This window comes from Enterobacter cloacae complex sp. OE43NF, assembly GCF_023544405.1.
Taxonomy (GTDB): domain Bacteria; phylum Pseudomonadota; class Gammaproteobacteria; order Enterobacterales; family Enterobacteriaceae; genus Enterobacter; species Enterobacter cloacae.
The window spans coordinates 1-56,745 of record NZ_JAMJFW010000023.1 but is presented as its reverse complement, the minus strand read 5'-3'; the positions used below and the strand labels follow the sequence as shown (position 1 = coordinate 56,745).

At 54.2% G+C, this 56,745-nt stretch carries 55 protein-coding genes and 1 other RNA gene (1 of these 56 only partly in view); 25 read left to right on the top strand and 31 right to left on the bottom strand.

Annotated elements, in window-relative coordinates:
* Window positions 1–301, bottom strand: partial view of a mechanosensitive channel MscK gene (gene mscK / locus M8370_RS12765; protein WP_040021514.1) — the beginning only. Its footprint begins 3,047 nt before the window's first position; 301 of the gene's 3,348 nt are visible here — the first part of the coding sequence; its start codon is at window positions 299–301; its stop codon lies beyond the left edge, outside the window.
* Between the two features lie 113 nt (window positions 302–414).
* On the bottom strand, window positions 415–1,068 hold the full coding sequence (gene acrR / locus M8370_RS12760; protein ID WP_013095892.1) for a multidrug efflux transporter transcriptional repressor AcrR: 654 nt from the start codon (window positions 1,066–1,068) through the stop codon (window positions 415–417).
* Window positions 1,069–1,209: 141 nt separating this feature from the next.
* On the opposite strand from acrR, the gene acrA reads away from it, so the two are divergent.
* The 6 genes from acrA to M8370_RS12730 all read left to right on the top strand — a co-directional run bounded on the left by acrA (window position 1,210) and on the right by M8370_RS12730 (window position 8,049).
* A complete protein-coding gene (acrA, locus tag M8370_RS12755) occupies window positions 1,210–2,403 on the top strand; it encodes a multidrug efflux RND transporter periplasmic adaptor subunit AcrA (RefSeq protein ID WP_023620093.1) in 1,194 nt (397 codons plus the stop codon).
* Window positions 2,404–2,425: 22 nt separating this feature from the next.
* Window positions 2,426–5,572, top strand: coding sequence for a multidrug efflux RND transporter permease subunit AcrB (gene acrB, locus M8370_RS12750; protein ID WP_013095890.1), 3,147 nt, complete (start codon window positions 2,426–2,428; stop codon window positions 5,570–5,572).
* A 512-nt stretch (window positions 5,573–6,084) separates the two neighbouring features.
* Complete coding sequence (gene tomB, locus M8370_RS12745; RefSeq protein ID WP_008499288.1) at window positions 6,085–6,459, top strand: Hha toxicity modulator TomB; 375 nt, start codon at window positions 6,085–6,087, stop codon at window positions 6,457–6,459.
* A gap of 27 nt (window positions 6,460–6,486) precedes the next feature.
* Entirely contained in the window at window positions 6,487–6,705 is a 219-nt protein-coding gene (gene hha, locus M8370_RS12740; RefSeq protein WP_013095889.1) for a hemolysin expression-modulating protein Hha, read from the top strand.
* A 209-nt stretch (window positions 6,706–6,914) separates the two neighbouring features.
* Window positions 6,915–7,466 (top strand): maltose O-acetyltransferase, encoded by a 552-nt coding sequence (gene maa, locus M8370_RS12735; RefSeq protein ID WP_013095888.1) that lies wholly within the window; start codon window positions 6,915–6,917, stop codon window positions 7,464–7,466.
* A gap of 115 nt (window positions 7,467–7,581) precedes the next feature.
* A complete protein-coding gene (locus M8370_RS12730; RefSeq protein ID WP_250021132.1) occupies window positions 7,582–8,049 on the top strand; it encodes a YlaC family protein in 468 nt (155 codons plus the stop codon).
* Here the strand turns inward: M8370_RS12730 and pdxR are convergent.
* Window positions 8,021–9,481: a MocR-like pyridoxine biosynthesis transcription factor PdxR gene (gene pdxR, locus M8370_RS12725; RefSeq protein WP_250021131.1), complete on the bottom strand. Its 1,461-nt coding sequence runs from the start codon at window positions 9,479–9,481 to the stop codon at window positions 8,021–8,023. The genes M8370_RS12730 and pdxR overlap by 29 nt on opposite strands.
* A gap of 101 nt (window positions 9,482–9,582) precedes the next feature.
* Between pdxR and M8370_RS12720 the strand changes: the two genes are divergently transcribed.
* Window positions 9,583–10,293: a GNAT family N-acetyltransferase gene (locus M8370_RS12720; RefSeq protein WP_250021130.1), complete on the top strand. Its 711-nt coding sequence runs from the start codon at window positions 9,583–9,585 to the stop codon at window positions 10,291–10,293.
* On the opposite strand, the gene ykgO is transcribed toward M8370_RS12720, so the two are convergent.
* On the bottom strand, window positions 10,290–10,430 hold the full coding sequence (gene ykgO, locus M8370_RS12715) for a type B 50S ribosomal protein L36 (RefSeq protein WP_003859006.1): 141 nt from the start codon (window positions 10,428–10,430) through the stop codon (window positions 10,290–10,292). The genes M8370_RS12720 and ykgO overlap by 4 nt on opposite strands.
* Window positions 10,431–10,432: 2 nt before the next feature.
* Entirely contained in the window at window positions 10,433–10,693 is a 261-nt protein-coding gene (locus M8370_RS12710; protein ID WP_006176933.1) for a type B 50S ribosomal protein L31, read from the bottom strand.
* A 231-nt stretch (window positions 10,694–10,924) separates the two neighbouring features.
* Here M8370_RS12710 and pdeB point away from each other — a divergent pair, with 231 nt between their 5' ends.
* A complete protein-coding gene (gene pdeB / locus M8370_RS12705; protein WP_023620097.1) occupies window positions 10,925–12,502 on the top strand; it encodes a cyclic di-3',5'-guanosine monophosphate phosphodiesterase PdeB in 1,578 nt (525 codons plus the stop codon).
* Here the strand turns inward: pdeB and M8370_RS12700 are convergent.
* Window positions 12,483–12,758, bottom strand: a complete 276-nt coding sequence (locus tag M8370_RS12700) for a metal/formaldehyde-sensitive transcriptional repressor (protein WP_014830896.1) — start codon at window positions 12,756–12,758, stop codon at window positions 12,483–12,485. The two genes, pdeB and M8370_RS12700, sit on opposite strands and share 20 nt — an antisense overlap.
* Window positions 12,759–12,892: 134 nt before the next feature.
* Here M8370_RS12700 and M8370_RS12695 point away from each other — a divergent pair, with 134 nt between their 5' ends.
* Window positions 12,893–13,714 (top strand): nickel/cobalt efflux protein RcnA, encoded by an 822-nt coding sequence (locus tag M8370_RS12695; RefSeq protein WP_045292924.1) that lies wholly within the window; start codon window positions 12,893–12,895, stop codon window positions 13,712–13,714.
* Between the two features lie 33 nt (window positions 13,715–13,747).
* Here the strand turns inward: M8370_RS12695 and M8370_RS12690 are convergent, their stop codons facing one another.
* From M8370_RS12690 to yczE, 3 genes are all read right to left on the bottom strand, one after another.
* Complete coding sequence (locus M8370_RS12690; protein WP_250021129.1) at window positions 13,748–16,840, bottom strand: beta-galactosidase; 3,093 nt, start codon at window positions 16,838–16,840, stop codon at window positions 13,748–13,750.
* A gap of 103 nt (window positions 16,841–16,943) precedes the next feature.
* The gene (locus tag M8370_RS12685) at window positions 16,944–18,014 is read right to left on the bottom strand and encodes a LacI family DNA-binding transcriptional regulator (RefSeq protein ID WP_020686140.1); all 1,071 of its coding nucleotides are present in this window, start codon (window positions 18,012–18,014) and stop codon (window positions 16,944–16,946) included.
* Between the two features lie 77 nt (window positions 18,015–18,091).
* The gene (gene yczE, locus M8370_RS12680; protein WP_045292930.1) at window positions 18,092–18,703 is read right to left on the bottom strand and encodes a membrane protein YczE; all 612 of its coding nucleotides are present in this window, start codon (window positions 18,701–18,703) and stop codon (window positions 18,092–18,094) included.
* An 85-nt stretch (window positions 18,704–18,788) separates the two neighbouring features.
* On the opposite strand from yczE, the gene yczR reads away from it, so the two are divergent.
* Window positions 18,789–20,210, top strand: coding sequence for a MocR-like transcription factor YczR (gene yczR, locus M8370_RS12675; protein ID WP_246949841.1), 1,422 nt, complete (start codon window positions 18,789–18,791; stop codon window positions 20,208–20,210).
* A gap of 78 nt (window positions 20,211–20,288) precedes the next feature.
* On the opposite strand, the gene M8370_RS12670 is transcribed toward yczR, so the two are convergent.
* From M8370_RS12670 to ffs, 3 genes are all read right to left on the bottom strand, one after another.
* Complete coding sequence (locus M8370_RS12670; RefSeq protein WP_013095877.1) at window positions 20,289–20,504, bottom strand: hypothetical protein; 216 nt, start codon at window positions 20,502–20,504, stop codon at window positions 20,289–20,291.
* Window positions 20,501–20,752 (bottom strand): hypothetical protein, encoded by a 252-nt coding sequence (locus tag M8370_RS12665; RefSeq protein WP_020686138.1) that lies wholly within the window; start codon window positions 20,750–20,752, stop codon window positions 20,501–20,503. Before M8370_RS12665 ends, M8370_RS12670 begins: the two co-directional genes overlap by 4 nt.
* A 265-nt stretch (window positions 20,753–21,017) precedes the next feature.
* An RNA gene (gene ffs, locus M8370_RS12660) (signal recognition particle sRNA small type) lies at window positions 21,018–21,114 on the bottom strand.
* A gap of 169 nt (window positions 21,115–21,283) precedes the next feature.
* Between ffs and M8370_RS12655 the strand changes: the two genes are divergently transcribed.
* A complete protein-coding gene (locus M8370_RS12655) occupies window positions 21,284–21,595 on the top strand; it encodes an MGMT family protein (protein WP_023620099.1) in 312 nt (103 codons plus the stop codon).
* A 29-nt stretch (window positions 21,596–21,624) separates the two neighbouring features.
* Here M8370_RS12655 and M8370_RS12650 read toward each other — a convergent pair whose 3' ends face one another.
* On the bottom strand, window positions 21,625–22,152 hold the full coding sequence (locus M8370_RS12650) for a YbaY family lipoprotein (RefSeq protein ID WP_013095874.1): 528 nt from the start codon (window positions 22,150–22,152) through the stop codon (window positions 21,625–21,627).
* Between the two features lie 203 nt (window positions 22,153–22,355).
* Between M8370_RS12650 and tesB the strand changes: the two genes are divergently transcribed.
* Window positions 22,356–23,216 (top strand): acyl-CoA thioesterase II, encoded by an 861-nt coding sequence (tesB, locus tag M8370_RS12645; protein ID WP_013095873.1) that lies wholly within the window; start codon window positions 22,356–22,358, stop codon window positions 23,214–23,216.
* A gap of 179 nt (window positions 23,217–23,395) precedes the next feature.
* On the opposite strand, the gene amtB is transcribed toward tesB, so the two are convergent.
* From amtB to M8370_RS12620, 5 genes are all read right to left on the bottom strand, one after another.
* The gene (gene amtB, locus M8370_RS12640; protein WP_013095872.1) at window positions 23,396–24,682 is read right to left on the bottom strand and encodes an ammonium transporter AmtB; all 1,287 of its coding nucleotides are present in this window, start codon (window positions 24,680–24,682) and stop codon (window positions 23,396–23,398) included.
* 35 nt (window positions 24,683–24,717) lie between these two features.
* Window positions 24,718–25,056, bottom strand: a complete 339-nt coding sequence (glnK, locus tag M8370_RS12635) for a P-II family nitrogen regulator (RefSeq protein ID WP_008503304.1) — start codon at window positions 25,054–25,056, stop codon at window positions 24,718–24,720.
* A gap of 222 nt (window positions 25,057–25,278) precedes the next feature.
* Complete coding sequence (locus tag M8370_RS12630; RefSeq protein ID WP_013095870.1) at window positions 25,279–27,060, bottom strand: SmdB family multidrug efflux ABC transporter permease/ATP-binding protein; 1,782 nt, start codon at window positions 27,058–27,060, stop codon at window positions 25,279–25,281.
* A complete protein-coding gene (locus M8370_RS12625) occupies window positions 27,053–28,825 on the bottom strand; it encodes a SmdA family multidrug ABC transporter permease/ATP-binding protein (protein ID WP_045292937.1) in 1,773 nt (590 codons plus the stop codon). Before M8370_RS12625 ends, M8370_RS12630 begins: the two co-directional genes overlap by 8 nt.
* 30 nt (window positions 28,826–28,855) lie before the next feature.
* Window positions 28,856–29,314, bottom strand: coding sequence for an Lrp/AsnC family transcriptional regulator (locus M8370_RS12620; RefSeq protein WP_020686133.1), 459 nt, complete (start codon window positions 29,312–29,314; stop codon window positions 28,856–28,858).
* A 115-nt stretch (window positions 29,315–29,429) separates the two neighbouring features.
* On the opposite strand from M8370_RS12620, the gene M8370_RS12615 reads away from it, so the two are divergent.
* The gene (locus M8370_RS12615) at window positions 29,430–30,476 is read left to right on the top strand and encodes a PLP-dependent cysteine synthase family protein (protein ID WP_013095867.1); all 1,047 of its coding nucleotides are present in this window, start codon (window positions 29,430–29,432) and stop codon (window positions 30,474–30,476) included.
* A gap of 41 nt (window positions 30,477–30,517) precedes the next feature.
* Here the strand turns inward: M8370_RS12615 and cof are convergent, their stop codons facing one another.
* Window positions 30,518–31,336 (bottom strand): HMP-PP phosphatase, encoded by an 819-nt coding sequence (gene cof / locus M8370_RS12610; RefSeq protein ID WP_038418803.1) that lies wholly within the window; start codon window positions 31,334–31,336, stop codon window positions 30,518–30,520.
* 101 nt (window positions 31,337–31,437) lie between these two features.
* Here cof and M8370_RS12605 point away from each other — a divergent pair, with 101 nt between their 5' ends.
* Window positions 31,438–33,138, top strand: coding sequence for an SgrR family transcriptional regulator (locus tag M8370_RS12605; protein WP_029883400.1), 1,701 nt, complete (start codon window positions 31,438–31,440; stop codon window positions 33,136–33,138).
* A 66-nt stretch (window positions 33,139–33,204) separates the two neighbouring features.
* Window positions 33,205–33,900: a 7-cyano-7-deazaguanine synthase QueC gene (gene queC, locus M8370_RS12600; protein WP_013095864.1), complete on the top strand. Its 696-nt coding sequence runs from the start codon at window positions 33,205–33,207 to the stop codon at window positions 33,898–33,900.
* Window positions 33,901–33,902: 2 nt separating this feature from the next.
* Here queC and M8370_RS12595 read toward each other — a convergent pair whose 3' ends face one another.
* The 11 genes from M8370_RS12595 to bolA form a co-directional block, all read right to left on the bottom strand.
* The gene (locus M8370_RS12595) at window positions 33,903–34,232 is read right to left on the bottom strand and encodes an addiction module antidote protein (protein ID WP_013095863.1); all 330 of its coding nucleotides are present in this window, start codon (window positions 34,230–34,232) and stop codon (window positions 33,903–33,905) included.
* On the bottom strand, window positions 34,219–34,572 hold the full coding sequence (locus M8370_RS12590; RefSeq protein WP_058678435.1) for a type II toxin-antitoxin system RelE/ParE family toxin: 354 nt from the start codon (window positions 34,570–34,572) through the stop codon (window positions 34,219–34,221). Before M8370_RS12590 ends, M8370_RS12595 begins: the two co-directional genes overlap by 14 nt.
* Before the next feature lie 47 nt (window positions 34,573–34,619).
* Window positions 34,620–35,018, bottom strand: coding sequence for a YbgC/FadM family acyl-CoA thioesterase (locus M8370_RS12585; protein ID WP_014830880.1), 399 nt, complete (start codon window positions 35,016–35,018; stop codon window positions 34,620–34,622).
* A gap of 99 nt (window positions 35,019–35,117) precedes the next feature.
* A complete protein-coding gene (locus M8370_RS12580) occupies window positions 35,118–35,498 on the bottom strand; it encodes a helix-hairpin-helix domain-containing protein (protein WP_250021128.1) in 381 nt (126 codons plus the stop codon).
* A gap of 148 nt (window positions 35,499–35,646) precedes the next feature.
* Entirely contained in the window at window positions 35,647–37,518 is a 1,872-nt protein-coding gene (gene ppiD, locus M8370_RS12575) for a peptidylprolyl isomerase (protein WP_038418799.1), read from the bottom strand.
* A gap of 212 nt (window positions 37,519–37,730) precedes the next feature.
* Window positions 37,731–38,003, bottom strand: coding sequence for a nucleoid-associated protein HU-beta (gene hupB, locus M8370_RS12570; RefSeq protein WP_002444653.1), 273 nt, complete (start codon window positions 38,001–38,003; stop codon window positions 37,731–37,733).
* 210 nt (window positions 38,004–38,213) lie between these two features.
* On the bottom strand, window positions 38,214–40,568 hold the full coding sequence (lon, locus tag M8370_RS12565; protein ID WP_013095859.1) for an endopeptidase La: 2,355 nt from the start codon (window positions 40,566–40,568) through the stop codon (window positions 38,214–38,216).
* 184 nt (window positions 40,569–40,752) lie between these two features.
* Entirely contained in the window at window positions 40,753–42,027 is a 1,275-nt protein-coding gene (gene clpX, locus M8370_RS12560; RefSeq protein ID WP_013095858.1) for an ATP-dependent protease ATP-binding subunit ClpX, read from the bottom strand.
* Window positions 42,028–42,154: 127 nt separating this feature from the next.
* Window positions 42,155–42,778 carry an ATP-dependent Clp endopeptidase proteolytic subunit ClpP gene (gene clpP / locus M8370_RS12555; protein WP_013095857.1) on the bottom strand — a complete coding sequence of 208 codons (624 nt, stop codon included), beginning with the start codon at window positions 42,776–42,778 and terminating at the stop codon, window positions 42,155–42,157.
* 258 nt (window positions 42,779–43,036) lie between these two features.
* Window positions 43,037–44,335 (bottom strand): trigger factor, encoded by a 1,299-nt coding sequence (gene tig / locus M8370_RS12550; RefSeq protein ID WP_013095856.1) that lies wholly within the window; start codon window positions 44,333–44,335, stop codon window positions 43,037–43,039.
* A gap of 330 nt (window positions 44,336–44,665) precedes the next feature.
* Window positions 44,666–44,983, bottom strand: coding sequence for a transcriptional regulator BolA (gene bolA, locus M8370_RS12545; protein ID WP_013095855.1), 318 nt, complete (start codon window positions 44,981–44,983; stop codon window positions 44,666–44,668).
* Window positions 44,984–45,288: 305 nt separating this feature from the next.
* Here bolA and M8370_RS12540 point away from each other — a divergent pair, with 305 nt between their 5' ends.
* The 8 genes from M8370_RS12540 (at window position 45,289) to M8370_RS12505 (ending at window position 54,163) form a co-directional block, all read left to right on the top strand.
* On the top strand, window positions 45,289–45,867 hold the full coding sequence (locus M8370_RS12540) for a lipoprotein (RefSeq protein ID WP_013095854.1): 579 nt from the start codon (window positions 45,289–45,291) through the stop codon (window positions 45,865–45,867).
* Window positions 45,868–45,912: 45 nt separating this feature from the next.
* The gene (ampG, locus tag M8370_RS12535; RefSeq protein ID WP_250021127.1) at window positions 45,913–47,388 is read left to right on the top strand and encodes a muropeptide MFS transporter AmpG; all 1,476 of its coding nucleotides are present in this window, start codon (window positions 45,913–45,915) and stop codon (window positions 47,386–47,388) included.
* Window positions 47,389–47,867: 479 nt separating this feature from the next.
* Window positions 47,868–48,815 carry a cytochrome o ubiquinol oxidase subunit II gene (gene cyoA / locus M8370_RS12530; RefSeq protein ID WP_013095851.1) on the top strand — a complete coding sequence of 316 codons (948 nt, stop codon included), beginning with the start codon at window positions 47,868–47,870 and terminating at the stop codon, window positions 48,813–48,815.
* A 16-nt stretch (window positions 48,816–48,831) separates the two neighbouring features.
* The gene (gene cyoB / locus M8370_RS12525; protein ID WP_013095850.1) at window positions 48,832–50,823 is read left to right on the top strand and encodes a cytochrome o ubiquinol oxidase subunit I; all 1,992 of its coding nucleotides are present in this window, start codon (window positions 48,832–48,834) and stop codon (window positions 50,821–50,823) included.
* Window positions 50,813–51,427: a cytochrome o ubiquinol oxidase subunit III gene (locus M8370_RS12520; protein WP_003859057.1), complete on the top strand. Its 615-nt coding sequence runs from the start codon at window positions 50,813–50,815 to the stop codon at window positions 51,425–51,427. Before cyoB ends, M8370_RS12520 begins: the two co-directional genes overlap by 11 nt.
* A complete protein-coding gene (locus M8370_RS12515; RefSeq protein WP_006176899.1) occupies window positions 51,427–51,753 on the top strand; it encodes a cytochrome o ubiquinol oxidase subunit IV in 327 nt (108 codons plus the stop codon). The genes M8370_RS12520 and M8370_RS12515 overlap by 1 nt, the downstream gene beginning before the upstream one ends.
* Window positions 51,754–51,764: 11 nt before the next feature.
* Complete coding sequence (gene cyoE / locus M8370_RS12510; protein ID WP_039265834.1) at window positions 51,765–52,652, top strand: heme o synthase; 888 nt, start codon at window positions 51,765–51,767, stop codon at window positions 52,650–52,652.
* A gap of 149 nt (window positions 52,653–52,801) precedes the next feature.
* Window positions 52,802–54,163 carry an MFS transporter gene (locus M8370_RS12505; protein ID WP_013095847.1) on the top strand — a complete coding sequence of 454 codons (1,362 nt, stop codon included), beginning with the start codon at window positions 52,802–52,804 and terminating at the stop codon, window positions 54,161–54,163.
* A 32-nt stretch (window positions 54,164–54,195) separates the two neighbouring features.
* On the opposite strand, the gene M8370_RS12500 is transcribed toward M8370_RS12505, so the two are convergent.
* The gene (locus tag M8370_RS12500; protein WP_008503327.1) at window positions 54,196–54,687 is read right to left on the bottom strand and encodes a YajQ family cyclic di-GMP-binding protein; all 492 of its coding nucleotides are present in this window, start codon (window positions 54,685–54,687) and stop codon (window positions 54,196–54,198) included.
* A 128-nt stretch (window positions 54,688–54,815) separates the two neighbouring features.
* Between M8370_RS12500 and panE the strand changes: the two genes are divergently transcribed.
* Entirely contained in the window at window positions 54,816–55,727 is a 912-nt protein-coding gene (gene panE / locus M8370_RS12495) for a 2-dehydropantoate 2-reductase (RefSeq protein ID WP_047023635.1), read from the top strand.
* Window positions 55,690–56,283 carry a protein deglycase YajL gene (gene yajL, locus M8370_RS12490; protein WP_023622463.1) on the top strand — a complete coding sequence of 198 codons (594 nt, stop codon included), beginning with the start codon at window positions 55,690–55,692 and terminating at the stop codon, window positions 56,281–56,283. Before panE ends, yajL begins: the two co-directional genes overlap by 38 nt.
* Window positions 56,284–56,745: the final 462 nt, after the last annotated feature.

Here is a 56,745-nt window from a genome sequence, read left to right as displayed (position 1 = left end):
TACGCATGTTTTCAGGCGCCTGCGCCACCTTCTGACGAAGCTGGGTGGTTTCCGCTTTGACGCGCTCAATTTTATCCAGTGATTCCAGCGTTTCCGTCAGATCCTGCTGAACGAGTTTGTCCTGCGGCGTGAGATCTTTTTGTTTATTCAGGGCGTCGAGCTGCGACTGGACATCAGCACGGGATGGAATGTCATTGCCGTTATCGGCGCGGGCCCAGGAAAGCGGTGCCGTTGCGAAGAAAAACAGCGTCGCGAAGAGTAGTGCAAGAACAGGATGTTGCGAGCGATTGGTGTGCAGCATAGTCGTGAGTGATGTCAGAAGATGACCGAAAATAGTCCGGCGTGCAGAATATCACGCTCGCCTGAAGCAGAATAGCGCGAACGTGAGCCTCTGAGATAAATCCTGGAAATGGCTCAGGCAGTGAGCGAAGGCGCGTCGCTGCGCAGCGTCGGGCAGAGCTGTAGCATTTCCAGTAAAATCGCCACGTAGCTGCGGGCTTCCGCTTTTAAGTCAAAGGATTGCGGGGCGAAAAGCCAGTTTTCCATCAGGCCCGAAATGTAGCTGCGCATCAGAATAGCCGCCCGGCGGGTCAGGAGATTGGCCGGTAGCAGTTTAGCCTGCATGCACTGGTTCAGGTTCTGTTCAATGCGGTCATAGCTTTCCAGGCTGAGGCTGCGTTGCGCCTGCTGCACGACAGCCATCTCTCCCACAAACTCACATTTATGGAAAATAATTTCCATCATTAACCGACGGCGCTCTTCAACTACCGTCGCTTCAAGGATATATACTAATATTTCTCTTAATACTGAGAGTGGATCGTCAGGGAATTTTGCCCGATACTCACTCTCGAGATCGCTAATGCTGGACTCTGAAAGCTCCCAGATTTCACTGAACAGATCTGACTTGTCTTTAAAATGCCAGTAAATCGCTCCCCGCGTAACGCCAGCGGCCTGAGCAATCTGTGCCAGCGAGGTTGACGAAACACCTTGCTGAGAAAATAAGCGGATTGCCACATCCAAAATGTGTTGTCGGGTTTCAAGCGCTTGTTGTTTGGTTTTTCGTGCCATAAGTGGGTGAATTTACAGGCGTCAGATTTACATACATTTGTGAATGTATGTACCATAGCATGACGATAATATAAACGCAGCAATGGGTTTTTGGACTCAGGACCATTGATCAATTTGAAATCGGACACTCGAGGTTTACATATGAACAAAAACAGAGGGTTAACGCCTCTGGCGGTCGTTCTGATGCTCTCAGGCAGCTTAGCGCTTACAGGATGTGACGACAAACAGGCTCAACAAGGAGCGCAGCAGATGCCAGAAGTTGGCGTTGTGACGCTCAAATCCGAACCTCTTCAGATCACCACCGAATTGCCTGGCCGCACAAGTGCTTATCGCATTGCAGAAGTTCGTCCTCAGGTGAGCGGCATTATCCTGAAACGTAACTTTACCGAAGGCGGCGATGTGCAAGCCGGTGAGTCTCTGTATCAGATTGATCCCGCAACGTATCAGGCGTCGTATGAAAGCGCGAAAGGCGACCTGGCGAAAGCGGAAGCGGCGGCCAAAATCTCTCAGCTGACGTTGAATCGTTACAAAAAACTGCTCGGTACGCAGTACATCAGCCAACAGGACTACGACACAGCCCTGGCGGATGCACAGCAGGCTAACGCGGCCGTTGTGGCAGCAAAAGCAGCTGTCGAAACCGCGCGCATCAACCTGGCCTATACCAAAGTGACCTCCCCTATCAGCGGTCGTATTGGTAAATCCTCCGTGACGGAAGGGGCACTGGTGCAAAACGGTCAGGCCACAGCGATGGCAACCGTGCAGCAGCTTGATCCGATCTACGTTGACGTGACGCAGTCCAGCAACGATTTCCTGCGACTGAAACAAGAGCTGGCAAACGGCACCCTGAAGCAGGAGAACGGTAAAGCCAAAGTGGAGCTGGTCACTAACGACGGCATCAAATATCCACAGGCGGGCACGCTGGAATTCTCTGATGTGACGGTCGACCAGACCACCGGTTCCATCACCTTACGTGCGATCTTCCCGAACCCTGACCACACCCTGTTGCCAGGTATGTTCGTTCGCGCACGTCTGGAAGAAGGCACTAACCCAACCGCACTTCTGGTTCCACAGCAGGGTGTGACCCGTACGCCACGCGGCGATGCGAGCGCACTGGTTGTTGGCGCTGGTGACAAAGTCGAAATGCGCAATATCACTGCTACGCAGGCGATTGGCGATAAATGGCTGGTGACGGACGGTCTGAAAGATGGCGATCGCGTGATTGTTACTGGTTTGCAAAAAGTTCGTCCTGGCGCGCAGGTTAAAGCACAGGAAGTGAAGTCTGACGATAAACAACAAGCTTCGGCCGCTGGCCAGTCAGAACAAACCAAGTCTTAACTTAAACAGGAGCCGTTAAGACATGCCTAATTTCTTTATCGATCGCCCCATATTCGCATGGGTGATCGCCATTATTATCATGCTGGCCGGGGGACTTGCGATCCTGAAGCTGCCTGTTGCGCAATATCCGACCATTGCGCCACCGGCGGTGACGATCTCCGCAACCTACCCGGGGGCGGATGCGAAAACGGTGCAGGATACCGTTACGCAGGTTATCGAACAGAACATGAACGGTATCGATAACCTGATGTACATGTCCTCAAACAGTGACTCCACCGGTACGGTTCAGATCACCCTGACCTTCGAGTCTGGTACTGATGCTGACATCGCGCAGGTTCAGGTGCAGAACAAACTGCAGCTGGCGATGCCGCTGCTGCCGCAGGAAGTACAACAGCAGGGTGTGAGCGTCGAGAAATCGTCCAGTAGCTTCCTGATGGTTGTTGGCGTTATCAACACCAACGGCACCATGACGCAGGAGGATATTTCCGACTACGTGGGCGCCAACATGAAGGACGCCATCAGCCGTACTTCAGGTGTGGGTGACGTTCAGCTGTTTGGTTCCCAGTACGCGATGCGTATCTGGATGGACCCGAACAAACTGAACAACTTCCAGCTGACGCCGGTTGACGTCATCAACGCCATTAAAGCGCAGAACGCCCAGGTTGCAGCCGGTCAGTTAGGCGGTACGCCGCCGGTGAAAGGCCAGCAGCTTAACGCGTCCATCATCGCGCAAACCCGTCTGACCTCCGCCGATGAATTCAGCAAAATTCTGCTGAAAGTGAATCAGGACGGTTCGCAGGTTCGCCTGCGTGACGTGGCAAAAGTGGAGCTGGGTGGCGAAAACTACGACATCATTGCGAAGTTTAACGGCAAACCAGCTTCTGGTCTGGGTATCAAACTGGCGACCGGTGCTAACGCCCTGGACACCGCAACGGCTATCCGTGCAGAACTGAAGAAGATGGAACCGTTCTTCCCGTCAGGTCTGAAGATCGTTTATCCGTATGACACCACGCCGTTCGTTAAAATTTCGATTCACGAAGTGGTTAAAACCCTGGTAGAAGCGATCATCCTGGTCTTCCTGGTGATGTATCTGTTCCTGCAGAACTTCCGCGCGACGTTGATTCCAACCATCGCCGTACCGGTCGTCTTGCTCGGAACCTTCGCCATACTGGCAATATTTGGCTACTCGATAAACACCCTGACGATGTTCGGGATGGTGCTCGCCATCGGCTTGCTGGTGGATGACGCCATCGTGGTGGTAGAAAACGTCGAGCGCGTCATGGCGGAAGAAGGTCTGCCGCCGAAGGAAGCAACCCGTAAATCCATGGGCCAGATCCAGGGCGCGCTGGTCGGTATCGCGATGGTGCTGTCCGCCGTATTTATTCCGATGGCCTTCTTCGGGGGCTCTACCGGTGCGATTTACCGTCAGTTCTCCATTACCATCGTTTCTGCGATGGCGCTGTCGGTGCTGGTGGCGTTGATCCTGACGCCTGCGCTGTGTGCAACCATGCTGAAACCGATTCAGAAAGGCGGTCACGGCGAGCACAAAGGGTTCTTCGGCTGGTTTAACCGCATGTTTGATAAGAGCACGCACCACTATACCGACAGCGTAGGGAACATTCTGCGCAGCACCGGTCGTTATCTGCTGCTCTATATCATCATCGTGGTGGGCATGGCCTATCTGTTCGTTCGTCTGCCAAGCTCGTTCCTGCCAGATGAAGACCAGGGCGTATTCCTGACGATGGCGCAGCTTCCGGCGGGTGCATCGCAAGAACGTACCCAGAAAGTGCTGGATGAAGTGACGGACTACTACCTCACCAAAGAAAAAGCGAACGTTGAATCCGTGTTTGCGGTTAACGGCTTTGGCTTTGCGGGTCGTGGCCAGAACACCGGTATCGCCTTCGTTTCACTGAAAGACTGGTCTGAACGTCCGGGCGAAGAGAACAAGGTTGAAGCGATCACCGGCCGTGCAATGGGCACCTTCTCGCAGATTAAAGATGCGATGGTCTTCGCCTTTAACCTGCCAGCGATCGTTGAACTGGGTACGGCGACCGGTTTCGACTTCCAGCTGATTGACCAGGGCGGTCTGGGCCACGAGAAACTGACTCAGGCGCGTAACCAGCTGTTTGGCGAAGTGGCTAAACACCCTGACCTGCTGGTCGGCGTGCGTCCTAACGGCCTGGAAGATACGCCGCAGTACAAGATCGACATCGACCAGGAGAAAGCGCAGGCGCTGGGTGTGTCCATCAGCGACATCAACACCACACTGGGCGCAGCCTGGGGCGGTAGCTACGTTAACGACTTCATCGACCGCGGTCGTGTGAAGAAAGTGTACGTGATGTCTGAAGCGCAATACCGTATGTTGCCGAACGATATCAACAACTGGTACGTTCGCGGCAGCGATGGCCAGATGGTGCCGTTCTCAGCCTTCTCGACGTCGCGCTGGGAATACGGTTCACCGCGTCTGGAACGTTATAACGGGCTGCCATCCATGGAAATTCTGGGTCAGGCCGCGCCGGGTCGAAGCACTGGTGAAGCCATGAACCTGATGGAAGAGTTGGCCAGCAAGCTGCCTGCGGGTATTGGCTATGACTGGACCGGTATGTCCTATCAGGAACGTCTGTCCGGTAACCAGGCCCCTGCCCTGTACGCCATTTCACTGATTGTGGTGTTCCTGTGTCTGGCGGCACTGTATGAGAGCTGGTCAATTCCGTTCTCCGTTATGCTGGTGGTGCCATTGGGGGTTATCGGTGCGCTGCTGGCCGCAACGTTCCGTGGGCTGACCAACGACGTGTACTTCCAGGTAGGCCTGCTGACAACCATTGGCTTGTCGGCGAAGAACGCGATACTTATCGTCGAATTCGCCAAAGATCTGATGGAGAAAGAAGGTAAAGGCCTGATCGAAGCCACGCTTGAAGCTGTTCGTATGCGTCTGCGCCCTATTCTGATGACCTCACTGGCATTTATCCTCGGGGTACTGCCGCTGGTTATCAGCTCTGGTGCGGGTTCCGGCGCACAGAACGCGGTAGGTACCGGGGTAATGGGCGGTATGATCACCGCGACCGTACTGGCTATCTTCTTCGTACCGGTGTTCTTTGTGGTGGTTCGCCGCCGCTTCAGCCGGAAGAATGAAGATATTGAACACAGTCATTCGGTAGAACCTCACTGATACCGGTTTCACATGATAAAAAGGCCGCATTAGCGGCCTTTTTCATTTCTGAAAAAAATCATAAAATACGCTTATTGTCGTTTTATTTATTTTATGCCATGTTTAAAAGGCATATCATAATTAGCAGAAAACTTAATGGGCGAACTCAGGATTGTTTTAATTCCATTTCGCCGCTTAACTTATTAGGAATATTCCTAATAACAAGTCCATACAAAGAAAATTCTGAATCCGGACTTTTTCCGCGTGTTTACGCTAAATCAATGAAACGTAAGGAAGCGAAAAAAAACCAGCGTTAATTTGGATAAAAGTGTTCATCTTAGGATGTACTATTGCGTAAACGCTCGCAGACTCTGATTTTAATTGTAATTTTTCGTAATAGCGCGGTGAAATCCTGATCAGAGTGGCTTATAGTTAGAGTGAACAGAAGCACAGCACCCGTAGAGCTAAGTAGGTTGTATCCATCCCGACAATGATGTTCGGTGAGTAAGAAATCACTCAGAAGGGGATGCGCTATGGACGAGTACTCGCCAAAAAGGCATGATATCGCGCAGTTGAAATTTCTCTGCGAATCCTTGTACCATGACTGCCTTGCCAATCTTGATGAAAGTAATCATGGCTGGGTGAACGATCCAACATCGGCCATCAATTTGCAATTGAATGAGTTGATAGAGCATATCGCGACCTTCGCACTTAATTATAAAATTAAGTACAATGAAGATAATAAACTGATTGAGCAAATTGACGAATACCTGGATGACACCTTTATGTTGTTCAGCAGCTACGGCATTAACGCGCAGGATTTGCAGAAATGGCGTAAATCTGGAAACCGGCTATTCCGCTGTTTCGTCAACGTGAGCAGAGCTAACCCGGTTAGCCTTTCCTGTTAAAATTATTACAATGACTAAGGTGAATTTATGTCTGATAAACCACTCACAAAAACCGATTATTTGATGCGCTTACGACGTTGTCAGTCAATTGACACACTCGAACGCGTGATTGAAAAAAATAAATACGAGCTTTCTGATAATGAACTGACCGTATTTTATTCAGCCGCTGACCATCGTCTTGCCGAGCTGACCATGAATAAACTGTATGACAAAATCCCGCCTTCCGTGTGGAAATTTGTCCGTTAGTTGTTGCAGTGTGTCTGTAGAGGTTCTACGCCACTCTCTTAGTTGTTTATACCTTTCGAATTACGATCCCGGTGTTAAAGCCAGGTCTCCGTGTAAAACGTGATCATTAGCAACAATGTTGTGACTTTAGTCACACGCGCTTTTCGGGAACGTTCCCTTCCTGGCTTATCCCGATTACCCTGCGGTAATCGAACCCAGAGAGGCATCCTATGAGCGTAGAAAAACAGAAAATGATTGCGGGTGAACATTACCGTCCTGGTGATGAAACATTACGGGCCGACCGACTGCGCGCCCGCCATCTGGTTCACCGCTATAACCACTCCGCCCCCGATGAGAAAACAGAACGCCAGAAGATTCTGGCGGAACTGCTGGGGCAAAGTGAAGGGGCTTATATTGAGCCAGCTTTCCGTTGTGACTATGGCTATAACATTTTCCTGGGCAAAGAATTTTACGCTAACTTCGACTGCGTGATGCTCGATGTCTGCCCTATTCATATTGGTGATAACTGTATGCTCGCGCCAGGCGTGCATATTTATACGGCCACCCACCCGCTGGATGCCGAAGAACGCAACAGCGGAGTGGAATACGGTAAACCCGTGCGCATTGGCAATAATGTCTGGATCGGCGGACGAGCGGTGATTAACCCGGGCGTCACGGTGGGGGATAATGTGGTGATTGCCTCCGGCGCTGTGGTGACAAAAGATGTCCCGGCCAATGCCGTCGTCGGGGGTAATCCGGCGAAAATTATCAAAATGCTGTGAAGGTGTGGGGAGTCAACTGTTATGGTCTTTCAGCACATAACTGTTACTTTTTTCAGTCAAATGGCTCCCCTAAAATAGGCAGATCCCCTGTATTCAACAATCATGAAGGCAAAAAATGACCGAAATACAGCGCCTGCTTACCGCCACCATCGACGATCTCAACATCCGCGAAAAGCGCGATAATCGCCCGCGCTTTAGCATTAGCTTTATTCGCAAACATCCAGGCCTGTTTGTCGCAATGTATGCCGCCTGGCTGGCAACGCTGATTGTCATGCTGAAATCCGAAACGCTGGTGGACTCCGTCTGGCTGCTTGTGGTGCTGTTTGCGGTATTTAACGCGTTTTTCTTTTTTGATGTGCATCCGCGCTATCGTTATGAAGATATCGACGTGCTCGATTTCCGGGTCTGCTACAACGGCGAGTGGTACAACACCCGTTTTGTCCCGCCGGAGCTGATCGACAGCATTCTGCACTCCCCTGCGGTAGAAACCGAACAAAAAGAGAAACTGCAAAAAATGGTCTCAACCAAAGGCCAGCTCTCTTTCTATGATGTCTTTACCCTTTCCCGCCCTGCTGTTGCGTGATCAGTATCTGTATGCGTCGGATAGCCGACGCATACAGTGAAGCGGATGTGTTCCCGTAGCCTAATACCAGACCGCTCTGCCCCTGTTTTGTATCAAGGTAATACCCGCTCAATGCCGCCGGAGCCAGCTGATACGCCCTGGCCTGTTCCACCAGTTGCCTGTCGTCGATTCCGTCAATCGCCACCGTCAGATGCATGCCCCCTTCCCCCGCCAGAATCCGGTGTGGTACATGAAGCTCCGCATTCAGAGCCTCACGCAACTGCCGGTAGCGTTTACGATAGAGACGACGCATGGCTGCCAAATGGCGCGCATAGTGGCCCTCTTCAATGAACAGAGCCAGGGTACGCTGCTCGGCGCGATGCCCGCCGCGCAATAACGAACCGATGGCCGGGCGTGCCGCTTTCGCCAGCGCTGGGGGGAAAACCATAAACCCCATTCTGAGCGACGGGAATAACGTTTTGCTGAATGTACCCAGATAAACAACGGGCGCATGGTTAATCATTCCCAGCATCGCCGGTACCGGCTCACCGCTATAACGAAACTCGCTGTCGTAATCATCCTCGATAATCCAGGCGTTATGTTGTCGCGCCACATCCAGTAACGCCAGACGTCGCCGCGCGCTGAGGACACTTCCGTACGGAAACTGATGTGAAGGTGAAGTAAAAATAAGCGAAGGGGACGGCGCATCTGTTCCTTCCCAGCACATGCCCTCTCCATCAACCGGTATTCCCGTTATGGCTAAACCCGCTTTCACAAAGGCGCTTTTTGCGCCGGCATAGCCGGGATCTTCCACCCAGGCAACATCGCCCGGCTCACTCAACAGCAGGGTGCAGAGGTTCACACCTTCCAGTGCGCCTTCGGTGATCACAATCTGGCTGGCGTCGCAGTCAATCCCGCGGGAAAGCGCAAGGTGGCGGGCGATGGCCGCCCGCAAAGCAGGTTCCCCGGCGGGATCGCCGTAGCCCAACAGGGCACTTCCCTCCTCCCGCAACACGCGATCGTACAGGCGCCGCCAGAGCGGCAAGGGAAAATAGTTGATGGCCGGTATCCCCGGCGTAAAGGTCAGAACCGGCGTGCTACGCGGTACAGGGGCAGGCAGTGCGCTAACCCGCCCGGCAAGCGCAACCGCAGGTGCCGGTAAATCCTGCGCGAGCTGACGGGCCGCCAGCGGTGCCACCCGCGTTCCCTGGCGGCTACGCAACAGATACCCTTCGAGCGTGAGCTGTTCCAGTGCCCCATTAACGGTGTTTCGGGAAAGGGAGAGATGCCCGGCCAGCGTTCTGGAACCAGACAGGCGACTACCGGACTGTAACCTGCCGGACAATATGTACTCCCGCAATGAAAGATAAAGCGTGCGCTGCAGCGTCTCTTGTCCGCGTTTTTTCAGCGCCGTATTCAGCAAGGTATACAGTTCATCGCCAGGAATATTCATCGCCCCTCCTCGTGGTACCACCAAAACATAGCCTGTTGGTCCTTTTTAAGGAACCACTTCTTCACTAGTCTGGAACTCTTTACAACGTCACGGAGATGAAGATGAATACTTTCAATCAGTTTGGGCAGCCGGTGGGCGAAGCGCTAATCGACTGGCAGCCCCGTCAGCCCCCTTCCCGGGTGGTCCTTCAGGGCCGCTACTGCTGGCTTGAGCCGCTGCAGGTGGAGCATGCCGGTGCGCTGTTTGCCGCTTATTCGCTCGCCGGGGATACCCGAAGCTGGACATGGCTTCTGCGTGAACCCGATGCCACCGCCGGTGAATTTGCCGCATGGGTGGCAAGCGTGAGTGAATTATCAGACCCGATACACTTTACCGTCTTCGATAATCAGACCCGCTCCCCGGTGGGAACCCTGGCCCTGATGCGTATCGACCCCAAAAATGGCGTTGTGGAGGTGGGACACGTTCATTTCTCCCCGCTGTTGAGCCGCACGCCAATGTCTACCGAAGCGCAGTTTCTGCTGATGCAATACGTGTTCGATACTCTGGGCTACCGGCGTTATGAGTGGAAGTGCAACAGCCTGAACGAGCCTTCCCGCAAGGCTGCGCTGCGTCTGGGCTTTTTGTTTGAGGGGCGTTTTCGCCAGGCGCTGGTCACCAAAGGCCATAACCGGGATACGGACTGGTTTTCGATTATCGACAAAGAGTGGCCAGCGCTGGCGAGCGCCTTTGAAAGCCGGCTTGCCACCGACAATTTTACTGCCGATGGCAAACAGAAAAGATCCCTGGAAAGCTGGCGTGAAACGGGCGTCTAGCGTCTTTTTTTACGTCCCTGCACCGCTTTAAAGCGCGGGTTTGATTTGCAAATCACATACAGGCGTCCCTTACGTTTGACTATCTGGCAATCCGGGTGACGCTGTTTCGCACTCCGCAACGAGTTAAGTACTTGCATGATCACCCCCGCTTCGCATTAAGAAAGCCGCCAAAACGTTTACGGAAGCGCGCCGCGCTGCCATCCGTCGAGAAGGTTTTCTGTTTGCCGGTATAAAACGGATGCGATTTTGAAGAGACCTCGATGGTGATGTAAGGATAGGTTTCACCGTCGAGTTCAATTTCGCGGTCAGTCTTGATGGTTGAACCAACTTTAAAGTATTCATTGGCGCTGGTGTCGTGAAACACCACGGTGCGATAGGCTGGATGGATATTGGGTTTCATCGTGAATTACTCATGTTTTGTTATAACATAACAAAATAATATCCAGGCTCTGCGGTAAAAACAACCCCCGAGAGTGCATCACATTTCCGACGATATTTTTTGATTTCGCTGCTGCGGAACGAAAACCATGACGCTCACGTGCTATAACTATATCATTTCGCGGTAAAAACTTTCTCCTCTGGCAAGCGTCTCAGTGCCCTGGAGTGGGCATATGAGGAAGGACACGGCAGCATGAAAACCCGACATCTGGTCAGCCTGGTGACTGGCATACTGATCTTTTCTGTGCTGATACCGATTTGCCTCAGTATCTGGCTGGCGCATCGCCAGGCGGAAGAAAAATTTGTCGATGCGCTGGACAGCTATGCCTCACGCGTGCTGTTGCGTACGGACAGGGTTGTTGGGCAGGCCAAGGAAGCACTCACGCAGCTGCAGACCTTTAAAGGCCCTCCGTGTAGCCATTTGCATTTACGGGAAATGCGCCGGATCGCCTTCTCGTGGCTCTATGTTCAGGAAGTGATCTACACCGATAACCTTAAACCACTGTGCTCGTCGCTGGAACAGGTCAGCAAAGCGACCGCGTTCCCGCCGCCCATGCGCATTACGGAAGATGGCTATAGCGCGTGGCTTACGAGGCCAAATGAACTCGGTTTCAACCGCAACATGGCCGTGCTGGGGCAAGGACATTATCTTGTACTGGTCGATCCCGCCTCGCTGGTGGATGTGATCCCCTTCGCCGATATTTCTATCGATGCCGCCCTGGTAGCGAACGCAACACATCTCGTGTTCTCCAGCAGCAGCAAACTGGATCCGCATATCCGCGACATGATTAAAGATCAGGAGATGGTCAGTGTTGAGTACAACGGCGCAATGTACGTCATGAAGCCCGTACCGGAGCTGGGAATAAACGTTGTTGCATGGGCTGCGCTGAAACCGCTGGCGGAAACCTGGCACCGGCAACTCCTTTTCTGGCTGCCGTTTGGCATGCTGATAAGCCTGCTTGCCGCCCTGTTTGTTCTGCGGATATTGCGTCGCATCCAGTCGCCGCGTAACCGCCTGCTTGATGCGATCAATAACCGTGAATTCGAGGTTTACTACCAGCCTATTGTGGCGCTCTGTAGCGGGAAAATAGTGGGCGCAGAGGCGCTAACGCGTTGGCCTCAGCCTGACGGGAGTAGCCTGTCGCCTGACAGTTTCGTCCCGCTGGCGGAACAAACGGGGCTTATCTCGCGCCTCACGCATCTGGTGATCGAAAAAGTGTTCGAGGATATGGGCAACTGGCTGCATCTCCATGCCGATCAGCATATCTCCGTCAACCTCGCGCCTGCAGATTTAACCTCCGGCAAGCTGCCGCCGCTTCTGAGCCAGCTACTCAATAAATGGCAAGTCCGCCCGGAACAGATAGCGCTTGAATTAACCGAACGCGGCTTTGCCGATCCCAAAATCAGCGCACCGGCCATCGCCGCTTTTCGCCGTTCGGGCCACGCCATTTACATCGATGATTTTGGCACGGGCTATTCCAGCCTGAGCTATCTGCAGGATCTGGACGTCGACACGCTGAAAATTGATAAGTCGTTCGTGGATGCGCTGGAGTACAAAAACGTAACGCCACACATTATAGAAATGGCGAAATCACTGAAGCTGGCGATGGTTGCTGAGGGAGTGGAAACCGCAGGGCAGCTCGCCTGGCTGCACCGTCACGGCGTGCAATACGGGCAAGGCTGGTACTACAGTAAGGCGCTGCCAAAAGCGGAATTTATGGCATGGGCAGAAAATAACCTTAACGCCCCTTCTACTTCAGATAAGATTTGATCACCTGTAAAACCACGCCAAGATCGGCCTCACGCTGATCTTCCTCAGGCTCTTTGACGACGTGATCGGTTAAATGGCCTTCGATCACCTGCAGCATCATGCCATTCACCGCACCGCGGATCGCGGCCAGCTGCTGTAATACCTCGGCACACTCATGCTCGTCGTTACTGAGCATTTTTTCCAGCGCGGTGCTCTGCCCCTGAATTTTCTTCAGGCGAGTCAATAACATCTTCTTGTGACGAACCGTATGTGACATCTCTGCATCCTTCTTCTTCTGGCGGGTAAAGCATAACACGCCCTACTCCCCCTGAGTATTTTTCTACTGGGGGGTAGTATTCAACTACTGGGGGGGAGTACTATCTGCGCACCTTTTTCAGTGCGGATTTTGTAATGAACGATTTTGCTTCTCTTCTGCAACAGGGCAACGCATGGCTATTCATTCCCAGCGCGATCCTGCTCGGTGCCCTGCATGGTCTTGAGCCGGGCCACTCTAAAACAATGATGGCAGCCTTTATTGTGGCGATCCGCGGCACGCTGAAACAGGCGGTATTATTGGGGCTGGCGGCCACGCTTTCCCATACCGCGGTGGTCTGGATCATTGCCATGGCGGGATTATGGTTTGGTCGCGGCTGGGATGCGCAAACCTCTGAACCCTGGTTCCAGCTTATCTCTGGGGTATTGATCGTTTTGATCGCGCTGTGGATGGCGTGGCGTACCTGGAAGGAGAATCAGCCGCACGATCATCATCACCACCATGACCATGACCATGACCATGACCATGACCACCATCATGATCATCACCATCATGAACATCAACTGGTTGCAGAGGAGTGGCAAGACGCCCACCAGCGCGCCCATGCGCAGGATATCAATCGTCGTTTTAACGGACAAAACGTCACCACCGGTCAAATTGCGATGTTTGGGCTGACCGGCGGGTTGATCCCCTGCCCGGCGTCAATCACCGTCCTGCTGATCTGCCTGCAGCTCAAGCACTTTGCCCTGGGCGCCACGCTGGTATTTAGCTTCAGTATTGGTCTGGCGTTAACGCTGGTGGCATCGGGCGCGATTGCCGCGTTAAGCCTTAAACATGCGACAAAACGCTGGCCGGGGTTCAGCGAGTTTTCACGCAAAGCACCGTGGTTCTCTGCGGCACTGATTATCCTGGTGGGGGGTTACATGATCCTGCACGGGTTAGGCGGTATCCTGGCCTGAACCAGGCGGCCAACGCGTGGCCGCCACCGAAGGTCAGTTGAGGTTCTGACGCCAGCTAAAGCGATAGCGAAGCTGACGATTTTGCAGGATGAATTCCGGCGAGACGCTGGGGCTCCAGGAGTCATCTCCACCCACGCCCATATGGAACGCATCAAGATTGAGCCAATACCCCGGCTCGTCACGCAGCAGATGGTGATGGGTTGTCTCACGCAGCTGTTGCTGGCTGTGGCGGCTCACAGAGAAATGGAACTGCCCGTTCAACTGATGCGTCCCCAGCACCAGTTCACGGGTATCGCACCGCAAGCCGTTTTCCGTCGGGAAGATGTACGGCGTATGCATTGCCTGCAGCGGCAACGTCCAGCGCCCCTGCTGTGCTGCCAGCTTTCTGTCCGGGTAGTTTTCATGCGGCCCCAGCCCCAGCCAGTGAACGGCTTCCGGCGGCCGGGCAAGATGCATGCTCAGGCCAATACGCGCAGGCTCCGGAATATCAGACGCAACCTCTACCTCAACCTCACCGTGCAGCACACCCTGATCGTCCACTCGCCAGACTTTACGGCTCAGGAACAGCGCTTTGCCGAGATGTTCCCAGGCATGCAGCGTCGTGACTACCGCCTCGCGGGCATGCTGCTCTCCTTCACAACGCAGCAACCGCGGGGTGATGTCGTACATCCCCGCTGCCTTCCAGCGCTCCACCCATGCATTTGGATCGATACGCGTGGCCTCGCTGACCCCGATATCATTGTCCAGCGGCGCGCGGGTAAAGTTATCCGTCAGCGGCGAGAGCAGCGTTTCAACGCCATTGTTCAGCCACTGCGTCAGGTGTCCTGAGGTACGGTCAACTATCCATCGCTGCTGCTGGTGCGTCAGGGTCAGCATCTCATCGGTTTGCGTCAGTACCGGCGGCACACCCACCGGTGCGGGCGGGGCGATAAACAACGGTGCCGGGAGCGGCCATTGATCCCACGCGCAGCGATGGTTTTCCGGTGACCACGGCGTTGCCTTCAGCTGGTACACCTCGACATTCAGCCAGACCTCGCCCGGCTCCGCCGTCAGCGCGGGCAGAGAGATGTCCAGACGCTGAGTCTCCTGAGGCGCGATGGAGAGCGTAACCTCCCCCTTAGCCAGCACCGTTCCGTCACGGGTCACCGACCATCTGAGCAGCTCGTTATCCGTATGACGGAACAGGTAATCGCTTTGCACGTCCACCACCAGCGGAGAAGTGCTTACCCGCGTAAAGGTAAAGAACTGCTGCGCGCGCTGAGCCTCATACAGTGCCGGGTGCGGCGTGCGATCGGGGAACACCAGCCCGTTAAGGCAGAACTGTCGGTCATTGGGTGTATCACCAAAATCGCCGCCGTAGGCCCAGAACGGGGTGCCATTTTCATCTTTCTTCGTCAGCGCCTGGTCGACCCAGTCCCAGACAAATCCTCCCTGCAGACGCGGATGGCTACGAAACGCCTGCCAGTATCTGGCGAAGCCGCCAAAGCTGTTGCCCATTGCGTGGGCGTATTCGCAGAGGATCAGCGGTCGGGTTTCATCCGGCAACCCGATCCATTTTTTAATGGACCATTTAGGCACCGCCGGGAACGGCTGGTCCTGATCAACACGGGCATACATCGGACAAATGATATCGGTCGCCGCCGTGTTCGCTCCACCGCCTTCATATTGAACCGGGCGCGTCGGATCGGCGGTTTTTAGCCAGCGATACAGCGCGTCGTGGTTTGCACCGTGACCAGACTCATTGCCCAGCGACCAGATGATAATGGACGGATGATTACGATCGCGTTGCACCATGCGGGTCACGCGCTCGCTCATGGCGGGCAGCCAGCGGGGATCGTCAGCGAGACGACTCATCGGCACCATGCCGTGGGTTTCGATATTGGCCTCGTCAACCACATAGAGGCCGTAGCGATCGCAAAGCCGGTACCACAGAGGATGGTTTGGGTAGTGCGAGCAGCGCACGGCGTTGAAGTTGTGCTGCTTCATGATTTCGATATCGCGACGCATCGTCGCTTCGTCCATCACCTGGCCGTTTTCCGGGTGATGTTCATGCCGGTTGACCCCGCGGATCAGCAGTGGCTTGCCGTTGAGCTTCAGCAGGCCATTGCTGATTTCAACGCGGCGGAAGCCCACATCACAGGCTTCAATCTCCAGCACCTCACCCTGCGGGTCCAGCAGCGCGATCGTCAGCCGATAAAGCGCTGGGGTCTCAGCACTCCATAAGGCGGGTGACGCAACCGGGATCGCCACCGTCAACCGCTCGGCCCAGTTGCCACGTTCATCCACAATGGCCGAGCCTGGCCGCCGGGTGGCGCTGGCACAGCGTTCACCGTTGCGCCAGAGCGTTATTGCCACCTCGCACTCCGCAAAGTGAGCGCCCGCCAGGGAGACATCCACCTTAAGCACGGCGCGATCCAGCTCCGCATTGAGGTCGGTAACCACCTGATAATCCGCGATGTACGTCTCCGGCTTATGCAGCAGCGACACATCGCGGAAAATCCCGCTCATGCGCCACATGTCCTGATCTTCCAGATAGCTTCCGTCGCACCAGCGCAAAACCATCACGGCCAGGCGGTTCTGGCCAGCACGCAACACGCTCGAAAGATCGAATTCGGCCGGCAGACGGCTGTCCTGGGAATACCCCACCCACTGACCGTTGCACCAGAGATGAAACGCCGAGTTCACGCCATCAAAGATAATGCGGGTTTGCCCGCCCTCGAGCCACGCGTCCTCCACTTCAAATGTGAGCGAGTAACAACCGACCGGATTCTCTGCCGGAACAAAGGGCGGATTGACGGGAATGGGATAGGTGACGTTGGTGTAAACAGGTGTATCAACCCCCTGCATCTGCCAGTTTGACGGCACCGGCATCGCAACGGCATCCGGGCAATCTTCGCCTGTCCATGCCTGCGGAACCTGCTCAGGTGCAGAAAAGAAGCTAAATCGCCACTCCCCATTCAGGGAACGTCGGCTGATGGATGCCGCGTCCTCTCTGGCGGCGTGTTCATTACGCCAGCTATGAAATGGCGCATGCGCCGCCAGCCGGTTCCACTGGGTGACGCCGGGATTTTCCCAGTCCCGACGGGCCAGAAGTGCGCTGAGAGTCAGCGAGACAGTATTAGACATGTTTCCCTCTTTGCGAAGCGCTCACAATTTTACTCAACATGCCCTGGCAAACTGCCGCGGTAAAGCGTGGGATCGCCGTGTAGCGAGTCAGATCACAAAAGTGTTACTGGCGAGCAAGTTGCTCTGCCAGCAGGGCCAAGCTTCTCAGCTGCTGCGCAAGATCCTCACGATCGGCCTGCTGCGGGGTGCGACGGGCACTGGATTGTCGGCTAATCAACGTGACGGGCAACTGAACCTGCCAGCAGGCTTCATGGCGGGCGGGAGCCAGCAGCCACTCCACACTTTGTTCACCTGCCTCGCGAAATGCCTGACGGATGGTGGTAAGCGGAGGTGAAAACCAGGCGCTGTCGGCGGTATCGTCAAACCCCACAATCGATATCTGGCCCGGGATCGTCACCCCTTTTTCCGCGCAGGCCCGCATCACCCCCAGCGCCATTTGATCGTTAGCCACCAGAATGGCATCCGGTAACGTTGCAGCAGACAACAGCGCATGCCCCTTTTCATAACCGCAGGCTGCGCTCCAGTCGCCGTAGGCCACCGCCGCCGCCTCAAGGCCAGCTTCCGCCAGCGCGGCTTTCCATGCCGCCAGACGGGCACGAGCGGAAACAGAGCTTTCCGGCCCGCTCAGCAATGCAATACGCTGATGCCCGAGCGACAGCAAATGTTCAACGCCCAGACGAGCGCCCTGTTCCGCATTAAAAACCAGACTGTTGACCGCTGCCGACGGAGAGACATCCAGAAACAGCACCGGCACGGGCGACGCCAGTGCCTTGAGTTGTTCGGCATGGGGATCGTCAAGCGGCACGTTCACCAGCAGGGCTTCCACGCGCTGCGCCAGCAGCTCCTGAAGCGCGGCCTGGCACTGTTGCGGATGTTCCACCATTGAGATCAGTACGCTCGCCCCCTTTTCTACCGCCCGGGATTTGACCGCAGAGACAATTTGCGAAGGCGCATGCAGCGCCAGATCGGTAGTGATCAGTCCCAGCGTACGGGTGCGCTTGCCCGCCAGCTGCTGCGCGCCACGGTTAGGAACATAGTGCAGCTCCGCCATGGCCTGCTGCACCTTTTCCCGTGTCCGGGCAGAAACATGCTCCGCGTCGTTAATCACACGGGAAACGGTTTGATAAGACACCCCCGCAAGGAGGGCAACATCATAGAGGGTAATGGCTTTCATGCGTTCCGGCTTGGTGTTAACAGAGCCGTCTATTGTGGCACAGCGCGGCCATTAATACCTGTGAGCGCTTCGCAAAATTAAACAACCCGCTCTGGCTGAGGAACGTTATCCGTACGCGGCTTCTGACGGAACCACGGCAAACAGAGCTGGATAAGCGGGCCGATGGTCAGGGCATACAGTACCGTCCCGACGCCAAACGTTCCGCCAAGGACGCAGCCAATCAGCAGAACACTCACTTCAATTGAAGTCCGAACGCTGCGGATTGACCACCCCAGCCGGGCGTGAATGCCGGTCATCAGTCCATCGCGTGGGCCCGCACCGAACCCGGCACCGATATACATACCGGTTGCTATCGCGTTCAGCACAATGCCCCCAACCAGCAGAGCAATCCGAATGGGGAGAAAATCCAGCTCGGGGATAAGGGCCATCGAGGCATCCGCCGCCAGGCCAATACAGACTACGTTACTGAGCGTTCCCAGCCCAGGCATCTGACGCAGCGGGATCCACAGCAGCAGCACCGCGGCACCGGTCAAAATAATCACCGTACCGATGGTCATCCCCAGCTGTAATCCCACCCCAAGGTGAAACACATCCCACGGGTCAACCCCCAGATCCGAACGAATAAACATCGCGGTTGAAAGCCCGTACAGGCCTAAACCAACGTACAGTTGCAGCAGACGACGTACCATTTTAGCTTCTCCAGTGAACCAGGCTTTCATCTTGTTCGAAAATGGCACTATGATTAATGTCCAGTTTTCAAATAGTGGACTGCATATGTCATCACGCCGTTTCGGAAGTCAGTCGCTGGTTCGCCTTTTGGGCCACTGGCAACAAACCCCGTCCCGAACCCCACTCTGGCGACAGCTGGCCGACGCGTTGCGCCTGCTGATCCTAGACGGCAGGCTGGCGTTGAGCACGCGCCTGCCCGGTGAACGTGAACTGGCCACGGCGTTAGATGTAAGCCGGACGACCATCAGCAGCGCGCTGGCCCATCTGCGAGAGGAAGGGTATCTGGAGAGCCGACACGGCAGCGGTTCACGCGTGATCCTGCCCGATACCCGTGCCATACCGACGCTTTCAGCGGCAAGCGCAGCGCTGGATCTCTCCACTGCCGCCCTGAATGCCGGGCCAGAGATCCACCAGGCTTACACCTGGGCGCTCACCGCGATCACCCAGCATCTTACGCTGACCGGTTACGATCAGCTCGGCCTGGCGGCTCTGCGCGACGCCATTGCCGCTCGCTATACCGCACGCGGGCTGCCGACCCGCGCAGACGAAGTGATGGTGGTCAATGGTGCCGTCAGCGGTTTTGCGCTGGTACTGCGGATGATGGCCGGCCCGGGCGATCGCGTCGTGGTCGATCATCCCACCTATCCGCTGGCGATTGCAGCCATCCAGGGGGCATCGTGTCGGCCGGTGGGCGTGTCGCTGCCGGAAAGCGGCTGGGATACGGATGGCTTTGCCGCCACACTTGCGCAGACAGCACCGCGCCTGGCGTACCTGATGCCGGATTTTCACAATCCAACAGGGCGATGCATGGATATCGCCACCCGTCAGGCAATAACCGACATTGCCGCTCGCACCCGTACCACGCTGGTGGTCGATGAAACGATGGTCGATCTCTGGTTTGAAGCACCGCCCCCGCCGCCGCTGGCGTCGTTTAATTCGCAGGCTACGGTGATCACCCTGGGTTCGGCGGGAAAAAGTTTCTGGGGTGGGCTGCGCCTCGGCTGGATCCGCGCCTCGTCGCGCACCATTGCCACACTTGCCCAGACGCGGGATACGCTGGATTTAGGCTCGCCGCTGCTGGAACAGCTGGCCACGCTGTGGCTTATTAACAATAGCGAGACATTTCTGCCTGCGCGCCGGAAAATACTGAAGGAGCGACGCGACCGCTGCGGTGAACTGCTGCGCGAACATTTTCCCCAGTGGCGGTTTCAGGAGGCGGAAGGCGGGCTATCCTACTGGATCGAGCTGCCGGGCATGCTGGCGACACAGCTCGCCGCACGTGCAGAAATGCTGGGGATTAATCTTGGAACCGGCACACGCTTTGGGTTATCGGGTGCGTTTGACCGCTACTTACGCGTGCCCTTCTCGCTCGAGTCGACAGAGCTTGAGCAGGCGTTGCTACGAATCAAACCGGTTTGGCTCGCATTAAATAAAACCGCACCGTCGGTAAAACGCAGTCTTGTTTAATATAAAAGTTTGAAGTGGATCATAAAATAAAAACTGCTGACTGTCATACGGCAGTCAGCAGTTTTCACCATTCAGGAATCAGTGCTGAGGAGGAATAGGAAAACCTTTCAGTGAAATAACAAAACTTTCACCGTCTTTCTTTATTTTTGCGCCGGTATCACACCAGTCAGACGCAATACGAAAGAACTCATCACTTCCTACATTCCAGCCAAGACGGACATGCTTCACGTAGCCTGAACGCAACAGATCGCAGGCTTCTTTGTAGTCACTGGCGGTCGATAGTTGTTGTTTCATTTTCTCTTCTTCAGAAGTTTACGTAGAGCTTTGATTTCTTTAGGAGTAAAAGGCGTTACACTCTCTTCTTCCGTATGCTGATTATCAATATCCTCTTCCGATACTCCCACCTCGTCTGCGGCTTCAAATGCCAGCAGCAGCAACTTCTCTGTGGTCACGCTTAAGTTTTCGTTATTCACTTCCGCATAGTGGCGAAGTCTTTCTTTTAGCGCTTCGTCAATCTTAACGTTTAATACCGCAGTAGCCATGATTGTCACTTCCCTTCGGAATAAGTGCTTTATTTAATACACGATGTTAACAATGTAATCCAGATATATATTTTTAACTTATGACAGAAAAAAGACGCCCAGAAATAAAATGACAGTCTATTATTACAGGTTTATGACAGTAATATTTCAGCGCGATGAAATATATATTACACCACGAATTAAACCCTGTTAATTCTGTGGAATAGCCATGCTGGAAGGAGGTAAAAAACGGGAAGATGTTGCCAGAAGCACAAATGGGTGGGGGCCCTGCCAGCTGCATCCCGGCACACACGTCGTCTGCCCTGGCTGCTTCCTTCCGGACCTGACCTGGTGAACAGAGTAGCGTTGCGGGAGAACCAACAGAGCCCCCATTGTGAGCGTTGTTACCCAACGCGCTGGCGCATTATCCCTGTGCTAACGGTCAATTGCAAGCTGCCAGCAACCGGATGGTGGTTTCTTGCGCAAACAGGCACAGCAATCGGCGCAATCTTCGTTTAACATGACACTTCACTCATCCCCACAGGTGTACTGATGGACGAACACGACTCCTTTCCACAGCGAGTGTGGCAAATTGTGGCCTCCATTCCCGAGGGCTACGTGACAACCTATGGTGACGTCGCACGTCTTGCTGGCTCCCCCCGCGCGGCGCGTCAGGTGGGTGGCGTGCTAAAACGGCTTCCTGAAGGCAGTACATTGCCCTGGCATCGGGTTGTGAATCGTCATGGTGCCATCTCGCTCACCGGGCCGGATTTGCAGCGCCAGAGGCAGGCATTACTTTCAGAAGGGATACAGGTGTCCGGGTCAGGGCAGATTGATTTGCAGAAGTATCGCTGGGTGTATTGACCCCCTCCCCCGAAGGAGAGGGGAACACATTACAGCTGAGTCGGTGGGGTAGGTACAGACGGTTGGTTCGTCTGTGGTGCAATCGGCACTTCGGTTTGCTGCACCGGCACCAGGTTCAGGTCGATTTTCGTCCCACCGTTGTTGATGGCTTCCTGAACCGTATCGGTAATAAACACCAGCTTACCGTTGATGGTTACCGCAGCGCTCAGAAGGATACGGGCGTTCGGCTGTACGTCTGCCGGGTTATACGGCAGCACGAAGCTAAACGGTGCCTGCTTACCTTCGGTACGTACAGCACGCTGGGCCACTACTTTCGACGGCGCGTCGGCCAGAGAAGCATCAGACAGCGTGACCGTTAATACCGCATCCGGTGGTAAAGCGACTCGCTGTTTGATCCAGATAGTACCGGAAACATTAGGTTGCTGAATGGATTGCTGTGAGAGTGTATTAATCCCATTTGGATCTGCTGCTGGCACCGGCACCTGGGCGCTCTTACCTGCACAGGCGGACAACGCCACCGCAATAGCTACACCACTTAGCATGGGCACGAGTTTCATTGAAGTCTCCTTATCATCAATGCACCAGCGGGATCGATCCCATCCGATGTCGTTTCAAACACATATCGTATTCAAGTGTGGCACAGATCACTGATTAATGCCTAAATTCTCCCTGATATTCAGATAATTCTACCCGTCGGACCACTTTCATTTCTGCGTTATACTCTACCTATCTTTCGCCACGGCGTTTATTGAGGACAACTATGAGTCAGGCACTGAACAATCTGCTGACATTACTGAATCTGGAAAAAATTGAGGAAGGACTCTTTCGCGGACAGAGCGAAGATTTGGGCTTGCGTCAGGTCTTCGGCGGGCAGGTCGTCGGACAGGCACTGTACGCTGCCAAGGAGACCGTCCCGGCAGACCGTCTGGTGCACTCCTTTCACAGCTATTTTCTGCGTCCTGGCGATAGCGCAAAACCCATTGTGTACGACGTGGAAGTGCTGCGTGACGGCAACAGCTTTAGCGCGCGCCGCGTGGCAGCCATTCAGAATGGCAAGCCCATCTTTTACATGACCGCCTCTTTCCAGGCACCGGAACCGGGTTATGAGCACCAGAAAACGATGCCAGCGGCACCGTCGCCGGACGATCTCAAATCGGAGACCGATATCGCCCGCGCGCTGGCCCACTTGCTGCCACCGCAGGTCAAAGAGAAATTCCTTTGTGATAAACCTCTGGAGATCCGCCCGGTCGAATTCCATAACCCGATGAAAGGCCATACGGCCGAGCCGAAACGCCAGGTCTGGATCCGCGCCAACGGCACCGTACCAGAGGATTTCCGCGTGCATCAGTATCTGCTGGGCTATGCGTCAGATTTTAACTTCCTGCCGGTTGCACTGCAGCCGCACGGCGTGGGGTTCCTTGAAAAAGGGATGCAGGTTGCGACGATCGATCACTCGATGTGGTTCCATCGTCCATTTAACATGAATGACTGGCTACTCTACAGCGTGGAAAGCACCTCGGCGTCCAGCGCTCGCGGGTTTGTACGTGGAGAGTTTTATACGCAGGACGGCGTGCTGGTCGCCTCGACGGTGCAGGAAGGGGTGATGCGTAATCGCGGGTGATGATGCCCTCACCCTGGCCCTCTCCCACGGGGAGAGGGAATAAATACTAAAAACGGCAATCAGGGATTGCCGTTTTGCTTTTACCTTGTGCGGCCTGATGCCCTCACCCTGGCCCTCTCCCACAGGGAGAGGGAATAAACACCAAAAACGGCAATCGGAGATTGCCGTTTTGCTGTTTATTATGCGTTATACGCATTCTCGCCGTGGCTGTTGACGTCGAGACCTTCGCGCTCCTGCTCTTCCGGTACGCGCAGACCCACAGTCATGTCCGCCAGTTTGTAGCCAATGAAGGCCACCACAGCAGACCACACAACGGTAATGGCGATACTTTCCAGCTGTACCAGCACCTGGTGAACCATGTCAACGCCCTCAGCGTAACCCACTCCGCCCAGCGATTTCGCGGCGAAGATACCGGTCATGATACATCCGACGATACCGCACACGCCATGCACGCCAAAGACATCGCAAGGGTCATCCACGCGCAGAAGACGTTTCAGCGCCGTCACACCCCACAGACCCGCCAGACCTGACACCAGGCCGACAAGCAGCGCACCACCGACACCGACGTAACCACATGCTGGGGTGATCCCCACCAGACCGGCAATAGCACCCGAGCACGCGCCCAGCAGAGAAGGTTTACCGCGTACCGCCCACTCACCAAACACCCAGGAGAGGATTGCACCCGCCGTGGCCACCACGGTATTCACGAAGGCCAGCGCAGCGATTTCGTTAGCAGCGCTCGCAGAGCCGGCGTTGAAGCCGAACCAGCCAAAATAGAGGATTGCTGTACCGGTAAAGACCATCGGCAGATTGTGTGGTTTGAACGCTTCTTTGCCAAAGCCCACGCGTTTGCCAATCAGGTATGCACCCACCAGACCCGCTACCGCGGCGTTGATGTGAACAACGGTACCGCCTGCGAAATCCAGCGCGCCGTGCGACGCCAGCAGACCACCACCCCAGACCATGTGTGCAATCGGCACATAGGAGAGTGTCAGCCAGACCACCACAAAGATCAGAACGGCAGAGAAGCGAATACGCTCAGCCAGCGCACCCACAATCAGCCCCACGGTGATACAGGCGAACGAGCCCTGGAACGCAACGTGGATGTACTGATAGAAACTGCCCATCACCGCGGTCAGTTCAATATTTTTCAACATGGCCCAGTTGAAGTTGCCGAAGAAGGCGTTACCTTCACCGAAGGCCAGAGAGTAGCCGTAAACCACCCACAGCACGCAAACCAGCGCGAACGTCACGGCAACCTGCGTCAGCATGGAGAGAACGTTTTTGCCACGGATCAGGCCGCCGTAAAACAGCGCGATACCCGGAATAGACATGAACAGCACCAGCGCGGTGCTGATCATCATAAAGGCGTTATCGGCTTTGTCTGCCACCGCAGGAGCAGCCATTGCCAGGCCCGGCAGCAGTGCCAGCGAACCCAGACCCGTTTTGATTGTTGCTATCTTCATTTTCTCGATCCCTATCACTGTGTGCCAGGAGTTACTTACAGTGCCGCTTCGTCAGATTCGCCGGTACGGATGCGAATGACACGCTGCAGTTCGGCAACGAAAATTTTGCCGTCGCCAATTTTGCCGGTATAGGCCGCTTTGCTGATCACATCGATGACTTCATCAAGCTGGTCATCAGCAATCGCGACATCAATTTTTACTTTTGGCAGGAAGTTAACGCTGTATTCCGCCCCGCGATAAAGCTCGGCATGACCCTTCTGACGACCGAAGCCTTTCACTTCGGTGACAGTCAGTCCCTGAATACCCATTGAAGACAACGCTTCACGCACGTCTTCGAGTTTGAATGGTTTGATTACCACCGTAACCAGCTTCATAGATCCCCTCCAGTCAGAATTCGGTAATGGCCGCAGCTAACACGCAGGAGACATTGCAAGGGGTGTGCCAGAAATGAAAACGGAAGGGAAAAGCGGCGCAATGCGCGTTAAAAGACCATTCATGATCAACAGGTGAAAAAAAACGCACCATGGCAGTGCATGGCGCGTTTCGGTTTTGCACCAACAGCGGTGACTGTTAGCACGTTGCCTGTTTTTGGTGCATCAGGCGCTAAGCGACTCTTCCTCCCGGACGCTGGCCGCCAGCTCTTCACCCGCCAGTTGCAGCTGATACATCTGCCAGTAGCGGCCTTTCGCCTCCAGGAGCGCCCGGTGCGTACCGCGTTCAACGGCCTGTCCGCGATGCAGCACCAGAATGGTATCTGCGTCGACAATCGTTGAAAGACGGTGCGCGATAACCACAAGCGTCGTATGATCGCGCACGGCGGCCAGTGCCTGCTGGATAGCCTGTTCAGTACCGGAGTCGATGCTGGCCGTCGCTTCATCCAGAATCAACACCTGTGGCGTTTCAATCAGCACACGCGCCAGCGCCAGAAGCTGTTTTTGCCCGACAGATAGGTTATTCCCCTGCTCACCCAGCCGGGTGTTGATCCCGTCGCTGAATCCGCGTGCCAGCTCTGCGAGCTGCACTTTTTCCAGCACTGCCCAGACCTGCTCCTCGGTATAATCACGCCCCAGGGTCACGTTGGCGTAAAAGGTATCGGCCAGCACGACCGGATCTTGCTGCACCATCGCTACACCTTTACGCAATACGCTGTGGCTGAGCGACGCCAGCGGACGTCCATCCAGACGAATTTCGCCTTTCGTTAACGGGTAGTAGCCCATCAACAGGCTTGCAAGCGTACTCTTGCCGCTGCCGGTATGTCCCACCAGCGCCACAAAGCCGCGCGACGGCACATCAAGATTGATGTCCTGCAACACCAGCCTGTCTTCACGGTAGGCAAACGAGACATGGTCAAACGTAATCGCCCCGCTTTGCAGCGGTGCTGTATCCTCACCATAGGTCTGACGCGGTCTGTCCATCAGTTCAAAGACGCGCTCGCCGGCAACCACCGCCTGCTGCAACATGGATTGTTGGGTTGTGAGTTCAATCAGCGGCTCGTTCAGGCGTCCCAGATAGCTGATAAAAGCATACAGAACCCCCACTTCAATCGTTCCGCCCGGACTCAGGCCAAAGAGCATCAGCAGGCCGCAAAGCACCAGTGCCGAGAAGAGGCTCAGCAACGGACGCAGCAGGAAACCATCAAGGCGCAGCGTCTGCATACGCGCCATATAGTGCGAACGGCTTGCTTCGCCCATGCGTTCGCCAAAGCGAGCCTGCTGGCGGAACTGCTGGATGACGCTCATGCCGTTGATCACTTCGTTGAAGCCATCGTTAATATCGGCCAGGTAGGTCCGCACCCGACGTACAATGGGCGTGCTGTAGCGCTGATAGATCACCATCACAATCAGCACCGCCGGGAAAATCGCGATCGCCACCAGCGCCATGCGCCAGTCAAGGCTGAACATCGCCACCAGCATGGCGCCAATCAACGCGGCACTGCGCAGCACGGTCGCCACGACCGTCACGTACAGATCGCGGATCACCTCGGTATCGTTGGTCACCCGCGAAATCACCTGCCCGACCGGCTGGATATCAAACTCGCTCAGCGGCTGGCGCAGCGCAGCATCCATAACGTCGGTACGCAGCTTCTGAACCACACCCACCGCCGCCCGGTTAAAGAGTAGCGACTGCGCATAGTGCAGGCCAGCCGCTGCCAGCTGTAGCCCCACATAGGCCACGCCTAACCCCGCCACCAGCCCCAGCGGCAAATAGCTTTTCGCAACCATATTGTCGATGAAATAACTGATGAGCAGCGGACCGCTCACTTCTGCAATCGCCGCAATCCACAGCAGCACGACGGCAAGAGCAAGGGGTTTTCGCCATGGCGAACCGTAGGCCAGCAGGCGTTTTAGCGTCGGCCACTGCGTTTTTGATTTACGCATTAGCGTCCTCCTCTTCCTGTTCCGGGGCATCGTCGAGTGCCGCTTCAAGCTGCTGATAGCGATACATATCGCGATACCAGCCCGGTTGCTCCGCAAGCTGGTCATGCTGCCCGCGCTGGGCAATGTGCCCGTGCTGCAACACCAGAATTTCACTGGCTTCCGTCAGCGCTGACAAACGGTGGGCACTGATGATCACCGTCCGTCCGTCGCTCCACTGGCGAAGGTTATGCAGGATCTGGTGCTCGGTTCGACCATCCACAGCAGAAAGCGCATCATCCAGGATCAGGATTTCAGCATTGAGCAGCAGCGCACGGGCAATGGAAATTCGCTGTTTTTGCCCGCCAGAGAGCATAACGCCACGTTCACCCACCTCCGTTTCATACCCCTGCGGCAGACGCAAAATATCGTCATGTACGCTGGCTAAGCGCGCCACATGCTCAATCTCTTCCTGCGTGGCCGACGGACAGCCAAGGGCTATGTTGTTCGCCACAGTGTCAGAAAAGAGAAACGGCGTCTGGCTGACCACGGCCAAACGGCGACGCCAGTCGTCTAGTTGCAGTGTCGTGAGAGGAAGATTGTGGAAACGAATCTCCCCCTGCGTGACATCAAAGTGACGCTGGAGCAGCGAAAGAACGGTACTTTTACCGGATCCCGTCGGACCACAGATCCCGAGCATTTGTCCCGGTTGCAGCGTAAAGCTGACGTTTTCCAGCACCGGATGTTCCGTCTGCGGATAAACAAACGTACGGATGTCGACGTTCATCACCCCACGCCCTTCCGGTACCGGTTCGGTACCGTCGTTGACCACTGGCGCTTCAGACAACATGGCGCGAATGCGGCTATAGGCGGCACTGCCGCGCTCCACGATATTAAACATCCAGGCCAGCGCCAGCATCGGCCAAATCATCAGCCCCAGGTACATGGCAAAACTGGTTAACTGCCCCAGGGTCAAGGTGCCCTGCACCACCATCCAGCTCCCGCCACCGACGGCCAACAGGTTAGCCATGCCAATGGCGATATAGATGGTCGGATCAAAGCGCGCATCAATACGCGCAACGCGCATGTTTTTTGCGCCGGTGTCTGCGGCATCGGCCGCAAACAGGGCAGATTGCCGATCCTCCAGACCAAAGGCTTTGATCATGCGGATGCTGGTCATACTCTCCTGCGTGCGATCGTTTAGCGACGAAAACGCCGCCTGCGCCAGCTTGAAACGCTCGTGCAGTTGTTCGCCATAACGGTTGATCGCCAGCGCCATCAGCGGCATCGGCAGCAATGCCAGCAGGGTAAGTTGCCAGCTGATCTGAGTGGACATCACAATCAGAACCGCGCAGCCCATTACCAGCGAATCCACCAGCGTTAACACCCCTTCCCCGGCTGCGAACACCACGCGATCGACGTCGTTGGTGGCACGGGCGATGAGATCCCCGGTGCGATGGCGCAGGTAAAACTCGGGGTGCTGACGGCTCAGCTGGCGGTAAAAATCCTCGCGCAGCTCAACGGCAAGCTGATAGGACGCGCCAAACAGCAGCACGCGCCAGACGTAACGCAGCAAATAGACGATGACGGCCGTCAGCACCAGCGTGCCAACCCACATCAACACCCGTGCGGTGGTGTAATGCTGTTCCGTAACGCCATCCACGACGTAGCCTACCACCTTCGGCGGGATCAGCTGCAAAATGGCAATGATGATAAGCAGGAGAACTGCGCCGAGGTAGCGCTGCCACTCCCGACGAAAGTACCAGCTTAGTTGGGCAAATAATCGCACGCGGTTTGTTCCTGAAGGTATTTTATGGAGTTATTCAATGGGTAACGCTGTGGTGTATTTAATCTGTTCCATGGCGAAGCTTGAGGTGACGTCCGACAAGCCCGGTACGCTATTCACCAGCCGCTTGTAGAAATCATCATAGCGCTTCATATCTGCCACCTGGACACGCATCAGATAATCGTACTCCCCGGCCATACGCCAGAAGCCGAGGACCTCCGGCATGTCAGAGACCTGGTTTACGAAGCGGCAATACCATTCGCTGCTGTGGTGCTGCGTTTTTATCAGGACAAAGGCCGTCAGGCCCAGCCCCAGTTTTTCGGGATCTAATAACGCGACACGCCCCAGCAGAATGCCGTCATCTTCCAGCTTCTTGAGGCGCTTCCAGCACGGTGTGGTGGTCAGATTAACGGCATCTGCCAGCGCCTGCAAAGAGAGGGTGCAGTCACTTTGCAGCAATGAAAGCAGCTTGCGGTCAATTTTATCTAGCATACCCACCTCACAGAGAAAATTTTTCTCCCTTCATTCTATTTTAAAGGCCAGATAGCAACAATTTTTTCTGTGCTTTTCGCTATGCTGGGCACAAAATGACAAACGGATAATTACGATGAATAGCAACTGGGTTAAACATGCCATCAGCGAAATCAATGCCGACTACCAGCGCTCGGCCGACACCCATTTAATCCGCCTCGCCCTGCCGGGGTTTGCGGGGATTCAGCTGTATCTGAAAGATGAAAGTACCCATCCTACGGGCAGCCTGAAGCATCGTCTGGCGCGTTCGCTGTTCCTGTATGGCTTGTGTAACGGCTGGATTAAAGAAGGCACGACAATTATTGAATCGTCATCCGGTTCAACCGCCGTCTCCGAAGCCTATTTCGCCCGTTTACTGGGCCTGCCGTTTATCGCTGTCATGCCCTCCTGCACCGCGAAACGCAAAATCGAACAGATCGAATTTTATGGCGGACGCTGCCACTTTGTAGAAAGCGCCTGCGAAATTTACGCCGCCTCGGAAATGCTGGCCCGTGAGCTGAACGGCCACTATATGGACCAGTTCACCTTCGCCGAGCGTGCAACCGACTGGCGTGGCAATAACAATATAGCGGACAGTATTTTCCGCCAGATGACTCATGAGCCTCATCCGGTTCCGTCATATATCGTCATGAGCGCCGGTACGGGCGGAACCTCGGCCACCATTGGCCGCTATATCCGCTGTCAGGGCTACGATACGCAACTGATGGTGGTGGATCCGCAAAACTCGGTCTTCCTCGACTACTGGCAAAGCCGCAATGCCGACCTGCGCAGTCCGGTGGGCAGTAAAATTGAAGGGATTGGCCGCCCGCGCGTTGAGCCGTCGTTCATTCCTGATGTGGTGGATGAAATGCTCCGCGTACCGGATGCCGCCAGCGTCGCGACGGCCCACTGGCTGGAGACGCAATTGGGCCGCAAGGTGGGTGCCTCTACCGGTACCAATATGTGGGGTGCGCTGCAGCTGGCAGCACGCATGCGTGAAGAGGGCCGCACGGGCTCTATCGTCACGCTGCTGTGCGACAGCGGGGAGCGCTACCTGGAAACCTATTACAACGCGGAGTGGGTGCAGGCAAACATCGGTGATATTGCGCCGTGGCAAGCGCAAATCGCACAGCTGGTGAAATAAAAAAAAGCCAGACCGAAGTCTGGCTTGCTGGAAGGGTCTCACTATTCGGGGGAATATGGGAGGGTGTTGTTGTCCAGCCAATGTGTTAAAAAATGGGACACCGCTTCATTACGGCAGTGTCCGATAACCGGCAGATGAGGAAGCGCAGAGATCAGCTGCGGCATAGCATTCCCCATAATCAAACCGCGCCCGACGCTGCCCAGCATCTCGCGGTCGTTCATGGCGTCACCAAACGCCATACACTCCTGCAGCGTCAAGCCCAGGTGGTCGCTCAGGACCGCCAGGGCAGAACCTTTGTTACACCCCACCGGCAACACTTCCAGACAATCCACCGCCGAAAAGGTCAGATGGGCCCGGTCGCCTAACGCCTCATTCAACTGAATACGTAAGCGGCAGAGATCGTCGTGATCGCCACAAAAACAGATCTTGGTCACCGCGTGGGCAGGTATGCGGCGCAGATCCATCAGCTGATAACGAAAACCGCTGTAGACATGCGCATGGAGAAGTTGAGGGATTTCACGCCCGGTAAACCAGCCGTTATCGTTAAAGACATGAACGCTGGCCTGGGTATCCCAGGTACTGTGCAGCACGATATCCGCCACTTCCGGGTTGAGATCCTGACGGTGCAGCACCTCCCCTTCGACCGAATGAATTCGTGTTCCGTTGCCGGTAATCAGAAATGCATCCAGGGAAAATGCGCCCAGGAGATGGCGCATCTCCAGCACATGACGGCCAGTGGCAAACGTCAGGGTTACATCACGCTCACGCAGGCGCTTAAGGGTGTTCAGGGTTTTCTCCCCTAAACGGTGATCCGGCATTAACAACGTGCCGTCCATATCAAATGCAGCGAGCCGAGCCATCATAACTCCCGAAATGTGATGCGATTAACTTGTGCATCAGTATTGCGTGAGATATACGGAAGTAATAGTGAATAGATGAGAATTATTGTTCCGGGTTTATTATGCGCCAGCTCAACCGCCTCAAACAGTATCAACGCCTGTGGCAGCCCTCCGAAGGGGCACCGCAGCAGGTCACCATTGCGGAGCTCGCCAGCCGCTGTTTTTGCAGCGAGCGGCATGTTCGCACCCTGCTGCGTCAGGCGCAGGAGGCTGGCTGGCTGAACTGGCATGCACAGTCTGGTCGCGGCAAGCGCGGCGAGCTCAGGTTTTATGTCAGCCCGGAATCATTGCGCAATACGATGATGGAAGAAGCGCTGAAGCATGGGCAGCAGCATAACGCCCTGGAGCTGGCCCAGCTTGCGCCGGAAGAGTTGCGGGAGTTGCTGCATCCCTTTTTGGGCGGACAGTGGCAAAACGATACGCCGACGCTGCGCATTCCCTATTACCGCTCGCTGGATGCGCTGCAGCCTGGCTTTTTACCCGGCCGGGCGGAGCAGCACCTGGCAGGCCAGATTTTCTCCGGGCTGACGCGCTTTAACGGCAACAGCAGCGAACCGACGGGCGATCTTGCCCATCACTGGGAAGTCACGGATGGCGGCCTGCGCTGGCATTTTTATATCCGCTCGACCCTGCACTGGCATAATGGCGACAAAATTGAGACAGCGCAGTTGCAGCGGAGCCTGAAGGCCCTGCTTATGCTGCCAGCCCTGCGCAAACTGTTCCAGAGCGTATTAGATATCGAGGTCACTCACCCGCAGTGCCTGACGTTTACCCTGCATCAACCGGACTACTGGTTGCCCCATCGTCTGGCGACCTACTGTAGCCGTCTGGCCCACCCTGACCAGCCCATGACGGGCAGCGGCCCTTTCAGGCTGAGCGTGTTTGATTCCGAGCTGGTGCGTCTGGAAAGCCACGAGCAGTACCATCTTAGCCACCCGCTGATCAAGGCGATTGAATACTGGATCACGCCGACGCTATTCGATTACGGACTGGGGACCAGCTGCCGTCATCCGGTGCAGATTGCCATTGGCGAGCCTGATGAACTGGAGAGCCTGCGGCTGGTAAGTAACAGCACCAGCCTGGGCTTCTGTTATCTCACCCTGAAACAGAGCGACCGGATGAGTGAACTGCAGGCTAGACGGCTAATCAATATCATCCATCTCTCAACGCTACTGCATACGCTCCCGCTGAACGAAGGGTTGATTACCCCAACAGAAGAGCTGCTTCCTGGCCTGCCTATTCCCCGGTGGCCGGATTTAACGCACGTTCCTTTACCGGCAGCGTTAACCCTCGTTTACCATTTGCCCGTTGAGTTACACACCATGGCAAACCAGCTAAAACAGTACCTTGCGCAGCAGGGCTGCGAACTGACCGTTATCTTTCACGATGCGAAGACGTGGGACGGGTGTCCGCAGCTTGCCGATGCGGACATGATGATGGGAGACAGGCTGATTGGCGAAGCGCCGGAGTACACACTTGAACAGTGGCTTCGGTGCGATACCCTCTGGCCGCATCTGCTAAGCGCGCCGCAAGTTGCGCATCTGCAGGCCACGCTGGATGCCGTTCAGACTCAGGCCGATGAGCAGGCAAGACACGCTGGCCTGAGAGCCATCTTTACCCGGCTGATGGATAATGCGGTGCTGACGCCGCTGTTTAACTACCAGTATCAAATCAGCGCGCCACCGGGAGTAAACGGAATACGACTGAATACCCGTGGCTGGTTTGATTTCACAGAAGCCTGGCTTCCAGCCCCCCGGTCGTGAAGAAGCTGGTCGTCGCCGAAGTCAGACGGTAACATAATGTTTTTACCGTAACTGTCGAGATGATTTATGAAACGTGCCGTCGTCGTGTTCAGCGGAGGACAAGATTCCACTACCTGCCTGGTTCAGGCACTTCACCAGTACGATGAAGTGCATTGTGTCACTTTCGATTATGGCCAGCGCCATCGCGCTGAAATCGACGTTGCCCGCGAACTGGCGCTGAAACTGGGCGCACGCGCGCATAAGGTGCTGGACGTCACGCTGTTAAACGAACTGGCCGTCAGCAGCCTCACTCGCGACAGTATTCCTGTTCCTGATTACAAACCTGACGCCAGCGGTATTCCCAATACCTTTGTGCCGGGCCGTAATATTCTTTTTCTGACCCTGACGGCCATCTACGCCTACCAGGTGCAAGCCGAAGCGGTGATCACCGGCGTTTGCGAAACCGACTTCTCCGGTTACCCGGACTGCCGCGACGAGTTTGTGAAAGCGCTCAATCACGCAGTAAATCTGGGGATGGCCAAGGAGACGCGCTTTGAAACGCCGCTAATGTGGCTTGATAAAGCGGAAACCTGGGCACTGGCGGACTACTGGGGCAAGCTGGATCTGGTTCGCAGCGAAACCCTGACCTGCTACAACGGCATTAAGGGCGACGGATGTGGCCAGTGCGCCGCCTGTAACCTGCGTGCCAATGGCTTGAATCACTACCTGGCAGATAAAGCCGGTGTGATGGCCGCGATGCAGAAAAAAACCGGGCTGAAATAGGGTTATTTGACCGTGCTGTCGAACAGTTTTACACCGGCAGCACGCGTGACTTTCATTAGCGTCGTCAGTGTTGGATTGCCATTATCAGACAAGGTTCGGTATAGCTGCTGGCGGGAAAGACCTGCTTTGGCAGCAATTTCACCTATGCCGCCGCGGGATTCGATGACCTGGCGGAGTGCAATGAGATAAGCAGGGATCCCCTGATCCTCATAAATTTCTTCCAGTGCTATTTGCAGGTAAAGTTGAGCGTAGGAAGGGTTTTCACGAAGCATTTTTACAACCGCATCGTGATGGTTAACAGAACTTGAATAGTGTCGTTTAGAAGTGCTCATCTGTTTTTCCTTTAGATAGATGATCTTTCAAGAAATCTACCGCCTGTTTAACATCTTGTTTTTGACTCTTCTTGTCACCACCGATGAGTAACAACAAGACCCTCTGATGCTCTACGGCAAAATAGATCCTGTAACCGGGACCACTATCAATTCGCATCTCCCAAACACCTTCTCTAAGGTATTTGTAATCACCAAAATTATGCTTTATTGCACGGTTAATACGCATAAGGATCCGTAAAACAATCTCCGGATCCTTTCTACGCATCCTGGTTATCCACTCCTCAAACGGCACTTTGCCATCACGGGTCCGATAACGCTCAACAACATAGTCCCTGTCCATTATTCTATCCCTGGAAAAACACTTTGTCTTTTATAAAAGACAAAAAATCACACGATCATCAGCTCCAGCTTTTCCCGCAACTCCCCTTCCAGCGGCAGTGCTTTCTGCGTTTTCAGATCGATACAAACGAAGGTGATCAGCGCATCGGCTACCACCTGCCCTTCCGGATCCAGCGTCACGACCTGACTGAGCACGCCGCTCTTCCCGTTTAGCTGTTGCACCTGGCTGGTCACTGTAAGCACATCCCCCAGCACGGCCGGGCGACGGTAGTTGATATTGATGTTGACGACCACGAACGCAATGTTGTGCGCGGTCAGCCATTGGAAGCTTTCGCTGTTTTCCAGCCCGTCCCAGCGCGCCTCTTCCAGAAATTCGAGATAGCGGGCATTATTCACGTGCTGGTAAACATCAAGATGAAAACCGCGTACTTTGATTTTTGTCTGCATAGCGCAATAGCCTTTACTGTTGTTATAGGATAAGAGGTCAAGACTGGTATGACCTCTTTATCCTGGCAAACTTTTGCTGCTGTGCAAGTAAAACTGAGATTACAACGTCAGGTGTGAGAGGTTGCGCTCAACCAGTGAACTGCCCATCCCCGGAACCTGCCTGAGGTCGTCAACCGTTTTAAACGGGCCGTACTCTTCACGGTAGCTGACGATAGCCTGCGCTTTTTTGAGCCCTACGCCGTTCATCACGCGGGCGAGATCTTCAGCCGAGGCCGTATTGATGCTGACGCGTGTACCGTCGTCCTCTGTGCTTTTGCCAGGTTCAGCGGCTTTGGTTCGAGCAGATGCTTGTGCAGCGGGGTCAGTTTTGCTCTGTACAGACTGCGTTTTAGCTGCAGGGGCCACCGCCAGTGCGCCTGCGCTCATTCCGGTAGTGGCAATAGCCAGTGTGATTAGCAATGCTTTGATTCCACATTTCATGCTGTTATCTCCTTGTTTGTTGACAGCCATGTCACCATAGCCGTCAGCCAAAGGAGGCTCAAATATGCATTTACAGAAATGGAAAAGGCCGCGAAAGCGGCCTTCAGGGTTTGCAGAGCGTTACGAAAATCTGCGAGCAGATACGTAATTATTGCTGCTGAGTGATGGCATCGCCCAGCTTGATTTTGGCTTCTTTACGCAGGTTGCTCATCATCGCTTCGAAAGCAATCTGGGCATTGTTCTGGGTGATACCCTGAACCATTGCTTTCTTTTGCGCTTCTGGCATGGTGCCGGCTTTCACTTCATCCAGCGCCAGCAGAACGACGTTCCCCTGCATGTCGGTTGTTGTCCCGAAGCTCGGTTTGTCTTTCGCTGGCAGGCTCAGACCAAACACAGCCTGACTGATTGGGTCCTGACCGGTACGGCTTAGCGTTTTCGCGTCACCGAAGCTCAGACCCGCCGCTTTCAGGGCGTCTTCTTTACCGGCTTTCAGGTCAGCCAGGATCTTCTCAGCATCCAGTTTTGCCTGCTGTTCCGCTTTGCTATGTTTAACCTGCGCCACAACCTGATCTTTCACTTCCGCCAGCGGTTTTACTGCTTCAGGCTTGTGCTCGCTCACGCGCAGAACAAACGCACGGTCACCGTCAACGGTAATGATATCGGAGTTGCTGCCCGGCGTACCGTTCTCGCCCACCAGACCACCGTTGAAGATGGCATCCGAAACCGGTTTGAAGTTCAGCTCTTCCGGCAGGTTGTCACGGCCAAACCAGCCGGTCTCAACCGCTTTCACACCAGCAGCCTGCTCTGCACCGGCCAGAGATTCGTTGTCGTTGCTCGCCGCATCGCTCACTTTCTGCTGCAGGGCATAGTACGCATCGAGCGCTTTTTCCTGCTTCACTTTGGCGGCGATATCATCACGCACCTCAGCCAGAGGTTTGGTTTTAGCGGCTTCGATATCATCCAGACGCGCAACCAGGAAACCAACGGACGATTTAATCACACCCGACAGCTGGCCCTTGTCTTTCAGACCGGCATTTTTCAGCTCATCCGGCGTAGTCGCCGCTTCCAGCCAACCCATATCGCCGCCATTTTTGGCAGAAATGATGTCGGTGGATTTTGCTTTCGCGACGGTGGCGAAATCTGCGCCTTTATTCAGCTCATCCAGCACCGCTTTGGCATCGGCTTCGGTTTTGGTCTGAATCACGCTGTAGCGGTTACGCTGCGGCTGAGTGAACTGATCCTGATGCTGATCGTAGTAAGACTGGATTTCTGCATCAGTCGCGGTTTCCTGCAACGCAGCAGCATCCAGTTTGATATAGCTCACGCGGAACTGCTCAGGTGCAACAAAGCTGTTTTTATTCTGCTCGTACCAGGCGTTAACCTCTGCGTCGCTCACCTGCTGCTTCGCCGCGAGCGCATTCACATCGATGGTCGCCTGACGCACAACACGCTGCTGTGCCACCAGGGCTGCCAGTTCGTCAGTTTCACCTTTGAGCATGAAATCAGTTCCAACCACCGCATTGATGAGCTGTTGCGTCGTCAGCTGGTTACGCAGCGCCTGCGCGTATTGATCGGCCGTCATGCCCATCTGATTCACAATGCTGTTATAGCGAGCGTTGTCGAACTTGCCGTTAGACTGGAAAGCCTGAGTCGAGAAGATGGCTTTTTTAACCTGCTCATCGCTGATACCCAGACCCAGTTTTTTGGCATATTGATCGAGGAGCGCTTCGTCAATCAGGCGGTTCAGCGTCTGCTGGCGCAGGGTTTTCATGTATCCTTCGTTCGCAGCCAGCTCAGAGAATTGGTCGCCCAGCTGTTGCTGCATACGGTTACGTTCACCGGCAAACGCGTTCTCGAACTGACCGCGGCTGATTTCCTGGCCGTTCACTTTTGCGGCATAGTTTGCGCCACCGCCGATAAGGTAACTGCTCACGCCGGTCAATATGAACGACACGATAATGATACCGAAAATAATCTTGAGCACGAGACTGTTAGCAGCCGTGCGTAAGCTGTCCATCATGGTGTAACAACACTCCGCTGTAGGTGACTGGTTACCTGACGCTAACGGAAAATCCTGACCGTCGCGCGTAAAGGCGTATTGTGACAAGAAAACGGGGCGATTGTCAGCCCACAACTCGCATAAACTCGCACAAATCAGGTCTGGACAAATAAAAAAGGCACATCAAATGATGCGCCCTTGTACTTTTCGGCTTCCCTGAAACGGGAAAGCAATCAGTTTACTGCGTCTTTCAGCGCTTTACCTGCACGGAAACCCGGCACTTTAGCGGCAGCAATGGTGATCTCTTTACCGGTCTGAGGGTTGCGGCCAGTACGGGCAGCACGCTCTTTAACAGCAAAAGTACCGAAGCCTACCAGTGCAACGTCGTCCCCAGCCTGCAGAGATTCAGTAACAGAAGCAATTAATGCATCTAACGCACGTCCAGCTGCAGCTTTAGAAATATCAGCACCAGCAGCAATTTTGTCAATCAGTTGAGATTTATTCACTGTTCTCTTCCTCTCTTTATAATTTATATCGCGCCTGAATCCTTCACAACGCGACCGCGCAGCAGTTATATCAGGCCTGCCATGACCTTACAACACCCGTTGTTGATGGCTGACCTAATGAGCAATCTAAATTAGCTATACAAAAAAAGGCTGGCAAGTGCGAAATGACTTACCAGCCTTGTTTTTATTGACGCTCTTTGCGCGAGGTCACTATTTTGCGGTCACAACCTGCATTCCGGAGGGTTCATTCTGCAATGCGAGAGTAAGAACCTCCTCAATTCGCTTAACAGGATGAATCTGCAGATCGGCAATCACGTTGTCCGGAATTTCTTCCAGATCGCGTTTATTTTCGTAAGGAATCAATACGGTTTTGATCCCACCACGATGTGCCGCCAGCAGTTTTTCTTTTAACCCACCAATTGGCAGAACCTGACCACGCAGGGTAATTTCACCAGTCATTGCGACATCAGCGCGCACCGGGTTACCTGTGAGACAGGAGACCAGCGCGGTACACATCGCGATACCGGCGCTTGGGCCATCTTTCGGCGTTGCCCCTTCCGGGACGTGAACGTGAATGTCGCGTTTTTCGTAGAAATCCGGGTTGATCCCCAGTTTCTCCGCACGTGCGCGAACCACAGTCAAGGCCGCCTGGATGGACTCCTGCATGACTTCACCCAAAGAACCGGTGTAGGTCAGCTTACCTTTACCTGGCACACAGGCGGTTTCGATGGTCAGCAGATCGCCGCCCACTTCCGTCCATGCCAGACCGGTGACCTGACCCACGCGGTTTTCGTTGTCCGCACGACCATAGTCGAAACGCTGAACGCCCAGATAGGCATGCAGATTGTCGCCGTTAATGGTGATGTGCTTCAGGCTCTTATCCAGCAGCAGCTGTTTCACCGCCTTACGGCACAGTTTCGAGATTTCACGCTCAAGGCTACGCACGCCCGCTTCGCGAGTGTAGTAGCGAATGATGCCGATAATCGCGCTGTCCTCGACGGTCAGTTCGTTGGCTTTCAGTGCGTTACGCTCAATCTGTTTCGGCAGCAGATGCTGCTTCGCAATATTCAGCTTCTCGTCTTCGGTATAACCAGACAGACGGATCACTTCCATACGATCCAGCAGCGGAGCCGGAATGTTCATGGAGTTGGAGGTCGCCACGAACATCACATCGCTCAGATCGTAGTCCACTTCCAGGTAGTGATCGCTGAACGCCACGTTCTGTTCTGGATCAAGCACTTCCAGCAGAGCCGAGGCCGGATCGCCACGCATATCCGACGACATTTTGTCGATCTCATCGAGCAGGAACAATGGGTTTTTAACCCCTACTTTCGCCATCTTCTGGATCAATTTACCCGGCATAGAACCGATGTAGGTACGACGGTGACCGCGGATTTCCGCTTCGTCGCGTACGCCACCCAGCGCCATACGGATATATTTACGTCCGGTCGCTTTCGCAATGGACTGGCCCAGAGAGGTTTTACCTACCCCTGGCGGTCCAACCAGACAGAGGATTGGGCCTTTCAGTTTGTTTACACGGCTTTGTACCGCAAGGTACTCAAGGATGCGGTCTTTAACACGCTCCAGGCCGTAGTGGTCGGTATCCAGGATCTCCTGCGCCTGACGCAGGTCTTTTTTGACCTTGCTGCGGGCATTCCACGGCACCTGAACCATCCACTCGATGTAGCCACGCACCACCGTCGCTTCAGCCGACATCGGAGACATCATTTTCAGCTTCTGCAGTTCAGCTTCCGCTTTCTCTTTGGCCTCTTTCGGCATTTTTGCCGCGTCGATCTTACGCTTCAGCGCTTCGTTTTCGTCCGGCGCGTCGTCCATCTCGCCGAGTTCTTTCTGAATGGCTTTCATTTGCTCATTCAGATAGTACTCACGCTGCGATTTTTCCATCTGCTTTTTAACGCGGTTGCGAATACGCTTCTCAACCTGCAGCAGATCGATTTCAGACTCCATCATCGCCATCAGATATTCCAGACGTTCGTTAACGTCGGACATCTCCAGCACGGACTGTTTGTCCGCCAGCTTCAGCGGCATATGCGCTGCGATGGTGTCCGCCAGACGTGCGGGATCGTCGATGCTGTTCAGCGACGTCAGCACTTCTGGTGGGATTTTCTTGTTCAGCTTGATATAGCCTTCAAACTGGCTAATCGCGGTGCGCACCAGCACTTCCTGCTCGCGCTCATCAAGCTGAGGCGAATCAAGGTACTCTGCCTTGGCAGAGAAATGCTCGCCATTGTCAGACAGGGTGGTAATACGCGCACGCTGCAGGCCTTCTACCAGCACCTTAACGGTGCCGTCAGGCAGCTTCAGCATCTGCAAAATAGAGGCCACGGTCCCGACGGTGAAAAGATCGTTTACACCCGGCTCATCCGTCGAAGCTTCCTTCTGCGCAACCAACATGATTTTTTTATCATGATCCATGGCGGCTTCGAGGCAACGGATAGATTTTTCCCGCCCTACAAATAAGGGTATGACCATGTGCGGATAAACCACCACATCGCGCAACGGCAATACGGGGATTTCAATGCGTTCAGAACGCTCAGGATTCATAGAGCTCTCTCTTAGTTTAGTGTCCGCCAGGTAAACTGGTCATGTAACTGTGCTTCACACAACCATTAACATGTAATCCAGTATATGGGGATGTTTCCCACACATTCAACGCCATGAATACGGAAAAAGTAAAGGGGAGATAAAATCCCCCCTTTTTGATTAACTGCTTGTATGATTTGGTGAATTATTCGCCAGATGCCTGCTGCGCTTCCGGTTTCCCGTAAATCAGCAGCGGCTTGCTTTGACCACCGATAACGGACTCGTCAATAACCACTTTTTCGACATCTTCCATGGAAGGCAGGTCGTACATGGTATCAAGCAGCGCCGCTTCAACGATGGAACGCAGACCACGGGCACCGGTTTTACGGATCATCGCTTTCTTCGCAATTGCATCCAGCGCTTCATCACGAAATTCCAGCTCAACGCCTTCCAGGTTAAACAGCGCCTGATACTGCTTGGTCAGCGCGTTTTTCGGCTCTTTCAGGATCTGGATCAGGGCTTCTTCACTCAGTTCATTCAGCGTAGCCACAACCGGCAGACGCCCAATGAATTCTGGGATCAGACCAAACTTGATCAGATCTTCTGGTTCAACCTGAGACAGCAGTTCGCCTTCGTTCGCTTTCTCGGATTTGGCCTTCACCGTTGCGCCAAAACCAATGCCGGAGCCGGTTTCAACACGGTGGGAGATAACTTTATCCAGACCGGCGAAAGCACCGCCACAGATGAACAGGATCTTGGAGGTATCAACCTGCAGGAACTCCTGCTGCGGATGTTTACGGCCACCCTGCGGGGGCACTGCGGCAACGGTCCCTTCGATCAGCTTCAGCAATGCCTGCTGTACACCTTCCCCTGATACGTCACGGGTGATAGACGGGTTGTCTGATTTACGGGAGATCTTGTCGATCTCATCGATATAGACGATCCCGCGCTGGGCTTTCTGTACGTCGTAATCGCACTTCTGCAGCAGTTTCTGGATGATGTTTTCCACATCTTCACCCACGTAACCGGCTTCGGTCAGGGTGGTGGCATCCGCCATGGTGAACGGCACATCCAGCAGGCGTGCGAGCGTTTCAGCCAACAGCGTTTTACCGGAACCGGTTGGGCCGATCAGCAGAATGTTACTTTTACCCAGCTCTACGCCATTGCTGGTATCACCGTTACGCAGGCGTTTGTAGTGGTTATATACCGCTACCGCCAGCACTTTCTTAGCCTGCTCCTGACCGATGACATAGTCGTCCAGATGATGACGAATTTCATGCGGTGTCGGCAGCGCGCTACGCTCGCGGTGAGGCGCTACTTCTTTAATCTCTTCGCGAATGATGTCATTACATAAATCAACACATTCGTCGCAGATATACACGGACGGCCCGGCAATCAGTTTACGCACTTCATGCTGGCTTTTGCCGCAAAAAGAGCAGTACAGCAGTTTGCCCGAACCATCTTTGCGTTTATCTGTCATGAGTCCAAACCTCTTTTTAAGTTCTTTGTGCCGCACATGACGACGCAAATGCCATTTTCAGACGCAAGCTGCTCTCAAGCAGAGTGCCGCTTTACCTTAGTATAGCGGCACACTCGCGTCGCGGGCATCAATTACGATGGGTCAAAATGGAGTCGACTAAGCCGTACTCAACTGCCTCTGAAGCAGAGAGGAAGCGATCGCGCTCGGTATCGCGCTCGATCTGCTCAAGAGATTGACCCGTATGCTGCGCCATAAGTTCATTCATGCGCGCTTTTACTTTCAGAATTTCGCGGGCGTGGATTTCGATATCCGTCGCCTGCCCCTGGTAACCACCCAGCGGCTGGTGAATCATCACGCGGGAATTCGGCAGGCAGAAACGTTTGCCTTTTGCCCCTGCGGTTAACAGGAAGGCCCCCATAGATGCTGCCTGACCCATACAGATAGTGCTCACATCAGGCTTGATGAATTGCATGGTGTCATAAATGGACATACCTGCCGTAATCACGCCGCCTGGGGAGTTAATGTACAGGTAAATGTCTTTTTCCGGGTTTTCCGCTTCCAGAAACAGCATCTGCGCCACGATCAGGTTCGCCATGTGGTCTTCCACCTGGCCGGTCAGAAAGATAACGCGTTCCTTGAGCAGACGGGAATAGATATCAAAAGAACGCTCACCACGTGAGGTCTGTTCAATAACCATTGGCACCAGAGCCATATGGGGTGCAAAGTTATCTCGTTCGCCACTGTATGACATTTCCGTCTCCTGGATCAAAATTGAAAACACCTGCTGTACTGATTGTAACCTTACGGACGGATTATCAGCCAGTCTCATTCATCTGATTACACACTTATGGGGTTTACATTGCCCTATTTCAAGCATAACAACCTTTTGTTGTTACGCTAACACCGAAAGGGCGTTTTAGCACCCTTCCTGGACTATTGGTGCGATAAAAAAAACCCGTTGCCGGAAGGCAACGGGTTTTTGTTCAAACTTTAAACCTTCGGGGCGAAATTACGCCTGCTGGTTCATCAGTTCGTTGAAAGAGGTCGCTTTTTCGGTCACTTTCGCTTTCGCCAGTACCGCTTCAACAGCCTGCTCTTCCAGGGCAACATTACGCATGTTGTCCATCAGCTCTTTGTTCTTACCGTAGAACTCGATAACTTCTGATGGATCTTCGTATGCAGAAGCCATCTCTTCGATCAGGCCTTTCACACGCTCTTCGTCAGCTTTCAGCTCGTGAGTACGAATCACTTCGCCCAGCAGCAGACCAACAACAACGCGGCGTTTTGCCTGCTCTTCGAACAGCTCGCGTGGCAGTTCCATCGCTTGCTGCTGGTTGCCACCGAAACGCTGTGCAGCCTGACGACGCAGTACGTCGATTTCGCTGTCGATCAGCGCAGCTGGAACGTCGATTTCGTTCGCCTTCACCAGACCTTCGATAGCCTGAGATTTCACACGGTTACGCACAGCACCGTTCAGCTCGCGTTCCATGTTTTTACGTACTTCAGTACGCAGACCAGCAACAGAACCATCTTCCACGCCGAAACGCTTGATGAATTCTTCAGTCAGTTCTGGCAGTTCGCGCTCTTCCACTTTCTTCAGGTTGATGACGAACTTCGCTGCTTTACCTTTCAGGTTTTCAGCGTGGTACTCTTCAGGGAAGGTCACGTCGATGGTGAACTCTTCGCCCGCTTTGTGGCCTTTGATACCGTCTTCGAAGCCCGGGATCATACGACCCTGACCCATTGCCAGTACGAAGTCAGTCGCTTTGCCGCCTTCGAACTCTTCGCCGTCTACAGAACCGGTGAAGTCGATGGTGACGCGGTCTTCAGCGTCAACAGCGCCTTCTTTCTCTTTCCAGTTAGCCTGCTGCTTACGCAGGGTATCCAGCATGCCGTCAACATCTTCGTCGGTCACGGAAACAATCGGTTTTTCAACTTCGATAGATTCCAGACCTTTCAGTTCTACTTCCGGATACACTTCGAACTCTACAGAGTAGGTGAAGTCTTCGCCCAGTTTGTATTCGCCTGGAACGTAGTTCGGCGCACCGGCCGGATTGATCTTTTCTTTGATGATCGCATCGATAAAGTTGCGGCTCATCAGTTCACCCAGCACATCCTGACGCACGGAAGCGCCATAACGCTGAGCAACAACATTCATTGGTACTTTGCCCTTACGGAAGCCGTCAATACGTACTTTTTTTGCTACGTTGACCAGCTCGCTTTTCACAGCAGTTTCGATGCTGTCAGCAGCGATAGTAATCGTTACACGGCGGCCAAGGCCTTGAGTGGTTTCAACTGAAACTTGCATCTTGTTACCTCAAAAAAATCACAGTGCTCGGTCAACTCTGAATCTGTCTGTTTTACCGGGATGCTCTCTTAGTGCAGATTCACATTCCCTGTCGCCAGAATCATCCCGAAGACATTCAATAAGACGCGGCATTATAGCGGCATCACTTAGGTGAGTCGAGAACGGTTGGGGCATGTTGCTGCGGCTTTTTTCACACTTTAAGGCTATTTTTAGCCTTAAAATCGCACCATCCGCTCAAAACTCAGACAAAACAAAACGGCCCGAAGGCCGTTTTGAGGAAATCTGTAAGCAACATACTGGAAAAACTCCAGCGGTTGCAAATCCGATTTATCAGGCGATGGTGCCTGCACCGCGACAAGGCGGGGATGCAAAAACCGTATCCTGCAAGCCTTCCCACTCCTTAATGGTGTAGGTATGCAATGCCAGCGCATGTACGGTTGTGGAGAGTTCTTCCGTCAAGGTGCTGTAGATCAAGCGGTGTCGGTTCAGGAAACGTTCTCCCGTGAAGCGATCGCTAACCAGAACCACTTTGAAGTGGCTTTCAGAACCTGCCGGCACGTTATGACGATAGCTTTCGTCGACGACTTCGAGGAACACAGGGTTGAACGCTGCCCTTAATTTATCTTCTATCTGCTCACGTATCATCATGAAATTACTCCTCCGACAACGCCAGGATGTCACCCATCCCTTTAAATGTTAGCCGCTTTTACCGGTTCCATTACAACAAGACAACAAATATTTAGCTTTCGTCTTATTTTCTCATTCAAACGAATGAAGTTCACTGTGAGGCTCATACGTTTTGTCACACACAGGTTGAGAAAAAGGGCGAACTGGTCAGTTTTCAGACAAGGCGATGAATTTACATGCGTTGACCACTTCCCCTGGCCGTTAGCGATGTTATGATGGCGGCAATTTTTCTCTCTATATGCTTACGATTCGTTGAGAACCCGAAAATGTTAAAAAAACTCTTCTTTCCGTTGGTAGCCCTCTTTATGCTGGCAGGCTGCGCTACCCCGCCAACAACCATTGATGTCTCACCAAAAATCACGCTGCCTCAGCAAGATCCAAGCCTGATGGGCGTGACCGTGAGCATTAACGGTGCCGATCAGCGTCAGGATCAGGCCCTGGCGAAAGTGACCCGCGACAACCAGCTGGTGACGTTGACCGCTTCCCGTGACCTGCGTTTCCTGCTGCAGGAAGTGCTGGAGAAACAGATGACCTCTCGTGGTTACATGATTGGCCCAAGCGGCGCGGTTGATCTGCAGATCATCGTTAACAACCTGTACGCTGACGTTTCCCAGGGTAACGTGCGCTACAACATCTCCACCAAAGCGGACATAGCCATCATCGCTACCGCGAAGAACGGCAACAAGATGACCAAAAACTATCGTGCCAGCTACTCCGTAGAAGGTGCTTTCCAGGCCTCTAACCAAAACATTGCGAACGCCGTAAACAGCGTGCTGACCGATACCATCGCCGATATGGCGCAGGACACCAGCATTCACGACTTTATCAAGCAAAACGCGCGTTAATCCTGCTGACTGACCCGGTGTTTTACCGGGTCAGTTTTTAAGAACATGTCCAGTCATTACTTACGCATTTTCCAGCAACCCAAATCAGCCATTCTGCTGATCCTTGGCTTTGCCTCCGGTTTACCCCTCGCGCTCACTTCCGGCACGTTGCAGGCCTGGATGACGGTTGAGAATATCGATCTCAAAACCATTGGCTTCTTCTCGCTCGTCGGCCAGGCGTATGTCTTTAAGTTCCTGTGGTCACCGGTGATGGATCGCTACACCCCGCCGTTCCTGGGCCGTCGTCGTGGCTGGCTGGTGATGACGCAGGTCCTGCTGTTGCTGGCCATTGCCTCCATGGGATTCCTTGAGCCGTCGACACAGCTTCGCTGGATGGCGGCGCTTGCGGTGGTGATCGCCTTCTGTTCCGCGTCACAGGATATCGTGTTTGATGCCTGGAAAACGGACGTGTTACCCGCAGAAGAGCGTGGAGCCGGTGCAGCCATCAGCGTGCTGGGCTATCGCCTCGGCATGTTGGTATCTGGTGGGCTGGCGCTGTGGCTGGCTGACCGCTATATGGGCTGGCAGGGCATGTACTGGCTGATGGCCGCCCTGCTGATCCCGTGCATTATTGCCACCCTCCTCGCCCCTGAACCGAGCGACGTGATTCCGGTCCCCCGTTCTCTGGAGCAGGCCGTTGCCGAACCGCTGCGTGATTTCTTTGGCCGCAACAATGCCTGGCTGATCCTGCTGCTCATCGTCCTATATAAGCTGGGTGATGCCTTCGCGATGAGCCTGACCACCACGTTCCTGATCCGCGGCGTCGGGTTTGATGCCGGTGAAGTGGGAGTGGTTAACAAAACCCTCGGGCTGTTTGCCACTATCGTCGGCGCACTTTACGGCGGTGTGTTGATGCAGCGCCTGACCTTGTTCCGGGCGTTGCTGATCTTCGGCACTCTGCAGGGGGCGTCTAACGCGGGTTACTGGCTGCTGTCGATTACCGATAAACATATGATTAGCATGGCGGCAGCAGTGTTCTTTGAGAACCTGTGTGGCGGAATGGGTACCGCGGCGTTTGTCGCCCTGCTGATGACGCTCTGCAACAAGTCGTTTTCTGCAACGCAGTTCGCCCTGCTCTCGGCGCTTTCTGCCGTGGGCCGCGTATATGTGGGGCCGATTGCCGGTTGGTTTGTTGAAGCGCACGGTTGGCCAACGTTTTATCTCTTCTCCGTGGTTGCAGCCGTGCCAGGCATTTTATTGTTGCTGGTCTGCCGCCAGACGCTGGAATATACCCAGCGAACAGAACACTTTATGCCGCGAACGGAATATCAGCGCGCCTACCGTTTTGCGCTACGCCTGTTAATGGTGGGATGTCTGGCACTGGGGTTATGGCTCGTGGTGCTCATCATCAATGCCACTACTCCCCTGGCGCTTCCTCTTGAAGCCCTTCTCCTTGATGTCGGCGCCCTGCTGGCGGTCGTCGGGATCCTGCTCGGTGGGCTGCTCGATTTTCTGGCTCTGCGTAAAACGCAGACAACCTGAAGATAAAAGCGAAAGGTTATTTCCCGTTGTAATCACCGGCCGAAATTATAACGGTGAAATAACCGACAAACGCTAAAAAAAATATTTGTTGTTTTGTGCGGGATAGGATTCGGAAATTATTGGAGCCATTTCTTTCAGGCTATTTTTCATTAAACGATTCAGCTTGGGAAAGATTGAATTTTCGTTTTTTAATTGTCTTTTTATTGATAATTAATTGTTAATTTTTTGTTTGTTTTTAACAATGGTTATACCAATTGCCCCTTTTAGGGTATGCTTGGGGGTCCTTTCGTTATAAAGCCCATGCCATGCGGCTTCGGTCATAAAAACCGACATAATTTGCAACACTTGTGACATGTGCGGCAGAACCCGGTAACACCTTCCTGACACAGGCCTAATGATGTTTACAGTAATGTAACCTTCCCGTAAAATGCCCCCACACTTTAAACGCCACCAGACTCCCGTGGAATTGAGGTCGTTAAATGAGACTCAGGAAATACAATAAAAGTTTGGGATGGTTGTCATTATTCGCAGGCACTGTATTACTCAGTGGCTGCGATTCTGCACTACTTGACCCCAAAGGACAGATTGGACTGGAACAACGTTCACTGATACTGACGGCATTTGGCCTGATGTTGATTGTGGTTATTCCAGCCATTTTGATGGCTGTTGGTTTCGCCTGGAAGTATCGTGCGAGCAATAAAGATGCGAAGTATAGCCCTAACTGGTCACACTCCAATAAAGTGGAAGCTGTGGTCTGGACGGTTCCTATTCTGATCATCCTGTTCCTCGCTGTGCTGACCTGGAAAACCACTCACGCACTTGAGCCAAGCAAACCGCTGGTTCACGATGAAAAACCAATTACCATCGAAGTGGTCTCCATGGACTGGAAATGGTTCTTCATCTATCCAGAGCAGGGCATTGCTACCGTGAATGAAATCGCCTTCCCGGCGAACACTCCGGTTCAGTTCAAAGTGACCTCCAACTCCGTAATGAACTCCTTCTTCATCCCACGTCTGGGTAGCCAGATTTACGCGATGGCTGGTATGCAGACCAACCTGCACCTGATCGCGAATGAAGCAGGCACCTATGATGGTATCTCCGCCAGCTATAGCGGCCCGGGCTTCTCAGGTATGAAGTTCAAAGCTATTGCGACGCCGGACCGTGCCGCTTTCGACCAGTGGGTTGCAAAAGCGAAGCAGTCTCCAAACACCATGTCTGACATGGCGGCGTTCGAAAAAGTGGCTGCACCTAGCGAATACAACAAGGTGGAGTACTTCTCTAACGTGAAACCTGATTTGTTCAAAGACGTTATTGGCAAATTTATGGATCACGGCAAGAGCATGGACATGACCCAGCCTGAAGGCGAGCATAGCGCGCACGAAGGTATGGAAGGCATGGACATGAGCCACGCGGAAACCGCTCACTAAGGGGCCGAGGAAGAAAATGTTCGGAAAATTGACACTGGATGCAGTGCCCTACCATGAACCGATTATCATGGTTACGGTGGCTGCCATTATCATCGGTGGCGCGGCCTTACTGGCCTTGATCACTTACTTCGGTAAGTGGAGCTACCTGTGGAACGAGTGGCTGACTTCGGTTGACCACAAAAAACTCGGTATCATGTACTGCATCGTCGGTATCGTCATGTTAATTCGTGGCTTTGCGGATGCGATCATGATGCGTAGCCAGCAGGCACTCGCGTCTGCGGGTGAAGCCGGCTTCCTGCCACCGCACCACTACGACCAGATCTTTACCGCTCACGGCGTTATCATGATCTTCTTCGTGGCGATGCCGCTGGTTATCGGTCTGATGAACGTTGTCGTTCCGCTGCAAATCGGCGCGCGCGACGTTGCGTTCCCGTTCCTGAACAACCTGAGCTTCTGGTTTACGGTTGTCGGCGTTATCCTGGTTAACCTGTCACTGGGCGTGGGCGAATTTGCTCAGACCGGCTGGCTGGCTTATCCACCGCTGTCAGGAATTGAGTACAGTCCGGGCGTTGGCGTTGACTACTGGATTTGGGCGCTTCAGCTCTCCGGTGTCGGTACCACCCTGACCGGTATCAACTTCTTCGTGACCATCCTGAAGATGCGTGCGCCTGGTATGACCATGTTCAAGATGCCGGTATTTACCTGGGCATCTCTGTGCGCCAACGTACTGATTATCGCATCCTTCCCAATTCTGACCGTCACCATCGCGCTGCTGACCCTGGACCGCTACCTGGGCACCCATTTCTTCACAAATGACATGGGTGGCAACATGATGATGTACATCAACCTGATTTGGGCCTGGGGTCACCCGGAAGTGTACATTCTGGTTCTGCCTGTCTTCGGTGTGTTCTCCGAAATCGCAGCAACCTTCTCGCGTAAACGTCTGTTTGGTTACACCTCTCTGGTGTGGGCAACCGTCTGTATTACCGTTCTGTCGTTCATCGTTTGGCTGCACCACTTCTTTACTATGGGTGCGGGCGCGAACGTAAACGCCTTCTTCGGTATTACCACCATGATTATCGCCATCCCTACCGGGGTGAAGATCTTCAACTGGCTGTTCACCATGTACCAGGGCCGTATCGTGTTCCACTCAGCGATGCTGTGGACCATCGGCTTCATCGTCACCTTCTCCGTAGGTGGGATGACCGGCGTACTGCTGGCGGTACCGGGTGCTGACTTCGTTCTGCACAACAGTCTGTTCCTGATTGCGCACTTCCATAACGTTATCATCGGTGGCGTGGTCTTCGGCTGCTTCGCTGGCGTAACCTACTGGTGGCCAAAAGCGTTCGGCTTCACGCTGAACGAGAAATGGGGTAAACGCGCGTTCTGGTTCTGGATCATTGGCTTCTTCGTGGCATTTATGCCGCTGTACGTGCTGGGCTTCATGGGTATGACCCGTCGTCTGAGCCAGCAGATCGATCCGCAGTTCCACCCAATGCTGATGGTTGCAGCGGGCGGTGCCGCGCTGATTGCCTGCGGTATCCTGTGCCAGCTGATTCAGTACTACGTGTCCATCCGTGACCGTAACCTGAACCGCGACCTGACCGGTGACCCATGGGGTGGCCGTACGCTGGAGTGGGCGACCTCTTCTCCACCTCCGTTCTATAACTTTGCCGTAGTGCCGCACATTCACGAACGTGATGCATTCTGGGAAATGAAAGAAAAAGGTGAAGCGTACAAGCAACCTGACCATTACGAAGAGATCCATATGCCGAAAAACAGCGCAGCGGGCATCGTGATTGCCGCTTTCGCAACGGTATTTGGTTTCGCAATGATCTGGCACATCTGGTGGATGGCGATTGTTGGCTTCGCTGGCATCGTAATCAGCTGGATTGTGAAGAGCTTTGACGAGGACGTGGACTACTACGTACCAGTCCGTGAAGTTGAAAAGCTGGAAAATCAGCATTTCGACGAGATTTCTAAAGCGGGGCTGAAAAATGGCAACTGATACTCTGGCGCACTCGACTGCCCACGCGCATGAACATGCGCACCACGATACAGGACCGACGAAAGTCTTCGGGTTCTGGATCTACCTGATGAGCGACTGCATTCTGTTCTGCTGTCTGTTCGCAACCTATGCCGTTCTGGTGAACGGCACAGCGGGCGGCCCGACCGGCAAGGACATTTTTGAACTGCCGTTCGTTCTGGTTGAAACCGCACTGCTGTTATTCAGCTCCATCACCTACGGCATGGCGGCTATCGCCATGTACAAAAACAACAAGAGCCAGGTTGTCTCCTGGCTGGCGTTGACCTGGTTGTTTGGTGCTGGATTCATCGGGATGGAAATCTATGAATTCCATCACCTGATTATGGAAGGCTTCGGGCCGGATCGCAGTGGCTTCCTGTCTGCGTTCTTCGCACTGGTCGGTACCCACGGTCTGCACGTGACCTCCGGTCTGATCTGGATGGCGGTTCTGATGTTCCAGATCTCCCGTCGCGGCCTGACCAGCACTAACCGTACCCGTATCATGTGCCTGAGCCTGTTCTGGCACTTCCTGGACGTGGTGTGGATCTGTGTGTTCTCTGTTGTCTATCTGATGGGGGCGATGTAATGAGTCATTCAAACGATCATGGCGCTTCCCACGGTAGCGTAAAAACCTACATGACAGGTTTTATCCTGTCGATCATCCTGACGGTGATCCCGTTCTGGATGGTGATGAGCGGTTCTGCGTCTAAGCCGGTTATACTGGGTGCAATCCTGGTGACCGCGGTGATTCAGATTCTGGTGCATCTGGTTTGCTTCCTGCACATGAACACCAAGTCCGATGAAGGCTGGAACATGACGGCTTTCATCTTTACCGTGATTATCATCGCTATCCTGGTAGTCGGTTCCATCTGGATTATGTGGAACCTTAACTACAACATGATGGTTCACTAAGAGCGGCGAGTATGTTTAAGCAATACCTGCAAGTAACGAAACCAGGCATCATCTTTGGCAACCTGATCTCCGTGATCGGAGGGTTCCTGCTGGCCTCCAAAGGCAGCATTGATTACACCCTCTTTATCTACACGCTGGTCGGTGTGTCACTGGTTGTTGCGTCCGGTTGTGTATTTAACAACTACATCGACATGGATATCGACAAGAAGATGGAAAGGACCAAAAATCGGGTGCTGGTGAAAGGCCTGATCGCCCCTTCCGTCTCGCTGGTGTACGCCACCTTGCTGGGTATTGCTGGCTTTATGCTGCTGTGGTTTGGTGCTAACCCGCTGGCCTGCTGGCTGGGGGTGATGGGGTTCGTGGTGTATGTGGGCATCTACAGCCTGTATATGAAGCGTCACTCCGTCTACGGCACGCTGATTGGTTCTCTCTCCGGCGCTGCGCCGCCGGTGATTGGCTACTGCGCCGTCACGAACGAGTTCGACAGCGGTGCGCTGATCCTGCTGGCTATCTTTAGCCTGTGGCAGATGCCGCACTCCTATGCCATCGCGATTTTCCGCTTTAAGGATTATCAGGCAGCGAACATTCCGGTTCTGCCGGTCGTGAAAGGTATTTCCGTTGCCAAGAACCACATCACGCTGTACATCATCGCCTTTGCCGTGGCAACGCTGATGCTCTCGCTGGGAGGTTACGCCGGGTATAAATATCTGGCGGTGGCCGCAGCCGTAAGCGTCTGGTGGCTCGGTATGGCCCTGCGCGGTTACAAAGTGGAAGATGACAAAGTCTGGGCTCGCAAACTGTTTGTGTTCTCGATTGTTGCCATCACCTCGCTGTCCGTGATGATGTCCGTGGACTTTATGGTGCCGGATTCGCATAACCTGCTGACTTACGTCTGGTAAGCCACAACAGGTGAATAAAGGGGTGCTTCGGCACCCTTTTTTATTCACTGAATCTATCAATAACGCATGTAATATTTGTTAAATAACCCTTTATTTACCCCGCCCCTTCCCCGCACTACACTATGGCCTGCTTTTGAATTGAGGTGGCAATGAACGATTATAAAATGACACCGGGCGAGCTGCGTGCGACCTGGGGTTTAGGGACTGTTTTCTCGCTACGGATGCTTGGCATGTTTATGGTCCTGCCTGTTCTGACCACATACGGCATGGCATTGCAGGGCGCCAGCGAAGCGCTGATTGGCCTGGCGATTGGTATTTATGGTCTGGCTCAGGCGGTATTCCAGATCCCGTTTGGTCTGCTCTCTGACCGCGTCGGCCGCAAGCCGCTCATTGTCGGTGGTTTGCTGGTTTTTGTGCTCGGTAGCATCATCGCCGCCCTCTCCCACTCCATCTGGGGAATTATTCTTGGCCGCGCCCTGCAGGGCTCCGGCGCGATTGCCGCCGCCGTGATGGCGCTGCTGTCGGATTTAACCCGTGAACAGAACCGTACCAAAGCGATGGCATTTATTGGCGTGAGCTTTGGCGTCACGTTTGCGATTGCGATGGTGCTCGGCCCCATTATTACCCACACGCTTGGCCTGCACGCCCTGTTCTGGATGATTGCCGTGCTGGCGACCATCGGTATTGCCTTAACGCTGTGGGTGGTACCGGACAGCAAAAACCACGTCCTCAACCGTGAATCCGGGATGGTCAAAGGCTGCTTTAGCAAGGTACTGGTTGAGCCGCGCCTGTTGAAGCTTAACTTCGGCATTATGTGTCTGCACATTCTGCTGATGTCGACCTTTGTCGCCCTGCCCGGTCAACTGGCTGCCGCAGGTTTCCCGGCGGCAGAACACTGGAAAATCTATCTGGTGACGATGGTGATTTCGTTCGTCTCGGTGGTACCGTTTATTATCTATGCCGAAGTGAAGCGCAAAATGAAGCGCGTTTTCATCGGCTGTGTGGCGGTATTGCTGATTGCCGAGATCGTGCTCTGGGGCGCTGGCCCCCACTTCTGGGAACTGGTTGCCGGTGTGCAGCTCTTCTTCCTGGCGTTTAACCTGATGGAAGCCCTGCTGCCGTCACTAATCAGCAAAGAATCCCCTGCCGGTTATAAAGGCACGGCGATGGGGATTTACTCCACCAGCCAGTTCATCGGCGTGGCCATTGGCGGCGCACTCGGCGGCTGGGTCGACGGCCTGTTTGATTCCCAAACCGTCTTCCTCGCAGGCGCACTGCTGGCGACGGTCTGGCTGCTGGTTGCCGGTACCATGAAAGAGCCGCGCTACGTCAGTAGCCTGCGGGTAGAAATTCCTGACGACGTTGAGATCAACGATGCGCTGAAACAGCGTCTTGCATCGACAGAGGGCGTGAGTGAAGTGCTTCTCGCGGCAGAAGAGCGCAGCGCGTATGTCAAAATAGACAGTAAGGTGACAAACCGCTTTGAAGTTGAACAGGCGCTGAAAGCCTGAAAAAAAGCCCGGTTAAACCGGGCTTTTTCGTTTTAATCGCGGAAGTTTTTAAACTGGAACGGTTGTCCCAGATCGCCGCCGCGCACCAGCGCCATGACGGACTGCAGATCATCACGGGATTTTCCGGTAACACGAATTTCTTCGCCCTGGATCTGCGCCTGAACCTTCAGCTTGCTGTCTTTGATGAGCTTAACGATTTTCTTCTGAACCGCGCTCTCAATGCCCTGCTTCAGTTTGGCTTCAACAAACCAGGTTTTACCGCTGTGCACGAACTCTTCCGGTACATCCAGCGAGGTCCCTTCAATGCCGCGTTTTAACAGCTTGGCACGCAGAATATCGAGCAGCTGGTTGACCTGGAAATCAGATTCGCTCAGCACCTTAATGGTCTTATTGGCATCGTTCAGCTCAAACGAGGCTTCAACGCCACGAAAATCGAAACGTGACTCAACTTCGCGGGTTGCGTTTTCTACGCCGTTGCGAACTTCCTGGATATCAACTTCGGAAACAATATCGAAAGATGGCATCTTTTCTTCTCCCTTCATTTTTGTTGCGTTGCATAATACCCGCTACGAGGCATAACTCAACAGAAGCTTAGCTGACGGCGCTATACTTAGGCCGTAACACCTGGCGCAGTTGCAGGTGAGGAGGAACAATGAAAATTACAGTGCTCGGATGCGGAGCCCTTGGTCAGCTCTGGCTGACCGCACTATGCAAGCACGGACACGAAGTTCAGGGCTGGCTGCGCGTACCTCAGCCCTATTGCAGTGTAAACCTGATTGGTGAAGACGGAAGTATCTTTAACGAATCCCTCATCGCGAACGATCCTGATTTCCTGGCGCATAGCGACCTGCTGCTGGTGACGCTCAAAGCGTGGCAAGTTTCAGATGCAGTAAAAGCGCTGGCCGCCCAGCTTCCCTCCACGTCGCCCGTTTTATTGCTGCATAACGGCATGGGGACGATTGATGAACTGAAAAGCATTGTGCAGCCGCTGCTGATGGCCACCACCACGCATGCCGCGCGCCGTGACGGCAATATCATTGTGCACGTGGCCAGCGGCGTCACGCATATTGGACCTGCCCGGGACCAGGATGGCGACTACAGTTATCTGGCAGACACCCTGCAAACGGTGCTTCCGGACGTGGCCTGGCACAACAACATTCGCCCTCAGCTGTGGCGTAAGCTGGCCGTTAACTGTGTGATCAATCCGCTGACGGCGCTGTGGGACTGCCCGAACGGGGAACTGAAGCACCATCCGCAGGAGGTTGCCACCCTCTGTGCCGAGGTCGCCTCGGTGATCGAGCGTGAAGGCTTACACACATCGGCGGATGATTTACGCTATTATGTCGAGCAGGTTATTGATAGTACGGCAGAAAATATCTCATCCATGTTGCAGGATGTTCGGGCGCTACGCCACACGGAAATCGACTACATCACCGGCTATCTGCTAAAACGCGCCCGCGCACACGGTATCACTGTGCCGGAAAACGCCCGCCTGTATGACCTGGTAAAACGTAAGGAGAGTGAATATGAGCGCGTCGGCACTGGTTTGCCTCGCCCCTGGTAGCGAAGAGACAGAAGCGGTCACCACCATCGATATCATGGTGCGTGGCGGCATTCAGGTCACCACCGCCAGCGTCGCCAGCGATGGCAACCTGGCTATTACCTGCTCCCGAGGAGTGAAACTCCTCGCGGATGCGCCACTGGTACAGGTGGCCGACGGGGACTATGACATCATCGTGCTGCCCGGCGGCCTGAAAGGGGCGGAGTATTTTCGCGACAGCACTCTGTTAGTCGAAACCGTCAGACAGTTTCATCTGTCGGGACGTATCGTTGCTGCCATTTGTGCCGCCGCCGGTACCGTGCTGGTTCCGCATAATATCTTTCCCATCGGTAACATGACCGGTTTCCCGGGGCTGAAAGAGACCATCCCGGAAGAGCAGTGGGTGGATAAACGCGTCGTATGGGATCCGCGCGTCAACCTGCTCACCAGCCAGGGGCCAGGTACCGCGATAGACTTTGGCTTAAAGATTATTGACCTGCTGGTCGGGCGTGAGAAAGCCTACGAAGTCGCCTCAACGCTGGTGATGGCGGCGGGGATTTATAACTACTATGAAGAGTAGTGCAAAGAAAAGCCGGGTGGCGGTAGGTAAAAGCAAAACGGCAACCTCAGGTTGCCGTTTTTAATGTTTGCGCCCTCTCCCCGTGGGTTGAGGGATCCCCAGTAATTTTTTACCGAAAGCGACGAAAGTTGTTTCAGAAAAATTAATGACTTACAGCGACGCCCTGGTCCGGCTGTAAATCGCTGAGGCGTTTCCTGCAGGCCGGGGCGAGGCGCATGGATGCGCCGAGAGGGCGGATTTACAGGGATGTTACCTCCGCCCGTCCCCGATAAGCCGGAAGGAATAAGCCGAGGGCACCGCGAAGCGGCGATTTACCGCCGGGAGCCCGGGTCGCCAGGGGGGTGGCGACTGAGCCACCCTGGCACGTTCACGGGCTATGTCGTTACAGAGTAGCAAGGAACATAAAGTGAACGGAATGACCTCTACAGCCATATGTTCCCCCTCACCCCAACCCTCTCCCTC

Excerpts from the sequence above, each read along its gene's own strand:
- acrR (WP_013095892.1), bottom strand. The coding sequence starts at position 1,068 with ATGGCACGAAAAACCAAACAACAAGCGCTTGAAACCCGACAACACATT.
- acrA (WP_023620093.1), top strand. The coding sequence starts at position 1,210 with ATGAACAAAAACAGAGGGTTAACGCCTCTGGCGGTCGTTCTGATGCTC.
- acrB (WP_013095890.1), top strand. The coding sequence starts at position 2,426 with ATGCCTAATTTCTTTATCGATCGCCCCATATTCGCATGGGTGATCGCC.
- tomB (WP_008499288.1), top strand. The coding sequence starts at position 6,085 with ATGGACGAGTACTCGCCAAAAAGGCATGATATCGCGCAGTTGAAATTT.
- hha (WP_013095889.1), top strand. The coding sequence starts at position 6,487 with ATGTCTGATAAACCACTCACAAAAACCGATTATTTGATGCGCTTACGA.
- maa (WP_013095888.1), top strand. The coding sequence starts at position 6,915 with ATGAGCGTAGAAAAACAGAAAATGATTGCGGGTGAACATTACCGTCCT.
- M8370_RS12730 (WP_250021132.1), top strand. The coding sequence starts at position 7,582 with ATGACCGAAATACAGCGCCTGCTTACCGCCACCATCGACGATCTCAAC.
- pdxR (WP_250021131.1), bottom strand. The coding sequence starts at position 9,481 with ATGAATATTCCTGGCGATGAACTGTATACCTTGCTGAATACGGCGCTG.
- M8370_RS12720 (WP_250021130.1), top strand. The coding sequence starts at position 9,583 with ATGAATACTTTCAATCAGTTTGGGCAGCCGGTGGGCGAAGCGCTAATC.
- ykgO (WP_003859006.1), bottom strand. The coding sequence starts at position 10,430 with ATGCAAGTACTTAACTCGTTGCGGAGTGCGAAACAGCGTCACCCGGAT.
- M8370_RS12710 (WP_006176933.1), bottom strand. The coding sequence starts at position 10,693 with ATGAAACCCAATATCCATCCAGCCTATCGCACCGTGGTGTTTCACGAC.
- pdeB (WP_023620097.1), top strand. The coding sequence starts at position 10,925 with ATGAAAACCCGACATCTGGTCAGCCTGGTGACTGGCATACTGATCTTT.
- M8370_RS12700 (WP_014830896.1), bottom strand. The coding sequence starts at position 12,758 with ATGTCACATACGGTTCGTCACAAGAAGATGTTATTGACTCGCCTGAAG.
- M8370_RS12695 (WP_045292924.1), top strand. The coding sequence starts at position 12,893 with ATGAACGATTTTGCTTCTCTTCTGCAACAGGGCAACGCATGGCTATTC.
- M8370_RS12690 (WP_250021129.1), bottom strand. The coding sequence starts at position 16,840 with ATGTCTAATACTGTCTCGCTGACTCTCAGCGCACTTCTGGCCCGTCGG.
- M8370_RS12685 (WP_020686140.1), bottom strand. The coding sequence starts at position 18,014 with ATGAAAGCCATTACCCTCTATGATGTTGCCCTCCTTGCGGGGGTGTCT.
- yczE (WP_045292930.1), bottom strand. The coding sequence starts at position 18,703 with ATGGTACGTCGTCTGCTGCAACTGTACGTTGGTTTAGGCCTGTACGGG.
- yczR (WP_246949841.1), top strand. The coding sequence starts at position 18,789 with ATGTCATCACGCCGTTTCGGAAGTCAGTCGCTGGTTCGCCTTTTGGGC.
- M8370_RS12670 (WP_013095877.1), bottom strand. The coding sequence starts at position 20,504 with ATGAAACAACAACTATCGACCGCCAGTGACTACAAAGAAGCCTGCGAT.
- M8370_RS12665 (WP_020686138.1), bottom strand. The coding sequence starts at position 20,752 with ATGGCTACTGCGGTATTAAACGTTAAGATTGACGAAGCGCTAAAAGAA.
- M8370_RS12655 (WP_023620099.1), top strand. The coding sequence starts at position 21,284 with ATGGACGAACACGACTCCTTTCCACAGCGAGTGTGGCAAATTGTGGCC.
- M8370_RS12650 (WP_013095874.1), bottom strand. The coding sequence starts at position 22,152 with ATGAAACTCGTGCCCATGCTAAGTGGTGTAGCTATTGCGGTGGCGTTG.
- tesB (WP_013095873.1), top strand. The coding sequence starts at position 22,356 with ATGAGTCAGGCACTGAACAATCTGCTGACATTACTGAATCTGGAAAAA.
- amtB (WP_013095872.1), bottom strand. The coding sequence starts at position 24,682 with ATGAAGATAGCAACAATCAAAACGGGTCTGGGTTCGCTGGCACTGCTG.
- glnK (WP_008503304.1), bottom strand. The coding sequence starts at position 25,056 with ATGAAGCTGGTTACGGTGGTAATCAAACCATTCAAACTCGAAGACGTG.
- M8370_RS12630 (WP_013095870.1), bottom strand. The coding sequence starts at position 27,060 with ATGCGTAAATCAAAAACGCAGTGGCCGACGCTAAAACGCCTGCTGGCC.
- M8370_RS12620 (WP_020686133.1), bottom strand. The coding sequence starts at position 29,314 with ATGCTAGATAAAATTGACCGCAAGCTGCTTTCATTGCTGCAAAGTGAC.
- M8370_RS12615 (WP_013095867.1), top strand. The coding sequence starts at position 29,430 with ATGAATAGCAACTGGGTTAAACATGCCATCAGCGAAATCAATGCCGAC.
- cof (WP_038418803.1), bottom strand. The coding sequence starts at position 31,336 with ATGGCTCGGCTCGCTGCATTTGATATGGACGGCACGTTGTTAATGCCG.
- M8370_RS12605 (WP_029883400.1), top strand. The coding sequence starts at position 31,438 with ATGCGCCAGCTCAACCGCCTCAAACAGTATCAACGCCTGTGGCAGCCC.
- queC (WP_013095864.1), top strand. The coding sequence starts at position 33,205 with ATGAAACGTGCCGTCGTCGTGTTCAGCGGAGGACAAGATTCCACTACC.
- M8370_RS12595 (WP_013095863.1), bottom strand. The coding sequence starts at position 34,232 with ATGAGCACTTCTAAACGACACTATTCAAGTTCTGTTAACCATCACGAT.
- M8370_RS12590 (WP_058678435.1), bottom strand. The coding sequence starts at position 34,572 with ATGGACAGGGACTATGTTGTTGAGCGTTATCGGACCCGTGATGGCAAA.
- M8370_RS12585 (WP_014830880.1), bottom strand. The coding sequence starts at position 35,018 with ATGCAGACAAAAATCAAAGTACGCGGTTTTCATCTTGATGTTTACCAG.
- M8370_RS12580 (WP_250021128.1), bottom strand. The coding sequence starts at position 35,498 with ATGAAATGTGGAATCAAAGCATTGCTAATCACACTGGCTATTGCCACT.
- ppiD (WP_038418799.1), bottom strand. The coding sequence starts at position 37,518 with ATGATGGACAGCTTACGCACGGCTGCTAACAGTCTCGTGCTCAAGATT.
- lon (WP_013095859.1), bottom strand. The coding sequence starts at position 40,568 with ATGAATCCTGAGCGTTCTGAACGCATTGAAATCCCCGTATTGCCGTTG.
- clpX (WP_013095858.1), bottom strand. The coding sequence starts at position 42,027 with ATGACAGATAAACGCAAAGATGGTTCGGGCAAACTGCTGTACTGCTCT.
- clpP (WP_013095857.1), bottom strand. The coding sequence starts at position 42,778 with ATGTCATACAGTGGCGAACGAGATAACTTTGCACCCCATATGGCTCTG.
- tig (WP_013095856.1), bottom strand. The coding sequence starts at position 44,335 with ATGCAAGTTTCAGTTGAAACCACTCAAGGCCTTGGCCGCCGTGTAACG.
- bolA (WP_013095855.1), bottom strand. The coding sequence starts at position 44,983 with ATGATGATACGTGAGCAGATAGAAGATAAATTAAGGGCAGCGTTCAAC.
- M8370_RS12540 (WP_013095854.1), top strand. The coding sequence starts at position 45,289 with ATGTTAAAAAAACTCTTCTTTCCGTTGGTAGCCCTCTTTATGCTGGCA.
- ampG (WP_250021127.1), top strand. The coding sequence starts at position 45,913 with ATGTCCAGTCATTACTTACGCATTTTCCAGCAACCCAAATCAGCCATT.
- cyoA (WP_013095851.1), top strand. The coding sequence starts at position 47,868 with ATGAGACTCAGGAAATACAATAAAAGTTTGGGATGGTTGTCATTATTC.
- cyoB (WP_013095850.1), top strand. The coding sequence starts at position 48,832 with ATGTTCGGAAAATTGACACTGGATGCAGTGCCCTACCATGAACCGATT.
- M8370_RS12520 (WP_003859057.1), top strand. The coding sequence starts at position 50,813 with ATGGCAACTGATACTCTGGCGCACTCGACTGCCCACGCGCATGAACAT.
- M8370_RS12515 (WP_006176899.1), top strand. The coding sequence starts at position 51,427 with ATGAGTCATTCAAACGATCATGGCGCTTCCCACGGTAGCGTAAAAACC.
- cyoE (WP_039265834.1), top strand. The coding sequence starts at position 51,765 with ATGTTTAAGCAATACCTGCAAGTAACGAAACCAGGCATCATCTTTGGC.
- M8370_RS12505 (WP_013095847.1), top strand. The coding sequence starts at position 52,802 with ATGAACGATTATAAAATGACACCGGGCGAGCTGCGTGCGACCTGGGGT.
- M8370_RS12500 (WP_008503327.1), bottom strand. The coding sequence starts at position 54,687 with ATGCCATCTTTCGATATTGTTTCCGAAGTTGATATCCAGGAAGTTCGC.
- panE (WP_047023635.1), top strand. The coding sequence starts at position 54,816 with ATGAAAATTACAGTGCTCGGATGCGGAGCCCTTGGTCAGCTCTGGCTG.
- yajL (WP_023622463.1), top strand. The coding sequence starts at position 55,690 with ATGAGCGCGTCGGCACTGGTTTGCCTCGCCCCTGGTAGCGAAGAGACA.